This is a genomic window from Olivibacter sp. SA151 (assembly GCF_054130995.1).
In genome coordinates this window covers 3,229,600-3,287,270 of record NZ_CP096391.1, presented here as the reverse complement: position 1 = coordinate 3,287,270, position 57,671 = coordinate 3,229,600, and the positions used below count along the sequence as shown (strand labels likewise).

Annotated in this window: 48 protein-coding genes and 5 tRNA genes (2 of these 53 only partly in view); 28 read left to right on the top strand and 25 right to left on the bottom strand. The window is 40.1% G+C overall.

The window, feature by feature from the left end:
* The 3 genes in view from M1D52_RS13580 to M1D52_RS13570 are tightly spaced (at most 57 nt apart) and all read left to right on the top strand, a layout consistent with a single transcriptional unit that may run on beyond the window.
* Window positions 1-939, top strand: the final stretch of a protein-coding gene (locus tag M1D52_RS13580; RefSeq protein ID WP_437392801.1) for an ABC-F family ATP-binding cassette domain-containing protein. Its footprint begins 987 nt before the window's first position; only the last 939 of its 1,926 coding nucleotides appear in the window; its start codon lies off the left edge, out of view; it ends in the stop codon at window positions 937-939.
* 57 nt (window positions 940-996) lie between these two features.
* Window positions 997-2,325, top strand: a complete 1,329-nt coding sequence (locus M1D52_RS13575; protein ID WP_437392800.1) for a type IX secretion system plug protein — start codon at window positions 997-999, stop codon at window positions 2,323-2,325.
* Window positions 2,326-2,355: 30 nt separating this feature from the next.
* Window positions 2,356-2,880 (top strand): acyl-CoA thioesterase, encoded by a 525-nt coding sequence (locus tag M1D52_RS13570; protein ID WP_013666796.1) that lies wholly within the window; start codon window positions 2,356-2,358, stop codon window positions 2,878-2,880.
* Window positions 2,881-2,955: 75 nt separating this feature from the next.
* On the opposite strand, the gene M1D52_RS13565 is transcribed toward M1D52_RS13570, so the two are convergent.
* The 3 genes from M1D52_RS13565 to M1D52_RS13555 form a co-directional block, all read right to left on the bottom strand.
* Window positions 2,956-3,360 (bottom strand): EVE domain-containing protein, encoded by a 405-nt coding sequence (locus M1D52_RS13565; RefSeq protein ID WP_013666797.1) that lies wholly within the window; start codon window positions 3,358-3,360, stop codon window positions 2,956-2,958.
* Window positions 3,361-3,530: 170 nt separating this feature from the next.
* Window positions 3,531-4,028, bottom strand: a complete 498-nt coding sequence (locus M1D52_RS13560) for an FKBP-type peptidyl-prolyl cis-trans isomerase (protein WP_013666798.1) — start codon at window positions 4,026-4,028, stop codon at window positions 3,531-3,533.
* A gap of 27 nt (window positions 4,029-4,055) precedes the next feature.
* Window positions 4,056-6,074, bottom strand: a complete 2,019-nt coding sequence (locus M1D52_RS13555) for a thioredoxin domain-containing protein (RefSeq protein WP_437392799.1) — start codon at window positions 6,072-6,074, stop codon at window positions 4,056-4,058.
* Between the two features lie 216 nt (window positions 6,075-6,290).
* Here M1D52_RS13555 and M1D52_RS13550 point away from each other — a divergent pair, with 216 nt between their 5' ends.
* The gene (locus M1D52_RS13550; protein ID WP_437360651.1) at window positions 6,291-7,388 is read left to right on the top strand and encodes a mandelate racemase/muconate lactonizing enzyme family protein; all 1,098 of its coding nucleotides are present in this window, start codon (window positions 6,291-6,293) and stop codon (window positions 7,386-7,388) included.
* A 47-nt stretch (window positions 7,389-7,435) separates the two neighbouring features.
* On the opposite strand, the gene M1D52_RS13545 is transcribed toward M1D52_RS13550, so the two are convergent.
* Window positions 7,436-7,867, bottom strand: a complete 432-nt coding sequence (locus M1D52_RS13545) for a hypothetical protein (RefSeq protein ID WP_130857702.1) — start codon at window positions 7,865-7,867, stop codon at window positions 7,436-7,438.
* Between the two features lie 238 nt (window positions 7,868-8,105).
* On the opposite strand from M1D52_RS13545, the gene M1D52_RS13540 reads away from it, so the two are divergent.
* Window positions 8,106-9,884, top strand: coding sequence for an aminopeptidase P family protein (locus M1D52_RS13540; protein WP_437392798.1), 1,779 nt, complete (start codon window positions 8,106-8,108; stop codon window positions 9,882-9,884).
* A gap of 2 nt (window positions 9,885-9,886) precedes the next feature.
* Complete coding sequence (mazG, locus tag M1D52_RS13535; protein ID WP_013666803.1) at window positions 9,887-10,690, top strand: nucleoside triphosphate pyrophosphohydrolase; 804 nt, start codon at window positions 9,887-9,889, stop codon at window positions 10,688-10,690.
* Window positions 10,691-10,694: 4 nt separating this feature from the next.
* Here the strand turns inward: mazG and M1D52_RS13530 are convergent, their stop codons facing one another.
* On the bottom strand, window positions 10,695-11,915 hold the full coding sequence (locus tag M1D52_RS13530) for an ABC transporter permease (protein WP_437392797.1): 1,221 nt from the start codon (window positions 11,913-11,915) through the stop codon (window positions 10,695-10,697).
* 74 nt (window positions 11,916-11,989) lie between these two features.
* Here M1D52_RS13530 and fmt point away from each other — a divergent pair, with 74 nt between their 5' ends.
* Window positions 11,990-12,916, top strand: a complete 927-nt coding sequence (gene fmt / locus M1D52_RS13525; protein WP_437392796.1) for a methionyl-tRNA formyltransferase — start codon at window positions 11,990-11,992, stop codon at window positions 12,914-12,916.
* 66 nt (window positions 12,917-12,982) lie between these two features.
* On the opposite strand, the gene M1D52_RS13520 is transcribed toward fmt, so the two are convergent.
* Window positions 12,983-13,849, bottom strand: a complete 867-nt coding sequence (locus M1D52_RS13520) for an aminotransferase class IV (RefSeq protein WP_013666806.1) — start codon at window positions 13,847-13,849, stop codon at window positions 12,983-12,985.
* Between the two features lie 43 nt (window positions 13,850-13,892).
* On the bottom strand, window positions 13,893-14,939 hold the full coding sequence (locus M1D52_RS13515; RefSeq protein ID WP_013666807.1) for an RluA family pseudouridine synthase: 1,047 nt from the start codon (window positions 14,937-14,939) through the stop codon (window positions 13,893-13,895).
* A gap of 142 nt (window positions 14,940-15,081) precedes the next feature.
* Between M1D52_RS13515 and M1D52_RS13510 the strand changes: the two genes are divergently transcribed.
* Window positions 15,082-15,723, top strand: coding sequence for a response regulator (locus tag M1D52_RS13510; RefSeq protein ID WP_013666808.1), 642 nt, complete (start codon window positions 15,082-15,084; stop codon window positions 15,721-15,723).
* A 61-nt stretch (window positions 15,724-15,784) separates the two neighbouring features.
* A tRNA-Lys gene (locus M1D52_RS13505) sits at window positions 15,785-15,860 on the top strand.
* Between the two features lie 119 nt (window positions 15,861-15,979).
* Here M1D52_RS13505 and M1D52_RS13500 read toward each other — a convergent pair.
* Window positions 15,980-16,888 (bottom strand): arginase family protein, encoded by a 909-nt coding sequence (locus M1D52_RS13500; protein WP_437392795.1) that lies wholly within the window; start codon window positions 16,886-16,888, stop codon window positions 15,980-15,982.
* An 844-nt stretch (window positions 16,889-17,732) separates the two neighbouring features.
* On the opposite strand from M1D52_RS13500, the gene M1D52_RS13495 reads away from it, so the two are divergent.
* From M1D52_RS13495 to M1D52_RS13485, 3 genes are all read left to right on the top strand, one after another.
* A complete protein-coding gene (locus tag M1D52_RS13495) occupies window positions 17,733-18,704 on the top strand; it encodes an NAD(P)H-quinone oxidoreductase (RefSeq protein ID WP_013666810.1) in 972 nt (323 codons plus the stop codon).
* A 133-nt stretch (window positions 18,705-18,837) separates the two neighbouring features.
* Window positions 18,838-18,913 (top strand) — tRNA-Lys (locus tag M1D52_RS13490).
* A 282-nt stretch (window positions 18,914-19,195) separates the two neighbouring features.
* Window positions 19,196-19,271: transfer RNA gene (locus M1D52_RS13485), tRNA-Lys, on the top strand.
* 83 nt (window positions 19,272-19,354) lie between these two features.
* Here M1D52_RS13485 and M1D52_RS13480 read toward each other — a convergent pair.
* The 5 genes from M1D52_RS13480 to M1D52_RS13460 form a co-directional block, all read right to left on the bottom strand.
* Window positions 19,355-20,992, bottom strand: coding sequence for an amidohydrolase (locus tag M1D52_RS13480; RefSeq protein ID WP_437392794.1), 1,638 nt, complete (start codon window positions 20,990-20,992; stop codon window positions 19,355-19,357).
* A 107-nt stretch (window positions 20,993-21,099) separates the two neighbouring features.
* Entirely contained in the window at window positions 21,100-24,372 is a 3,273-nt protein-coding gene (locus M1D52_RS13475; RefSeq protein ID WP_437392793.1) for a S41 family peptidase, read from the bottom strand.
* 96 nt (window positions 24,373-24,468) lie between these two features.
* Window positions 24,469-25,233 (bottom strand): class I SAM-dependent methyltransferase, encoded by a 765-nt coding sequence (locus M1D52_RS13470; RefSeq protein WP_041387529.1) that lies wholly within the window; start codon window positions 25,231-25,233, stop codon window positions 24,469-24,471.
* 97 nt (window positions 25,234-25,330) lie between these two features.
* On the bottom strand, window positions 25,331-26,416 hold the full coding sequence (locus M1D52_RS13465) for a trypsin-like peptidase domain-containing protein (RefSeq protein WP_013666873.1): 1,086 nt from the start codon (window positions 26,414-26,416) through the stop codon (window positions 25,331-25,333).
* Window positions 26,417-26,428: 12 nt separating this feature from the next.
* On the bottom strand, window positions 26,429-26,989 hold the full coding sequence (locus M1D52_RS13460) for an RNA polymerase sigma factor (RefSeq protein WP_013666874.1): 561 nt from the start codon (window positions 26,987-26,989) through the stop codon (window positions 26,429-26,431).
* Window positions 26,990-27,356: 367 nt separating this feature from the next.
* Here M1D52_RS13460 and M1D52_RS13455 point away from each other — a divergent pair, with 367 nt between their 5' ends.
* The 3 genes from M1D52_RS13455 (at window position 27,357) to M1D52_RS13445 (ending at window position 29,729) form a co-directional block, all read left to right on the top strand.
* Window positions 27,357-27,560: a hypothetical protein gene (locus tag M1D52_RS13455; RefSeq protein ID WP_013666875.1), complete on the top strand. Its 204-nt coding sequence runs from the start codon at window positions 27,357-27,359 to the stop codon at window positions 27,558-27,560.
* Between the two features lie 182 nt (window positions 27,561-27,742).
* Window positions 27,743-29,080: an adenylosuccinate lyase gene (gene purB / locus M1D52_RS13450; protein WP_437392792.1), complete on the top strand. Its 1,338-nt coding sequence runs from the start codon at window positions 27,743-27,745 to the stop codon at window positions 29,078-29,080.
* A gap of 94 nt (window positions 29,081-29,174) precedes the next feature.
* Complete coding sequence (locus M1D52_RS13445; protein WP_013666877.1) at window positions 29,175-29,729, top strand: NifU family protein; 555 nt, start codon at window positions 29,175-29,177, stop codon at window positions 29,727-29,729.
* A 53-nt stretch (window positions 29,730-29,782) separates the two neighbouring features.
* Here M1D52_RS13445 and M1D52_RS13440 read toward each other — a convergent pair whose 3' ends face one another.
* Both M1D52_RS13440 and M1D52_RS13435 read right to left on the bottom strand, forming a co-directional pair.
* A complete protein-coding gene (locus M1D52_RS13440; RefSeq protein ID WP_013666878.1) occupies window positions 29,783-30,577 on the bottom strand; it encodes an inositol monophosphatase family protein in 795 nt (264 codons plus the stop codon).
* On the bottom strand, window positions 30,570-31,748 hold the full coding sequence (locus M1D52_RS13435; RefSeq protein WP_437392791.1) for a prolipoprotein diacylglyceryl transferase: 1,179 nt from the start codon (window positions 31,746-31,748) through the stop codon (window positions 30,570-30,572). Before M1D52_RS13435 ends, M1D52_RS13440 begins: the two co-directional genes overlap by 8 nt.
* Window positions 31,749-31,862: 114 nt before the next feature.
* Here M1D52_RS13435 and M1D52_RS13430 point away from each other — a divergent pair, with 114 nt between their 5' ends.
* Window positions 31,863-32,081 carry a hypothetical protein gene (locus tag M1D52_RS13430; RefSeq protein ID WP_437392790.1) on the top strand — a complete coding sequence of 73 codons (219 nt, stop codon included), beginning with the start codon at window positions 31,863-31,865 and terminating at the stop codon, window positions 32,079-32,081.
* Window positions 32,082-32,135: 54 nt separating this feature from the next.
* On the opposite strand, the gene M1D52_RS13425 is transcribed toward M1D52_RS13430, so the two are convergent.
* The gene (locus M1D52_RS13425) at window positions 32,136-33,422 is read right to left on the bottom strand and encodes a citrate synthase (protein ID WP_130856023.1); all 1,287 of its coding nucleotides are present in this window, start codon (window positions 33,420-33,422) and stop codon (window positions 32,136-32,138) included.
* Window positions 33,423-33,542: 120 nt separating this feature from the next.
* On the bottom strand, window positions 33,543-34,073 hold the full coding sequence (locus tag M1D52_RS13420; protein ID WP_377608964.1) for a DUF3347 domain-containing protein: 531 nt from the start codon (window positions 34,071-34,073) through the stop codon (window positions 33,543-33,545).
* A gap of 191 nt (window positions 34,074-34,264) precedes the next feature.
* Here M1D52_RS13420 and M1D52_RS13415 point away from each other — a divergent pair, with 191 nt between their 5' ends.
* From M1D52_RS13415 to M1D52_RS13375, 9 genes are all read left to right on the top strand, one after another.
* Window positions 34,265-34,630: a BlaI/MecI/CopY family transcriptional regulator gene (locus tag M1D52_RS13415; RefSeq protein WP_013666883.1), complete on the top strand. Its 366-nt coding sequence runs from the start codon at window positions 34,265-34,267 to the stop codon at window positions 34,628-34,630.
* A 2-nt stretch (window positions 34,631-34,632) separates the two neighbouring features.
* A complete protein-coding gene (locus tag M1D52_RS13410) occupies window positions 34,633-35,856 on the top strand; it encodes a M56 family metallopeptidase (RefSeq protein ID WP_013666884.1) in 1,224 nt (407 codons plus the stop codon).
* 103 nt (window positions 35,857-35,959) lie between these two features.
* A complete protein-coding gene (locus M1D52_RS13405; protein ID WP_437392789.1) occupies window positions 35,960-36,850 on the top strand; it encodes a GLPGLI family protein in 891 nt (296 codons plus the stop codon).
* Window positions 36,851-36,881: 31 nt separating this feature from the next.
* Window positions 36,882-39,572 (top strand): hypothetical protein, encoded by a 2,691-nt coding sequence (locus M1D52_RS13400; protein ID WP_437392788.1) that lies wholly within the window; start codon window positions 36,882-36,884, stop codon window positions 39,570-39,572.
* A 189-nt stretch (window positions 39,573-39,761) separates the two neighbouring features.
* Entirely contained in the window at window positions 39,762-40,547 is a 786-nt protein-coding gene (locus tag M1D52_RS13395) for an enoyl-CoA hydratase/isomerase family protein (RefSeq protein ID WP_013666887.1), read from the top strand.
* Between the two features lie 124 nt (window positions 40,548-40,671).
* Window positions 40,672-41,244: a TetR/AcrR family transcriptional regulator gene (locus M1D52_RS13390; RefSeq protein ID WP_049795052.1), complete on the top strand. Its 573-nt coding sequence runs from the start codon at window positions 40,672-40,674 to the stop codon at window positions 41,242-41,244.
* Window positions 41,245-41,276: 32 nt separating this feature from the next.
* Window positions 41,277-42,608 carry a TolC family protein gene (locus tag M1D52_RS13385; protein ID WP_013666889.1) on the top strand — a complete coding sequence of 444 codons (1,332 nt, stop codon included), beginning with the start codon at window positions 41,277-41,279 and terminating at the stop codon, window positions 42,606-42,608.
* 17 nt (window positions 42,609-42,625) lie between these two features.
* Complete coding sequence (locus M1D52_RS13380; RefSeq protein ID WP_013666890.1) at window positions 42,626-43,798, top strand: efflux RND transporter periplasmic adaptor subunit; 1,173 nt, start codon at window positions 42,626-42,628, stop codon at window positions 43,796-43,798.
* Between the two features lie 17 nt (window positions 43,799-43,815).
* On the top strand, window positions 43,816-46,992 hold the full coding sequence (locus M1D52_RS13375; protein ID WP_013666891.1) for an efflux RND transporter permease subunit: 3,177 nt from the start codon (window positions 43,816-43,818) through the stop codon (window positions 46,990-46,992).
* A gap of 67 nt (window positions 46,993-47,059) precedes the next feature.
* On the opposite strand, the gene M1D52_RS13370 is transcribed toward M1D52_RS13375, so the two are convergent.
* Complete coding sequence (locus tag M1D52_RS13370) at window positions 47,060-47,491, bottom strand: DUF2147 domain-containing protein (protein ID WP_013666892.1); 432 nt, start codon at window positions 47,489-47,491, stop codon at window positions 47,060-47,062.
* Between the two features lie 215 nt (window positions 47,492-47,706).
* Between M1D52_RS13370 and M1D52_RS13365 the strand changes: the two genes are divergently transcribed.
* Window positions 47,707-47,789: transfer RNA gene (locus M1D52_RS13365), tRNA-Leu, on the top strand.
* Between the two features lie 22 nt (window positions 47,790-47,811).
* Window positions 47,812-47,894 (top strand) — tRNA-Leu (locus tag M1D52_RS13360).
* Between the two features lie 130 nt (window positions 47,895-48,024).
* Here M1D52_RS13360 and idi read toward each other — a convergent pair.
* The 7 genes from idi to guaB all read right to left on the bottom strand — a co-directional run bounded on the left by idi (window position 48,025) and on the right by guaB (window position 56,364).
* Entirely contained in the window at window positions 48,025-48,543 is a 519-nt protein-coding gene (gene idi / locus M1D52_RS13355; protein ID WP_013666893.1) for an isopentenyl-diphosphate Delta-isomerase, read from the bottom strand.
* Window positions 48,544-48,568: 25 nt separating this feature from the next.
* Complete coding sequence (locus M1D52_RS13350) at window positions 48,569-49,294, bottom strand: tRNA1(Val) (adenine(37)-N6)-methyltransferase (RefSeq protein ID WP_437392787.1); 726 nt, start codon at window positions 49,292-49,294, stop codon at window positions 48,569-48,571.
* Between the two features lie 102 nt (window positions 49,295-49,396).
* Window positions 49,397-49,966 (bottom strand): gluconate 2-dehydrogenase subunit 3 family protein, encoded by a 570-nt coding sequence (locus M1D52_RS13345; RefSeq protein WP_013666895.1) that lies wholly within the window; start codon window positions 49,964-49,966, stop codon window positions 49,397-49,399.
* 23 nt (window positions 49,967-49,989) lie between these two features.
* The gene (locus tag M1D52_RS13340; RefSeq protein WP_437392786.1) at window positions 49,990-51,447 is read right to left on the bottom strand and encodes a Gfo/Idh/MocA family protein; all 1,458 of its coding nucleotides are present in this window, start codon (window positions 51,445-51,447) and stop codon (window positions 49,990-49,992) included.
* An 18-nt stretch (window positions 51,448-51,465) separates the two neighbouring features.
* Window positions 51,466-53,145 carry a GMC oxidoreductase gene (locus tag M1D52_RS13335; RefSeq protein WP_013666897.1) on the bottom strand — a complete coding sequence of 560 codons (1,680 nt, stop codon included), beginning with the start codon at window positions 53,143-53,145 and terminating at the stop codon, window positions 51,466-51,468.
* 85 nt (window positions 53,146-53,230) lie between these two features.
* Entirely contained in the window at window positions 53,231-54,469 is a 1,239-nt protein-coding gene (locus tag M1D52_RS13330; RefSeq protein ID WP_013666898.1) for a nucleoside permease, read from the bottom strand.
* Window positions 54,470-54,888: 419 nt separating this feature from the next.
* Window positions 54,889-56,364 (bottom strand): IMP dehydrogenase, encoded by a 1,476-nt coding sequence (gene guaB, locus M1D52_RS13325; RefSeq protein WP_013666899.1) that lies wholly within the window; start codon window positions 56,362-56,364, stop codon window positions 54,889-54,891.
* Window positions 56,365-56,577: 213 nt separating this feature from the next.
* Between guaB and M1D52_RS13320 the strand changes: the two genes are divergently transcribed.
* Window positions 56,578-57,671: the 5' portion of a peptide chain release factor 3 gene (locus M1D52_RS13320; protein ID WP_013666900.1), read on the top strand. 493 nt of this gene lie beyond the right edge of the window; the window shows 1,094 of its 1,587 coding nt (coding positions 1-1,094); the start codon lies at window positions 56,578-56,580; its stop codon lies off the right edge, out of view.

Genomic DNA, 57,671 nt, shown 5'->3' with positions numbered 1-57,671 from the left:
AAAGCTTATCCCGGTGTGCCTATTTTGAAGAACGCACATGCCGTGATTGAGAAGGGCGATAAGATTGCCTTAATCGGTGCAAATGGAAAGGGGAAGTCCACCCTATTACGTATTATTGCTAATGCAGATAAAGATTTTGAAGGAAAGAGTGAAACCGGTCATAATGTAACGACCACGTTTTTCGCTCAGCATCAGTTGGAAGCGCTACATTTGGAAAATGAGATCTTGCAGGAGTTACAGGCATTTGCCCCAAAACACACGGAAACAGAGTTACGCTCCATTTTGGGATGCTTTCTATTTACAGGTGATGACGCCTTTAAAAAAATTAAAGTACTTTCCGGCGGTGAAAAGTCGCGTGTGGCGTTAGCAAAGGCATTGACAGCGGATGCGAATTTTCTGATTCTTGATGAGCCTACCAACCATTTGGATATCCAATCGGTTAATATCCTCATCCAAGCACTTCAACAATACGAGGGTACATTGATCACCGTTTCGCACGATCGCTACTTTTTAGATAGTGTAGCTAACAAGATCTGGTACATTGAAAATCAGGAAATAAAAGAATATCCCGGAACCTATAAGGAGTATGAAGAGTGGCAGTCGAAAAGACCGATAGTAAAAGAAAAGCCGCTGGTAAATACAATTCCTAAGAAAGAGGAAAATAAAAAAATTAATACTTATCATGCAGAAACGCCGGATAAGCACAAACAATTGCAGAAGTTGAATAAAGAATTGAGTGTTTTAGAAGAAAAAGTGGGAGAATTGGAAAAGGAGGTTGCAGCTATTGAAGAGCAATTAACCGATCAGGCTTTGTACAATAACCCGCAACAATTAAAAGAAATTAATTTACGCTATGACAGCAAGAAAGCGGAGCTCTCTCAATTTCAGCAGAGATGGGAAACGCTGGCCGATGAAATTTTGACACTAGAAGGGACTTAAATCGGACTATTGTATCGAAATTCTTGTAAATTAGGCGGCACTAATACCAATTGATACATGAGATTTTCTTTAGGCCTCTTCTTTATGCTTGTTGTATTCAATGCAACACAGGTGTCTGCGCAGAAAAAAGAGAAAAAACGGGTTCGAATGGAACGTTCTCCGGAGCAAGACCTTCGATACGAAGATGTAAACTATTTACCCGTGATAAAATCAGTTCAATTTTATCAAGCGAAGGAAGAACAATCGCTTCCCCTGATGACATTGGGTGGAGGAGATCAGTTTTTTCTTTCCTTCGATGATTTGCGAGCAGATAATCGTACTTATTATTACACAATCGAACACTGCACCTCTGACTGGCGTAGTAGCAATCTTTCCACTATTGAGTATATCGATGGCCTCACGGAAGATCGCTTGTATGATTATAAAAGTTCCGTTAATACGCTCCAGGCATATACGCATTACGAACTTCGATTTCCTAATGAAGGCAGTATGATTCCGAAGCTGCCCGGCAACTATCTCCTAAAGGTTTATGAGGATGCGGATAAGGCAAGATTGATTTTAACCAGAAGGTTTTACGTTTTAAGACAAGATGTAAGTGTGGGTATTAAGACACTTCCCTCTTTTAATGTGATAAAAAGGAAGGAAAACCAAAAACTAAACCTTGAGATCAATCTGGGTAACATCCAACTTAATAACCCTTATCAGGATATCAAACTGGTTGTAAAACAAAATCGTAGGAATGATGTGCAAGAAGTACTGACGAAGCCAATGTTTGTAAGGGACGGACAACTTATCTATAATAATAATGCGACCTTAGATTTTGATGGAGGAAATGAGTTCAGAAATTTAGATTTAAGAAGTTTCCGTCTATTATCCGGTCAGATCAGTGCAAGCAGCAAAGATAGCATACGGCGAATGTCCGTTATGTTGGATCATGACCTGTCTCAAGAATCTTATAGCTTCTCTTACGACGAGGATGGAAAGTTTTTTTTGCGTAATAGCGATTTTGAGAATAGTGACTTTGAAGGCGATTATGCAGCTGTGACTTTCACCTTAAAAACGTCATCGCCTCCTGCTGCGAACGAAAAGATCTACATTGCCGGATTATTTAACAACTTTGCGACAGATGGGACTAACGAAATGAAATATGATCCGGATCAAAAGCAATGGCAAGGAGAGCTGCTTCTTAAACAAGGGCTTTATCATTACACTTATATCAGCAAGATAAATGGTAAAGAACAGTTAAATAGGTATGATGGACATCATTTTGAGACAGGCAATACCTACGATGTATTTGTGTATTATCGGAAGCCGGCTACACGCTGGGAAGAATTAATCGGATTTGGTACCGTAAATACATCCAGTAAGGGGCCGATTCGCGATTAATATCTTGTTGGGTTTACCTATCTTTGCGGCATGAACAAGAAATTTGCAAAGGAATCATTCACTATTATGAATGAACTGGTTTTACCAAATGATACCAACACGCTTAATAATTTGATGGGCGGAAGGCTATTGCATTGGATGGATATAGCCGCAGCTATATCCGCTCAGAAGCATTGCAATCGGATTGTCGTAACAGCGTCCGTTGATAACGTATCATTTCGCCATCCTGTTAAGTTGGGAGATGTGATTAGTATAGAGGCAAAGGTTACGAGAGCTTTTAATACATCGGTTGAAGTGCAGCTTCAGGTATATGCCCAGAATATTCCATCTGGAAGTAGAATTAAGTCAAACGAGGCTTTTTACACTTTCGTAGCAATTGACCAGAATTCACGTACGATTGCGGTTCCCGAATTGGTGCCGGAGACAGAGGAAGAAAAAGAATTATTTGATGGTGCTTTACGTCGCCGCCAGTTACGTTTGATACTTGCAGGGAAGATGAAACCCGAAGAAGCCAGTGAACTATACAATTTCTTTAACCAAATAGGCGCTAAATAAGGTATATGGTTTAGGATATAAGGTTAAAGGTAAAATCTCTTACACATTTACCTTTATCCTCCCAACCTTCTACAATTAGCTTCCAAGCGCTACGATACGATCGAACTCTTCTGGTGCTAAGGGCATCACGGATAAACGTCCCTGTCTTACAAGAGCTATATCCTGCAACTGCTCATCGGCTTTTATTGTCTCCAGCGTGACAGGCTTCTTCAAGGTTTGAAGCGGAGCCAGATCTACAACAACCCAACGTTCATCGCTGGTAGTTGGGTCCTGGTAAGCTTCTTTCACAACTTTCGCAATTCCGACGACTTCTTTCCCTTCATTGCTATGATAAAATAACACTAAGTCGCCCTTTTTCATTGCTTTCAAGTTATTGCGCGCTTGGTAATTTCGGACGCCATCCCAAAAGGTTTGCTTATCTTTTAAAAATTGTTGCCAGCTATATTTAAAGGGTTCTGATTTAACCAGGAAATAATTCATATGTAATAAAGTCTATCGCTGCTGCGAACTTACGTAAATTCACTTTTTTTCACAAGTGCTCATTTTGTAGTTCAAGATCGCTCCGCGAATGCTTCAAATTAGAAGAGATATAAAAATAAAAAGGAGCGCCGCAATGGCGCCCCGTTTAAAAGAACAAGAAATTTCTAATATTAGTGTCCACTATCTCCGTCAATTCCGTGCGCGTGTCCATGCGACAGTTCGTCTTCGGTAGCCTCGCGTACATTTAAAATCTCGATATCGAAATGTAAATTTTGTCCGGCCATCGGGTGATTAAGATCGACAACGACCGCTTCGGGACTAACTTCTACCACGCGTGCACGGAACTGATTACCCTGATTGTCTTGCAAGGGAAGAATTTCACCAACCGGAGGAATGCCCGATTCTTTAAACATATCAGCAGGAAGCTGTGCAACGGCACTGTCATCTTTTTCACCATATGCATCCACTGCTAACAATTCAAAATCAACGGTGTCTCCTTGCTTAAGACCTTCGATATTCTCCTCAAATTTTGGAAGCATCATTCCTACTCCATATAGAAACACAAGCGGATTCGATTTGTCTGCCTCTTCAACAAACTCTTTTTCTCCGTTGTTGATGGTGTGCAATTTGTAAGTAAGCGCTACTACGCTGTTTGGTGTAATGGTCATTTTTATAAAATTATGGAAACCTTCTTGTTAGGCCTCCTGTTTAAGAATTAAATTTTCTACGTCCTTTAAATTATCAACTGGTAAACTGCATGTATTGTTTTTACAAACATAAATTAGACTACGTTCAGTAACTCTATTTCTTAAAAGTGGCAGGTTCTCCTCTACGCCGCCCAAAATAACTTTATTGGGACTATAAATCTTTTGATCGATAGCGATCCGTAAATCATTTGATTGCGGTCCGGTAATCGCTATTTCATGGAAACCGTACACTTCTTCAAGTAAGCGGATTGCCCAGTTGGAGTATGCAGACCCATAAGTTCTAATCTGTGGAAAAACATTAGCCAATAACTGCGCTCCAATTTCCTTATAAGTTGAATCCTCAAAAATTACGCCTAACTTATTTAGTTGATGTGCCATCACTGAATTGGAGGATGGAATCACGTTGTCCATTATTTCAAATTTCCGTGTAATCAGCACTTCTGTTAAGTCGGAGGTATAGTAAAATGCACCGGCCTGCCGGTCATAGAATTGTGCAAGTGTGTAATCTGCCAATGATTTAGCTTGATCCAACCACGCCTTATTAAAGGTTACCTCATAAAGTGCGATGAAGGCCTCAATAACAAACGCATAGTCATCCAAAAACGCCGTTATCGTTTTAAAAGGAGTTTGAGGTTGATGTAAAAGCGTGCCTTCCTCAGTGATCAACTTACGAAGAATAAAATGCGCATTTCGTTCTGCTACGGTAAGGTATTCCTTCTTATTGAATGTTCGATAAGCATCTATATAAGCTTTTAACATCATGGCGTTCCAGCTTGTCAATATTTTATTATCGAGGCCGGGACGTATACGCTGCTCTCTGTAGTGGCGTATTTTCTTTTTGATATCTTTTAAATAAGTTTCCCACTCCTCTTTACTGTAGCCGGCTTGTTCTGCCAATTTGTCTGCATCAAGCCTTGTTTTCAGTACATTCGTTTTTTCTTCCGGCCAGTTACCTGCTGCTGTTATTGAAAAATACGAGATGAATAAATCGGCATCTTTTCCCAGCAGATTGTCGATTTCTTCTTGTTGAAAAGTATAATACTTTCCCTCAACACCTTCGCTATCTGCGTCCAGTGCGCTATAAAAGGCGCCTTCTGCTGACGTCATTTCACGATCGACCCATTGAAGGGTCTCCTCTACCACACGTTTATAAAGCGGCTCCGGTTTTTGCAGATAAGCCTCGGCATATAAGCTTATGAGTTGCGCATTATCGTAAAGCATCTTTTCGAAGTGTGGGATATGCCATTGTCCATCAACCGCATAACGGGCAAAGCCGCCACCTACCTGATCGTATAAGCCTCCGGCAGCTATATGTTGCAGTGTAAAATGCGTATGCTCCAGTATATCCGCGTCATTTGCCAGGTGGCCGTAACGAAGAAAGAATAACCAGTTGTTTGGCAAAGGAAATTTAGGAGCCCTTTTGTAGCCTCCATCTATCGGATCGAAAGTTTGCTGCCAAGGTTTTACGATCTCTTTTAGATCATCTTCACTGTATTTCTCGGGAATCTTACTGATTTTGAAAGTTTCGCTTTCCGTGATTCCCTGTGCCAGCTTTTCAGCATATTCGATTGCCGTTTCCGGTTCGTTTGCCCAAAGTGCCTGCACTTGGTTCAATACATTTACCCAATCGGCCGGCCGAAAATAAGTCCCCCCATAAACCGGTCGACCGTCCGGAAGGCAGATGCAATTTAGCGGCCAGCCACCACTGTTTGTCATCAACTGAACGGCAGTCATATAAATCTGATCGATGTCGGGCCGTTCCTCCCTATCCACTTTGATAGAAATATAGTGACGGTTCATTACTTGGGCAACCTCTTTGTTTTCAAAACTTTCTCTTTCCATCACATGGCACCAATGGCACGCGGAATAGCCAATGCTAACAATAAGTAATTTGTTTTCGGCTTTGGCTTTACTTAAAGCTTCATCTCCCCAAGGATACCAGTCAACCGGGTTATGTTGATGTTGTTTAAGGTATGGAGAGCTTTCGTTTTGAAGGTGATTTGCCATAATAGATGTAAAGGTAGTATTATAATGTTATTTTATGATTATTAATGGTTTTTCTTTTTGCTGACCTTCTTTAGATCGAATAAGGATTTCGTCTTAAAATAAGGTCACTTCGGTGAAAACAGTTATCTTGCGAATTATATTGATTGATGGTCGGATGTATTAACTTTTTTCGGTCTCAACGGAAGACCGGCTTTTTCATTTTTTACGTTTTTAACTATGCTGATTTCACATATCGAAATTTTTAGATTTAGTATCAAAATGGAGCCTTTTGCAATCGCGACAGGCACGATGGATTATGCTCAAAACACCTTGATAAGGATACACACAGATGTAGGATTAATCGGATACGGGGAATGTTCAGCGTTTCCGATGATTGTTGGAGAGACACAAGATACCTGTTTAACGCTTGCGCGGGACTTTAGTCGCCTATGGAAAGGTAAAAATGCACTTTTATTAGAAGAACGGATGAACGAGCTTCATGCCTTTATTGCCAAAAATTCTACAATAAAAAGCGCGTTCGATATGGCACTATACGATTTAGCCGCTAAGTACGAAAATAAGCCGCTCTACAAATACTTACAGGGCATAGTTCGGCCCATAACAACCGATATTACAGTGGGCATCGCTGCTCCAACCATTATGGCAGAGAAAGCGTTGTCTTTTGTAAAAAACGGCGCATCCATTTTAAAAGTAAAGCTTGGGAAGAACCCTGAGGAAGATATTTTAAGAATCCAAGCGATCCGTCAGGCGGTTGGAGATGATATTCCGATACGTTTAGATGCCAACCAGGGTTGGACTTACGAAGAAGCGTTAAAGGTGCTTGGGGCTTTAACTAGTTATAATATCGAGTTTTGTGAGCAGCCCATGCGGTCTTATGATGATCATTTATTGCCTTTTTTAAGGGAAAAGGTTCGTATACCGATTATGGCAGATGAGAGTTGTTACGACCATTGGGATGCCGAACGTTTGATAGGGACAAAAAGTTGCGATGCTATTAATATTAAATTGGCTAAATCGGGCGGTATTTTTGAAGCATTGAAAATTCACCGGATTGCAAAGCAACACGGTGTTCCCTGCATGATCGGCGGTATGTTGGAAAGCCGCCTGGCATTAGGAGCAAATGTACATCTCGCCTATGCCTGTGAAGGTGTTATATACCATGATATGGACACTTGTATGATTGGTCATCTGGAAGATCCCATTATTGGAGGGCCTCACTTTGATGCCTACGATATCAGTCTCGAGGAAAGTCCGGGAATAGGTGCAGAAGTAGATGCGGCATTTCTGGAACGCTGTGAACGCTGGACGGTATAGTGTAAACAGCAAAAGCCTTCTCATGGAGAAGCTTTTGCCGTTTTTTATCAAAAGACGATCTTTTCCGGTCCGGAAACTTTATTTATATGACATTCACAGCGTCCGCCGCTAATCACAAAGTCGGTCTTCTTGACTTGTCCACTACTTGGATGTGTGCCACTGACGACTACTGTATCTCCCTCCACACTAAGTGCACTTTTGTCACCATCAGATGCAATCATATAAAAGGGATTTGCAGCATCAGTTGACTGTTCAGCGCCACTTGGAAGTTTTTTGCCCGTAGCTTTAAGCGTAACGGAAAAGTCTTTCACCTGAAGTGTATCACCTTTACTATCTGTAAAAACTACGCCGACGGTTCTAAATTCCATCGTACAGGGCTTCGGCGGACAATCGGCTTCTGCCTGTTGATTCTTTTTAGCTGCACAAGATAATAGTACAGCCAAAGAAGCGGTTAAAGAAAATGTTATTTTAAGAGACATACTTAATTGTTTTTTTTAAAAATGTGTGGTGAGCCACATATATAAAATCGAGTAATATATTTGCTTTCTTATTTAGGATAAAGATAAAAATTTAATTGATAAAAAATAGCTTTATCCTTTCTTGATAACGTATTGGAGAAACAAGTGCTACACATGTTCTGTGTATCTTGTCATTTTTCAAAAAAATGCTTTAGTAATGGTGCCACAATTAGTAAATTGCGCAAAATCTACGTGTATTATGACATATTTTGAGAAGCTGTCCGCTATCCGTAAACAGATGTCGGAGCAGCAGATAGATGCTTATATCATTCCTTCATCAGACCCACATATTAGTGAATATCTTCCGGATCGCTTCAAATGCATCGCTTTTGTTTCCGGTTTTACAGGTTCGGCAGGGACATTGGTTATCACCCAGGATTTTGCCGGTTTATGGACCGATTCGCGCTATTTTGTACAAGCCGACGAACAGTTAAAAAGCAGTGGATTTGAGTTGGTAAAGCTGAAAACACAGGGTACTGCCGAATATATTGAGTGGCTTGCGGAACGTTTAGAACCGGGGAATACCGTTGCATTTGATGGAAAGCTTGCCTCGGTTTATATCGCTGAACAACTTATTAATCGACTGCAGCCACGCAAAATTTTGATCAATGGAACCGTTGACCTGTTAGATAAAATTTGGCAAGACCGACCCGAGCTGCCTAAAGAAAGAGCATACATTCTTGAAAAAGGGCTTGTTGGCGTAACTATTACGGAGAAAATATCGAAAGTAAGAGCGGCCATGCAAAAGTTTAATGCCAGTTACCACTTGATTTCATCTTTAGATGATATAGCTTGGATTTTTAATTTGCGGGGAAGTGATGTCAAATGTAATCCGGTGGTTTTAAGTTTCGCCCTTTTGGAACCTATAAAAACGACTTTATTTATCGATCGTAGCAAGTTAGACCAAAGCGATAAGACAAGGCTCGAAGAGCAAGGTGTGGCGGTTGCCGAATATGATACACTGGAAGAGGCGCTTAGCCAATTGCCTGCCGGTGAAACTGTTTTATTGGATCCCAAACGGACATGTTATGCCGTATATACGCAGATTCCGCAATATGAACGTATTATCGAAGCGCTAAATCCCAGCACAAAACTAAAGGCATCTAAGAATGATATTGAAGCTGAACATACGAGGCAGACGATGGTTAAAGATGGCATTGCCCTTACCAAATTTTTCAGGTGGCTTGAAGGGAGAATTGGGAAAGAAGAACTTACTGAGATTAATATTGCTGAGAAATTGCTGACTTTTCGTAAAGAACAAAAAGGCTTTGTGAATGAGAGCTTTGACACCATCGCCGGTTACAAAGAACACGGTGCGCTCCCCCACTATAAAGCGACGGACGAGAGTAATGCTTCCTTAAAAGGAGAAGGACTGTTACTCATTGACTCGGGCGGACAATATACAACAGGAACGACCGATATTACACGGGTGATCTCGTTAGGAGCTACAACAGATGTTGAACGTATGGACTACACATTGGTGCTGAAAGCAATGATTGAAGGGAGTACGGCCATTTTTCCAAAAGGAAGCAAAGGGTATCAAATAGATGCTATTACTAGAAAGCCCCTTTGGGATAGACTGAGAAATTATGGCCATGGTACCGGACATGGCGTTGGTTTTTTTCTAAACGTTCATGAAGGACCACATGTGTTCAATACGGCCAATATAGATATTGCCATTGAGGAAGGAATGATTACTTCCATAGAACCTGGTTTATACCGTGAGGGTCGTTATGGTATACGAATCGAAAATTTAGTCTTAAGTATCCGCGATCAGGAAACTGAATTTGGTGAATTTATGGCTTTTGAGACGTTGACATTGTGCTATATTGATACGGGTTTGGTTGATAAAACGCTGTTGGATCAAAAGCATGTCGATTGGTTAAACCAATATAATAACATGGTTTATGAACGCTTATCTCCCCATTTAGATGAAGAACATCGGCAATGGTTAGCCCATAAAACACAAATCATTTAAATATGCCACATACTGCGCCTGTTAAACAAGATACGCCCGCCAGAGCCTTTGAACGTTTACTGGAAGTTTTAAATACATTGCGTTTAGAGTGCCCTTGGGACAGAAAACAGACCATGGAATCGTTAAGGCACTTAACGATCGAAGAAACCTACGAATTAGCGGACGCTATTTTGGATAAAGACCTGCCGGAGATAAAGAAGGAATTGGGCGATCTGATGATGCACCTGGTGTTTTATGCCCGCATTGCTGAAGAAACGAATGATTTTGATATTGTAGATGTCCTTAACAGTGTATGCGACAAACTTATCAATAGACACCCACATATTTATGGAGATATTGAAGTAACAGATGAAGAAGATGTAAAACGTAATTGGGAACAGCTGAAGTTAAAAGAGGGAAACCGATCGGTTTTAGCAGGAGTTCCGAAAAGTCTGCCGGCTTTGGTGAAAGCCTATCGAATTCAAGATAAAGCCAGAGGCGTTGGCTTCGACTGGGAGGACAAAAGTCAGGTATGGGAAAAAGTGGAGGAAGAATTAGCGGAATTTAAAAGTGAACTGGATATCACGAAAAGTGAAGCGGTCGATTTAGAGAAGGCGGAACAGGAATTTGGTGATCTTTTGTTTTCGTTGATCAATTATGCTCGGTTTTTAGGTATTAATCCGGAAAACGCATTGGAAAAAACGAATAAAAAATTTATACAACGCTTTAGCCATCTCGAAAAAAGGGCACAGGAGGATGGAAAAAGTTTAAAAGATATGTCTTTGGCAGAAATGGATGTCTACTGGAACGAGGCAAAACAACAATAGGTGTCTATTTAAATCTAATGGCCTTAATAGGTGTGATTCGGCTTACTAAACCGGATGGAACTAAAAGGGCCAATAAACACAATAATGTTGTGCCGATATTGAGTAGCATAATTTCTTGAATACCAATGTCGATGGGGACATATGAAATATAGTAATCCTTTTCATCCAATTTAAACCAGTGCGTATAGTACTGTAAAACACATAGACCGATACCCAATATATTTCCGAGTAAAAGTCCCAGACCAATAAGACGAAGTGCATTATAGAGAAATACTTTTCGAATAGATAGGTTGGTAAGTCCTAGTGCTTTCAATATCCCGATCATATTTGTTCGTTCGAGAATGAGAATTAGCAAGGCAGATATCATATTAATACTGGCCACTAAAATCATCAGGATAAGGATAATTTGCGAATTAATATCAAGTAACGCAAGCCAATCAAAAATTTCAGGAAATTGAGAGACTACAGTGACCGATAGTAGCTGAATGGGTAAAGCATCCAATATTCGCTGATTTATTTCTTCTACTTTTCCGAAATGGCTTGTCATGATTTCATAACCGCCCACTTCGTTATCCGACCATTTATTTAGTCGTCTTATGAGTGATAGGTCGCCAATTACATAGGTTTTATCAATTTCCTCAACACCTAAGTTATAAATACCCACGATTGTGAACTTCCTTTTTCGCAACGGTTCTTGAACAAAGTACATGAGAAAGTCATCTCCGAGTTTAAGTTTAAGCCTATTAGCAGTATAACGCGAAATAAGTATTTGTTGTTGCGTAGGTATGCTATCCGTAAAATTGATTACGTTTCCTTCAACCAGTATCTTGCGCAACTTTTCCTGGTTATAGGCGCTGTCAATCCCTTTCAGCACAACGCCTTCTATTTCGTCTTCAGCATTAATAATTCCCGGCTTAGTAGCAAACGCATTAAGCTCTTTAACACCGGCTATTTTTTTAATTAGTAGCAGGCTGTCGGTTCGTATGCTAAAGGGTGAGCTTTCGTATGAATTGTTCAGGTTGTGTTTATAAATAGTAATATCGCCATTAAAGCCTCTTTCTTTTTCGATTATACTTCCTTTGAAGCCCTTTAAAATGGCAATAGCTAGTATCATTACGGCTAGTCCCAGCATGATACCCGCTATTGCTACTCTCACGATTAGCCTAGAGTACTTGCGTGCACCGCTTTTGGAAATCCTATTTGCTAAGTATAAGGGAAAATTCAAGTCTGACTATATATTTTGTACCTTAGCAAAGGTAAAGATTGAAGTGTTTTTAAAGAAACGTAAACAGAAAAATAATGCGAATTATATTTATGGGCACTCCTGAATTTGCAGTTGCTTCTTTGTCAGCGCTGTTGGAGGCAGGAGAAAATGTGGTAGCTGTCGTTACGGTAGCGGATAAACCGGCAGGAAGGGGACAAAAGGTACAAGAATCAGCAGTTAAAAAATTTGCTTTATCAAGAGGTATTCCTGTTTTACAGCCCGATAAACTAAAAGACCCCGATTTTATCAATGCTTTAGCCGCTTATCAGGCGGACTTACAAGTGGTGGTAGCTTTTAGAATGTTACCGGAAGTTGTCTGGAATATGCCTCCTAAGGGAACGGTAAATCTGCATGCCTCTCTCCTTCCTCAATATCGGGGTGCGGCACCAATAAATCATGCAGTGATGAACGGAGAGCGAGAAACAGGCGTCACTACTTTTTTTTTACAACATGAGATAGATACAGGTAATATTTTATTGAGTGAACGCGTGTCCATTGAAGCGGATGACACTGCCGGCGACATACATGATAAATTAATGTATGTGGGAGCTGAATTATTGGTTAAAACGGTGCAACTTATTAAGGCGGACAAACATCACGAAATACCACAAGCAAGTATTGCCGATGAACAGAAATTAAAGCATGCTCCAAAGATTTTTAAAGATGACTGTAAAATACAATGGGGAAGGCCGGTTGAGGAGGTGTATAATTTTATTAGGGGACTGAGTCCCTACCCTGCTGCTTTTACGGTATTTCAGGGTAAAACTTTAAAGATTTTCGCTTGTCGTCCATTGAAGGGACCGGTACCATCGGAAAAGGAACCTGGCAGCATCGTGACCGACGGTAAGCATTACTTACGATTTACCACACGAGATGGTTACTTAGATGTACTCCAACTTCAATTAGAGGGAAAGAAAAAGATGTCCGTCGAAGAATTTTTAAGAGGCGCGCGATTCGAGTGATTATCTCGGAATTTTTATAGAGAGCAGTAATGACTAAAATTACGCTGCTCTCTAAATTCATGACCGTTACTCTTCATTTAAATCGGAGGCAAGTTGCCATTTCCCCAATTTTTCTTGTAAACTTTTGGATAGATGGTTGAAGTACCTTTTCTTTTTGTATCCCATCACCCAATAAATACCATGTATTGCATTCGTTAAGAACATTTCGTCGGCCTCATGCAATATCTCAGGGCTTATTTGTGCCTCAACCACTTCGATGCCGTACTCATTAGCCATTTCGATGACAACTTTACGCATAACACCTGCGATACAACCTTCGCTTAAAGCCGGTGTATATAATGTTTTGTTATACCAAACGAAGATGTTAGAACTCAGCGATTCGCAGAGAAACCCGTCATTATTTAGGATAAGAATATCATCACAACCTAAGCGTTTTCGCTCTATACCGGCCAATATATAAATAAGTGCATTATTGCTCTTCAGATGAGAGAGGCTGTTAATCGACTTTTTATGCTCTCGATAGACATCGATGATCACCCCTGTTTTATTTAGCCGATATCCATCATGATCAAGCGGATTTGCTTCCAAAAGATAATTTGCTTTGTTCGTTTCAGGGCTGTAGAGACCTGCTCCTGCCCGGTAGACGTTTAACCGAATTCTAGCATCTGCCCCCAGTTTATTTTTTCTAACCAGCTCTGCCGCCTTTTCACGGATAAAATAGGTGTCAAATTTTGCAAAACCTTCTAAATGGAGAAGTTCCATACTGGCTTGAAGTCGCTCAACATGGTACTGAAGAAAACGAATATCGCCATCTGTCCAACGCATGGTTTCAAAAATTCCGTCTCCATATCTTAAACTTCTATTGCTACTTTGTATAGCGGGCTGATTTTCCAGCATCAAACTTCCGTTATGATTTATATATCTATCGTTCATTGTTTAATTTAACGAAAAAAAAGGGAAAAAATTCTGTAAAAAATTACTTGCTTCGTTCGTACTGCACGTAGGATTTCCATTTATCTAAGCATATGGCGAAGTCATCCGGTATATCACTTTCAAAGTGCATAAGTTCTTTGCTTTTAGGATGTGTAAACCCTAAGCTTTTTGCATGTAGGGCTTGACGGGGTAAGATGGAGAAGCAGTTGTCTACAAATTGTTTGTACTTAGTAAAAACAGTTCCTTTTAAAATTTTATCACCGCCATAAAGTGTATCATTAAATAAGGGGTGGCCAATGGACTGCATATGCGCCCGGATCTGATGTGTTCTGCCGGTTTCCAGTTGGCACTCGATGAGTGTGACATAGCCTAGACGCTCAAGAACCCTATAATGCGTGACGGACCACTTACCTTTATCTTCATTTTCGTAAACCGACATTACACGACGATCTTTAAGGCTTCGGCCAATATATCCGGAAACTGTACCGTTCTCTTGAAGGTCGCCCCAAACTAATGCTAAATACTTACGCTGAATGGTATGGTCAAAAAATTGCTTGGCGAGATTTGTGATCGTCCACTCGTTTTTAGCAATGACCAATAAACCGCTGGTGTCTTTGTCTATCCTGTGCACCAGCCCCGGTCGGCCATCGTTACCTGGTAGCTGAGGTAATTGATTAAAGTGATAAACCAACGCATTCACCAGTGTCCCTGTGTAATTATTGTAACCTGGATGAACCACCATCCCCGCGGGTTTATTTACGATTAGCAGATCATCATCTTCATATCGAATATCTAAGGGAATATTTTCCGGGTAAATTTCAGTATCTCTTGGCGGATGAGGTAATACAACTGTTATTAGATCGCCAGGTTTTACTTTGTAACTGGATTTAACCGGTCTATTATTAACCAAGACATTCTCTGCTTCAATGGCATTTTGCACCCTGTTTCTAGAAGCATTTTCAACACGATGCATAAGGAACTTGTCTATGCGCAACAGCGTTTGGCCCTTATCGACCACTATCCGTAAATGTTCAAATAAATCCTGTTCGCCGTTATCTTCTATGTCGAATGCTTCTACTTCTTCTGCCATGGTGCAAAAGTAAATATTATTTAGTTTTCATAAGTAGTCTGATAAAAATAAGCTTTCCGTTCAGACTTTTTCTTTTACTTTAAGGAAATTTCTTTGCATTTTAGCGGTTGTATCCAACAGGCATTAAACGAATAGAACATTCATGTCATATCTTAATAGCAATATCCGGTTAGCCATCGTGGATGACCACCAGATCGTTATCGAGGGTCTTAAAACGCTCTTGACAAATCATAGCGAGATTGAAGTTGTCGACTGCTTTATAAGTGGCGCAGAGTTTATGGCGTTTTTAACCGGTCATGAAGTGGATGTTGTGCTGTTGGATGTCATGTTACCGGACGGTAGTGGTATCGATTGGTGTAAAGAGATCAAGATTAAAGCTCCAAATGTCTCTGTGTTAGCGCTGAGTAATCATGCCGAACGAAGTTTTGTTATGAAAATGCTGCAAAATGGAGCAAGTGGTTATTTGTTGAAAAATGTATCGGTTGACGACCTCGTTCATGCGATTAAGGCGGCCTATAAAGGTGAAATCGCTTTTAGCAGGGAAGTAAATGAAATTATTGCCAAACCCACTCTAAATGAACTTAAAGGCCCTCCGCAGCTTACGAAAAGAGAGAAACAGATTCTGTCTATGATCGCTGAAGGAAAGACAACGGCTAATATGGCTGAAACACTCTTTCTTAGCCCTTTAACCGTGGAAACACATAGGCGGAATTTGCTGCAAAAATTCGAAGTAAAAAATGTGGCAGAGTTGATCAAAGAGGCGCTTCAGCAAAGATTATTATAAAAAAATGTTCTTTTTTTTTGAGAAAAAGTCTAACTTTGGGCTCCCAATAAGAAAGTATAACGACTCCGTAGCTCAGTTGGTAGAGCAACTGACTCTTAATCAGTGGGTCGAGAGTTCGAATCTCTCCGGGGTCACCACAGGGGAAGCCATTTTTCTAGAAAAAATGGCTTTTTCTGTTTATAAGGGCAGATTAGATTGTAATGCTTCTAATTTGGACTGCAAAGCCACGATATTAAGTAAATGCTTTTCCCCGTATTTATCGTTTAATGGAACGAAAGGCGCGGACGATGGTATCACTGATGTTTTGGGCAATCTGTCCGTTGGTGTCGAAGCGGGGGTTGAAGATGGTGATATCAAAACCTATGATTCTTCCGGTGCGTAAAAGTTGGTTAATAAAATATTCTGACTGCTCAAAATCAAGTCCGCCGGGCAAATGATATTCTACTGCAGGGTTTAGCTCATCGGCTAGTACATCCGTATCAAAATGCATCCAATAGCCATCTAGGGAGGAGTCAAGGTTTGTTATTACAGCAGCTGCAACTTGTTCTATCCCCTCTTTTTCTATGTTTTCCAGATCATAGCGAGTGATGGTGGTTTCGCGAATATCCTGCGAGCCATATTTTTTTGTCTCCTCCCAATCCCGCTGACCGATATGAATCACGTGGCCATCCTCTACATAGGGTTTTACGTTGTTAATGTTGGTGAGTATGTCCGGTCCCCGACCGGTAACAATTGCTAGATCCATATCGGCCACTTCGCCGGTCACCGATTTTTCGGGTTCGTAGAAGTCTGCATGCGCATCGATAAAGATCAGCCCATATTTACCGCGGACTTTGAGGCCAGACATTATACCTAGAAGAATGCTGCAATCACCGCCCAATATCAGCGGGAAGCGGCCTTTGTCAAGCAGTAAATCAACGGCTTTTCCGAGTTTGATAGAGAAATTGCGAATTGATACTGGATTAAGACAACGAGTGTCAGGATCTCTTTTGTCGCTGTACTGCGCATTGAGGGTAGCAAGGTGTAGTACAGGATGTTCTTGCTGTAGCTGCCAGCCGAGGCCAGCTTTCAACAGGGCGGCTGGCAAATCTTGCACGCCATTTGTACGGAGCCCTAATATAGAAGGTGCCGCTAGGATCTGTATGTCGAAGTTTTGTGTACCCATATACGGGATATTATGTGCAAAATTTGTTCCAGCTCATCTCACAGATCAAGGGTCTATTTTTCAATGTCTTTTGGTGTGGTTTTTTAATAAAGAGAAGCTTTTGTTGGAAATAACAAAAAAAATAAATGCCATAAATCTATACTAAAAGAAATAGCCCCTCTGGGAAAGGGGCTATTCTGCTAACCAATTATAAACCTATATTAAACTGAGGGGCAATATGACAAACAAAACGATGTTTTTTTTTATTTTATATCGTTTTGTTGATGCAAATATAGTAAAAAAATCGATTATCAAAATATTTTTTGAATTTTTTTTATTTTCTGTTGTGAGTATTTGTTTTTTTTGCTTTTATTTTTTCATAATATATTTTTATAGTGTTTTTTTTGTACGTTTTTTTCTTTAAAAATTTCTATAACGTATTTTTAATGATGTATTTAATGTTTTTATAGTTTTTTCATTGGTATATTTTTTAATATCAATATTAAAAATATGACAATTTTAAAATATTTTATTAATAAATTGAATAAATATGAAGTATATTGTAGAATATTCTTGTTATTTTTTGTATTTGTATGCTAATTTTAATTTTTTATAAAAAAATATGATATATTCATGTCTATATTGATATTGTTATGGTTTTTTTATTGATTTTTCTGTTAATTTTTGTGATTAATTCCTGTTTTTGTTTTGTTTTGTATGGTTTGGCTAAAAGGATCTTGTTTTAATGAGAAGAAATACAAAAAAGGCCCTCAGACAAATCTTTTTCATTCAAGGAGCGTTAGCGTGAATTTATAAACAATTTGATGGCACAAACGTTGAACTTAAGCTAGAAAGAAAAATAAACATGAAAGCAATTTCGATTACTGAATATGGTGCACCAAACGTTCTAAAACTACATGATAAGCCTGATCCATTAATAAAACCCGATGAAGTACTTATTAAGGTGGCGGCAGCCGGGGTAAATCGACCGGATATATTTCAGCGCAAGGGGAAGTACTCAGCTCCTGAAGGCGTTGCAAGTGATATACCGGGCTTAGAAATTGCAGGCGTTATTGAACAAATAGGTGCCGAGGTAGCTCAATGGCAGATTGGAGATCATGTATGTGCATTGATTGCCGGAGGTGGTTATGCGGAGAAAGCGGTTGCCAATGCAGGTCATTGTTTGCCCATCCCTACAGGTTTGAGTTTTGTTGAAGCTGCGAGCCTTCCGGAAACCATTTATACGGTGTGGGATAATGTTTTTCGCCGCGGAGCACTGAAAAAAAACGAACATTTTCTTGTGCATGGTGGTTCGAGTGGTATCGGTATTACGGCGATTCAACTTGCAAAAAGCATTGGGGCGAAAGTGTACGCCACCGCTGGTTCGGAGGAGAAATGTAAAGCCTGTCTTGACCTGGGGGCTGACGTTTGTATCAATTACCGGATTTACGAATTTGAAAAGGTTTTTGCAAAGGAAAAAATAGATGTTATATTAGATATGGTAGGTGGATCCTATTTCAGGAAGAATATCAGTATTTTGAACCATGATGGGCGCTTAGTATATATCAATGCCATGAATGGTTCCTTGGTTGAACTGGATATCATGGAAATTATGCATAAAAGAATCAGCGTTACCGGTAGTACTTTACGTAGTAGAGATAAACATTTTAAGGCTATGTTGACGGCGGACATACTAAACAATGTTTGGCCGCTGATGCATTCCGGTTTTTTCAGGCCGCTGATTCATGCTGTATTTCCATTGGCGGAAGCTTGGAGAGCTCATGATTTAATGGAAGAAGGAAGGCATATAGGAAAAATAGTATTGAGAATAGATTGATTTTTTTCTGATTGGAATACAGTATTTTGCAGATAAATATCGTTAAAAGATAGAATTTGTCTTGCATTATAATGGTAAAGATTATACCTTTGCAGCTCTTTCAAAGAAACCTGGTAGGTTTCGAATAAAGGAAGATTCCGTAGCTCAGCTGGTAGAGCAATACACTTTTAATGTATGGGTCCTGGGTTCGAGTCCCAGCGGGATCACCAAGCCTCAACGAAAGTTGGGGCTTTTGTCATTATGCTGGGGCTCGAACACAAGTGTTGGACGGGTTCGAACGCCGAAGGTTATGAGTGTTTTACGCTGTACCTAAAAATAACAAACTGATACTTAGTGAATAATTGAAAAATTCTATTTTTTTTGTTTTAAAATTTGGCGTGTATGGATAAAAAACATACCTTTGCACCCGTTAACAGTTCAGAAATAAAATAAAATTCTGAAAAATAAGAGTTAATGATATTTAATTTTAGTGAGAAATTAAATATGAATAGGATTCCGTAGCTCAGCTGGTAGAGCAATACACTTTTAATGTATGGGTCCTGGGTTCGAGTCCCAGCGGGATCACCAAGCCTCAACGAAAGTTGGGGCTTTTTGTCATTAAGCTGGGGCTCGAACAGAGGGGTTGGGTGGGTTCGAAGGAAGCACCTATTCTAATAAACCCTTTTCCCCGCTACCCAGGTTTGCTGCACTTTGGTATTTCTTATTTCGTTTAAGGGAATCTGCATGATGTCTTTCTCTAACTGGATAAAATCTGCTTGCTTTCCCTTCTCTATACTTCCTTTTTTCTCATCCTGAAAACAAGCATATGCTGCCCATCGCGTTAAGCCTTTCAATGCTTCTTCTCTTGTCAGGGCATTTTCGATTTGGAATCCACCGACGGGTTTACCGTTTTTATCGGTCCGTGCTACTGCGGCATGGAATTGATAGAGCGGATTGATGTCTTCTACGGGGAAATCACTTCCCAAAGCTAAACTACCTGCGGCTTGTAATAACTGTTTATACGCGTAAGCATATTGTATTCTATCGTTTCCTAATCGGTCTTTTGCCCAATGCATATCCGAGGTAGCGTGGCTTGGTTGCACGGAAGGGATAAGATTAGCAGTTGTAAACAGTCGATAATCATTGGGTTGAACAATTTGAGCGTGTTCAATGCGCCAACGCTTTTTATTATTCTCGCTTAAATATTTATTGAAAGTGTGAAGAATAAAGCGATTGGTTGAATCTCCTATAGCGTGCACGTTAACTTGGAAATTACTTTGTGCCAATTCACGGATTATAGTATCCAACGTAGTAGGTTTTAGAAGTAAAAAACCTTGCTCTGTTGAAGCATCGCTATACGGTTGCAATAAGCAAGCCCCTCTAGACCCCAACGCGCCATCTGCTACAATTTTAAAGGAACGAACCGTCAACTGCCCTCGATCATACACGCCTGCTTTTACTAGCTCTTTAAAGGTGCCTGTATCGAGCATTGCCATTGCGTACTCCCCTATCTTTAATTTGTTTTGTTTATAAAGTTTTTTTAGTAAATCGATTTCTTCAATTGACAAGCCAGCGTCGGCCAGGCTTGTTAATCCAACGGAGAAACAGGCCCTCTCCGCTTCCAATAAGAAATCCGTTAATCGCAATTCAGAAGGTGGTGGTATTTTCTGTTGCACTAAATCCATTGCGTTGTCAATAAGAATACCTGTTGGGGTATTTCCCGCTTTTACAATTAAACCGCCTGTAGGTTGCCCATGAAGCGGAATATGCGCTAATTGGAGAGCTGCGTCATTGGCTAAGGCCGCATGACCGTCAATTCTGCTTAAATAAACCGGGATCTTCGGGAAAGCGGCATTCAACTCCTTATTATTAGGGAAACTTTTGTCGCTCCATAGATTTTGGTCCCAACCATGTCCTAAAATCCAAGCGTCATTTGGAAATTTTGCCTGAAAGTTCTTTACCCTTTCAATTACTTCTTTCATGGAACTTGCACCAACCAGGTTGACCTGATGTAGTCCGCGAGCCAAAGCAAAGAAATGGCAATGAGCATCGTAAAGTCCAGGATAAACAGGCTGATTTTTCGCGTCGACCATATGCTCGCTCTCGTATTTGTCCAAAATAGATCCATTTGAACCGATATCCAGAAATTTTCCATTTTTTACTGCAAAAGCCTGCTGGAGCGAAAAGGTGCTATCTACTGTATAAACAGTAGCATGGTGAAGAATGAGGTCAACTCGTTCTTTTTCCTTGCAACCTATAAAAAGAGATAAGCAAGATAAGCTTAATAGCAAAGAGATAAGCGTTTTCATAATCTGAAAAAAGTGTATATAAATATAAGACTTCCGGCGATTATCGCGCGGAAGTCTTGTACAGCCTCCATAAAAGGAGCTTATGGTAGTTTTAAAGAATAAATAAACTAATGAAGGAGCTCTTTTACCGCTCTTTCCAACTGTGGATCCTCGCCTTTTAGAAAAGCCTCGTAAGGTAAGGGAACCCGAATGTCCGGTTCAACCTGAAGATTTTCGGTAGGGCGATTTTCCTTTCCGATCGTAGCAATCATAGGTATCCCAAATATCAATGTTGGATCAATTTGAGTTTCCCACCAGACGGCTGTTCCTGTACCTGGAACGGGCATGCCGATCAATTTACCTAAACCATTTTGTTTATAGATATAAGGAAAGATAAAAGCATCGCTATAATTTCCCTCGCTCATTACAACAGCACTCGGTTTGTTCCAGCGACTTCTCGGTTCGCCACCTTTTAAGGTATTCCCCTGTGGGGCAAATTTCAGATATTCTTTGCCGCTTAAAAACGTATTGAGGTCGTCATGTAGCCATCCTCCACCATTAAAACGCGTATCAACTATAAGTGCATCCTTATCTAAGTTTTCTCCCATGACGCGGTCATAAACCTCCCTAAAGCTTGCGTCATTCATACCTTCAACATGTACATAACCAATCTTTCCGTTACTTATTTTGTTAACATACGCTTTTCGTCCGTTAACCCAGCGTTTATACATAAGTGGAATTTCATCAGCTGTGCTTATTGGTTTAATCGTTTCGTTGAATACACCACCTGCTCCATTCTTACCGCGAATGCTTACATATTGGCCAACTTTACGATTTAAGAACTTTGCCCAGTCGACGTTATCATCAATGGTGTTGCCATCTATTTCCAGTATAATCGTTCCTTTTTCAATTTTCGACTTGGCGTTGGCTACCGGACCACCCGGGATTACGTCTGCCACTTTCAACCCTTTACCGGTATAGGTTTCATCATAGAGTAAACCTAAAGATGCCGTAATATCCGGATTGGTATATCGAGGAGAAAAGCGCCCTCCCGTGTGGGATGCGTTAAGTTCTCCTAATAATTCGCTTAAAAGTTCCTGGAAATCAAAATTGTTATTTATATGCGGTAAAAATCTAGCATAGGTTTGATAATAGCCATCCCAATCAATTCCATGCAAATTAGGGTCATAAAACTTCTTTTTCACTTGCAGCCAAGCATGATTGAAGATGTACTCACGTTCGGCAGCGGCATTCAGTTCAAGCTCTCCTTTACTGTTGAGTGGTGTAATCTTGCCGCTTGCGGCATCAACTTTTACCAGTGCGCCACGATTTACTACGAATAAGGTTTTTTCATCCTTGCTCATTTCAATGCCGCTGGGGGAACCTGATAATTTAGCCAAAATTTTTGTTTGATTTGTCCTCGGTTCCGTTAACCACAAATCGTAGCCCTTTTCAAAAGATGCCAGATAGAATAATTTACTTCCATCTTTGGTTAATGCGTAATCACTGATGGATGAGCTGTTGATGGTTAACCTAACTTCTCGATCACGTAAATTATCAAAATTTATCTTTAGCGTTTTTTCCTCCTCTTTTTCACCCTTTTCATTTTTTTTCTTTTTGGACGTATTTTGGTCATTGTTTTTTGTCGCCTCGTCTTTTTTTGCCTTTTCTTCCTTTTCTTTCAACAGGTCGAATTCATCTTTAGTTAACTTAAATCGATCGTAATCTTCTTGATTAAAGAAAACACCAAAAACGTCTAGTTCGCGACTGCCCTGTAGGGCTAAGGATTTTCTTCCATAGCGACTGCTTAGCCAAGTGAGCATTTTTCCTTCCATCTGCCAACGCGCCCCCTCTTCACCAAAACCAGTAAGAAGCGGATGTCTTATTTCAGCAGTTCCATCCGCTTTTATCAAGGCTACATTAGAATTAAAAAAGTATCCTCTTTGATCATCGACCAATAACCACTTGCTGTCTGGACTCCATTCGAAGCCCCAATCGCCATCGGCATAAGAATGGTTGTGTCCCTTCGGGAGCAACTCGACCGTTTTTTTAGTATTGATATTATATACCTTCAATACGTTTCTTTCTTCGATATAAGCCACAGACTTACTGTCAGGTGAGAACTTAGGAGCAAAATTGTCTGTTTTTCCGGTAATAAGAGGCTCTTCTTTCAAAACGGTTGCATTAAAGAAATAGGATTCTTCTTGATTGAGAATGGAGCTTTGATAAATACCCCAACCATTTCTGCCTCGTTCAGCGGCGTAGATTAACGTTTTTCCATCCGGCGACCATTTTACCATTCGTTCTTGATCGGCCGTATTAGTAATTCGTTTTGTAAAGTCGCCTTCAACACTTGTAACAAATAGCTCTCCTCTACTCACATAAGCGATTTGTTTACCGTCAGGACTTAACTCAAACTGACTAATTTGCCCGTTTAATGGCACATTGCTCGCTAAAGCATTTCCATTATCAACTGCGATGACTACGGTTAGCTTTTTTGGTTCACCCCCTTCCTTTAGTGTATAGATAGAGCCGTCCTGTGTAAAGGCTAGCGTATTTTCATTTGAAATACTCAAATGGCGAACCGGGTTTTTTGTGAAATGCGTTAGTTGTTGATCCGCAATACGTAATCGAATTCCCTTCTTATAGAGATTTAGGGTTCCATCCTTCTCATTTAGATAATAAACAAATTGTCCGTCATGGCTGAAAACCGGTTCGCGGTGTTCGATTTCCTCATTGGTTAAGGCCTCGTATGTATTGGTTTTTAAATTATAAAGCCATATATCGCGCGTTACGGAAGAAGTGTGATGTTTTCTCCAAGGGTCTTCGTAACCCTTTCTGTCTTGGAAAACCAATAAGCTGCCATCTTGATTAAAGTGTGCATTTTCGATGCCGGCAGCACTCACAAGTAGCGGTCGGCCCCCATTGATAGTCACCCGGTATAGATTTTGAAACAGTCGCAAGCTTGGAAAACGCGTACTTTCGGCGGGTGCTTGCCTGGCACTTCCGAATATCACCTCCTTATTATCGATACTAAAGTCGTATGGGTAATCATTTGCGCTATTATAGGTAAGTCGTGTTGACTTTCCGCCGCTTGCCGGCATTACATAGACGTCGAAATTACCATTTCGGTCATTTGCGAAAGCTATAAACTGACCATCACGACTCCATACGGGCATCATACTGTGCGAGCTTCCGACAGTAAGGGCGGTGGCTGCTCCCCCACTGGCGCTTACACGGTATAAATTACCTTGATATCCAAAAACAATAGTTTTGCCGTCCGGTGATATGGCTGGGTACCGGAGCCATAAGGCCTCTGATTGGGCCTGGCTTTGATATGAATAGCTCAGGAAAAAAAATACGGCTAATAGAAATTTTAGATTGATTAAACGTTTCTTCATGTGATTTTTTATTGATTAATAATATCACAAACTTAGAGAAAATTGTCAAAACATCGAACGGTAAAAACGCAACTTTGTAACGTTTTTGATGTAAAATTAAAGCATACCCATAAACAATTTAGTTTTGTACGAGAGGCTTATAATTTGATTGGTAGCATATTTGTCAAACAAGACCCGTAATCGAGTCTTCATTTCAGGTGTTCTTTTATGGCCTTCATTAGGCATATAGGAGTAAGAAAGTGTTCTGCCCAATAACTGTTCGAATGTCAGGTAGGTATCGTATATAAATAGATGCTCTTCCATGCTATTAGACAGAAAGAAATTTTTAAGGTTGTTTCCTCGTGTTTCTCTATTCTTCACCTCTTTATAATCTATTGAAAACTCCAAAATGAATTCCTCATATTCTTTTTCAAAAGCCGTTTCTGCGCTACGGATATTCCATATAATTGCTGCTTTTCCCTGATTTTTTAATATTCGCTCAAATTCTCTTTTTGCTTTCATTGCGTCGAACCAATGAAATGATTGCGCACAGATTATGAGGTCAACACTATGGTCTGCCAGACCGGTTTCTTCGGCGGTTGCGTCCTTTATTACACAATTTTTAACTCTTTGTAAAGTTTGGATCGCTTTTTCGCGCATTTCATCATTAGGTTCAATCGCAATGATGCTACAAGGCCATTTTACTAGTTCTTCTGTTAAGATGCCGGTTCCTGCCCCCAACTCAGCAATAACACTTTGTTCATTTAGGGAATTATGTTTATATATGAAATCCAGAAGACCTTGCGGATAACCTGGACGATATTTATCATAGTTATCGGCTCGAAAGTTAAAACGGTCAATATTCCGATGCGCTTGAGTCATATGATTTTGATCTAGGTTCCTAATATACTGAAAATAAAACAAAAATGGCTTCCCCACCACAGGGGGAAGCCATTTTTGTTTTATTCGGTGTCTTCTATTAATATACTTTAATCATATAGATATATTCCTGTACCTTTTTGATCTGTTCCGTGCGGCTCAAATTGGCGAGGGTGTTCTTTTTATTTAATGTCAACTTTTTCTCCAGACTATCTTCGGGAATTGACGCCAGCGCTTCCAAAACATAGTTCGATTTGATGGCAAAAGCGGCTCCATCAGTCTCCGTTTGTTTACTGTTAATAACGCCGATTATATTGCCCCGATTATCCAATACAGGTCCCCCGCTGTTACCTGGGTTAACGGGAATGGAAACCTGATAAGCAATGGTATCGCCACTATATCCCGTATTACTGCTTAAATAACCCCTTCCGTATACTGCTTCTTCTCTCGGAAAACCAATCGTATAAACGTCCTCTCCTATATCAGCTGCGTTTTGTTTAAAAGTATAGGGTAAATTCCCTACTTCTTTAAAGTCTTTGTCTATAATTTCCAGCACTGCAATATCGTATGTGGGATCCGTATATATGACCTTTGCTTTGTATGAGTTGCCTGTATAATTCTGCAAGTAAACAGAATCAGCATCTTTAATTACGTGATACGTTGTCATAACGTAGCCATTGGAAGAAAGAGCAAAACCGGTGGCTCCATAATGACTGGGAGTACCAGCGTCGTTCTTGCCTTTGTTAATATCCTTAATCAGTGCATTTTGGGCTTTAACATTTTGTCGAATGCTATTCATATCGCGTCGCAAAGCAATATATTGGGATGTGTTGTCTTTTGAATAAAAGCCAGTAAGCCATAAGGTAGTGAAAACAGCAAGAAGTGCAACCGACGCGGCCACAAGGGAATTGATCTTATATTTATCCCATAAGCGTACAATGAGTGGCTTTTTTGGAACCACTTCTTCTATATTAATTGTTTCATGAATGGCCTCGAGCTTATGTCGTAAATCGGTCCTAGCTCCGTAACTCTTCATGTTTCCAATAAATATTTCGTGCTCGTCAAATTTTCTACGAGCTTCAGGATCATTCACAAGATGGTCTTCGAATACCTTTTTTTCCAGGGCATTCATTTCACCTCTTAAGTAGGCTTCCGACTGGTCTAGAAAATCTCGTTCACTTTTCATTGTTGTAAAATGTTAACCAAAATAAAGTTTCTTTAAACGTTGCAGACATTTATATTTTTGATTCTTTGCATTATCCGTATTCGTGTAACCAAACTTTTCACAGATATCTTGCATTGTTAAATTTCGTATATAAAAATCTTCTATTATTGTTTTGCAGGGCTCGCCCAGCTTTTTCAAGGCATCTTCCATCATGGAAAATTGCCGGTCTCGTTCTTTATGTGTGTCGATGTCGTCTTCTACAAGAATCTTTTCTTCAAAATCGTCGATGCGGGTATAAATCCCTTTTTTTGTTAGCTTTTTAAGCCAAAGATTTCTGCAGACAGAATACAAAAACGTTTTGAGTTTGCTATTAAGTGCAAAGTCGCCGCCACAGAGTTTATCATATAAAATAATAATGCTTTCTTGGAATATGTCCTTTGCGTCGTCAATATCACCACCGTTATTGATAATCAATCGAGCAATCATTGGGAAATTAGCCTTATATAAACTATCCAAAATGTTGGTGTCCCCTTCTAAAATCCCTGCAAGTATTTCGTTATCGTCAGATGGTGTATGTTTTCTTTCTTTACTCACTAGTTAATACGTTAAAATGCAAATAGTAACCCACCCATTCGTGTTTTTTTTAGCACGTTTTGAAATAAAAAACGGTGCTTAAATAAGGTCTGTCTTTTTTATAACTGTTCCCCCGACGATTTTATTATCGCCTGTTTGTTTCAGTTGCAAAGAGGCAAAAGTACAGAAACTAGGGAAATAAAAGTAAACAGTAAATGAAGTTTGATCAGTCAGCAAATTCTATTTGTATTTTTCTAAAATATCTCCATCTTTGCAGCCGCAAAAAAGAACGAAAAATTTTTTTTAAAAATGTTGGGTTACCTTTCAACATATGCGGTATAAAGAGGTAAATAAACAATTTTTATTTAATCAGAAAAGAAAATTAACAATGAAAAATTTATTCAAATTCGGTTTTTTAGGTTTAGCTTTAACTTTAACTGTTGCTGCTTGTAACTCAAACTCTGGCGAAGGATCTGCTACTGAAGAAACAACTGATACTACTACTGTTGTTACTCCTAGCGAGCCAGATACAACTGTTATCACTACAGATACTACTGTAACTGCTGATACTACAGTTAAAGAAGCTCAGTAATTAAAACTGAAATAGTAAAAAGCGTTTCCGTTCATGAGCGGAAACGCTTTTTTTTTTGCAAAATGGTACGGGTCCCCTCCGTGGCATTGTTTCTAAAATTGATCTCATTCTCTGATGGGAGAAAATGGACAAATGCAATATTTTTTTAACTTTGCGCTTTTAACCCGACATATTTCATTGACATGAGTTTATCTCCACTTACAGCAGTTTCACCGATAGATGGTCGTTATCACAGTGCAACAAAAGATTTAGCTTCTTTTTTTTCGGAGGCCGCTTTAATAAAATATCGTGTATTTGTAGAAATTGAATATTTTATCGCACTTGCTGAAACCGGTATATCCCAATTAAGTGCTTTACCGAATAAAGCGGCTCTGCGGGCCATATATGAGGAATTTTCTGAGAACGACGCACAACGTATTAAGGATCTGGAGAAGACAACTAATCATGATGTGAAAGCCGTTGAGTATTTCATCAAAGAAAAGTTTGAGGCAATCGGATTGACAGATTCGAAAGAATTTATTCATTTTGGATTGACGTCACAGGACATTAACAACACAGCCATTCCCTATTCCTGGAAGGAAGCCTTAAACAAAGTATATTATCCGGGTATTCACGTACTTATCAGCGAACTTGACGCTATGGCCAAGCAATGGAAAGCCATACCTATGCTGGCAAAGACACATGGGCAGCCCGCTTCACCGACTCGTTTAGGTAAAGAGCTAGCCGTATTTGTTGAACGATTAGAGGGACAGCTAAATCAACTTAAGGCGATTCCCTTCTCAGCTAAATTTGGGGGGGCTACCGGAAATTTCAATGCACATCATATCGCTTATCCAGACATTGACTGGGTTGCCTTTGGTAATCACCTGGTAAACGATATTTTAGGTCTCCATAGGTCGCAAAAAACAACCCAAATTGAACATTATGATAACTTTGCGGCACATTGTGACGCTTTAAAGCGGGTAAACAATATTTTAATTGATTTGTGTAGAGATATCTGGACTTACATTTCCATGGATTACTTTAAACAGCAGATTATTGCCGGACAGATCGGATCTTCCGCTATGCCACATAAAGTCAATCCTATAGATTTCGAAAATGCAGAAGGTAACTTAGGTCTAGCCAACGCCTTGTTTGAGCATTTAGCTGCTAAGCTGCCTATTTCCAGGTTGCAGCGCGATTTAACAGATTCGACTGTGTTGAGAAACATAGGTGTTCCTTTTGGCCATACACTCATTGCCTTCAAGTCCATTATGCGAGGACTCAAAAAACTCATATTGAACGAAGACGCACTTCGGGCCGATCTGGAAAAAAATTGGTCTGTTGTAGCGGAGGCTATACAAACAATATTGAGAAGAGAAGGATACCCCAAGCCCTATGAAGCATTGAAGGATTTAACGCGGACAAACGAAGCAATTAATCAGGAATCAATAGCCGCTTTTATCAATAATCTGAATATCGCTGATCCGCTTAAAGAGGAGCTCAAGGCCATTACACCCTGGAACTATACCGGGGTTTAGGGAGAGGTATCGCATCGCTATATTAACTATGACGTGCAGTTGACTTCTTGTCCGTTATATTTTTGTTAGCTTTGTGTAATTAATATAAATAAAAATGGCCACGATCAACGTATATACAGAAAGTACCCCCAATCCGGCAACTATGAAGTTTCTGGTAAATAAGTTGTTGTATAATGGGAGTTTAGATTTTCCTGATAAGGAGAAAGCCCAAAGTTCTCCCTTCGCACGGGAGCTCTTTAAATTTAATTTTGTTAATGGTGTTTTCTTTGCCAGTAATTTTGTCACTATTACAAAATCCGAAGATAGTGAATGGGAAGACATCCTGCCCATATTGAAAGATTTCGTAAAGGGCGCGGTAGAATCTGAATTGCTAATACATGAGGTAGAGCGTGATGAGAATGTGGCTTTCGAAGGCAGTGAAACTGAAAAGAAAATTCAGCAAGTATTACACGATTATGTCCGTCCTGCTGTTGAACAAGATGGTGGTGCTATTGCTTATAAATCTTTTGATGAAGGCGTGGTAACAGTTGAATTACGCGGTTCATGTAGTGGGTGCCCGTCTTCAACAATTACGCTAAAAGCAGGTATAGAAGGGTTGTTAAAGCGAATGGTTCCTGAGGTTCAAGAGGTTGTGGCGGAAGCTATGTAATATAATAATAAATAGAAATTCAAGAGAAGAGCCCGGTTTCTACCGGGCTCTTCTTATTTAAAGTGCATTTTTACTGCGGATAGTACGAGGTTAGTAATATCAAAATTGCCTGCAATAACAGATCTTTTATCCAGCATCTCTTGACTTCCCTCAAAATCATAGGCGATACCACCCGCTTCTTTAACCAACAATACGCCGGCAGCCATATCGTAGTCATTCAGATTATATTCAAAGAAGCAATCGAATCTTCCTGCGGCAGCGTAAGCCAAGTCCAGGGCGGCTGAACCGATTCTCCTAATGCCACGGCATTGTTGCATTAAATGTTTAAGTAGATTGATGTATTGATTTTGATACTCAAATTTATAAAAAGGAAAACCGGTAGCGAGCAATGAGTCGGATAAAGTCGTCGATGCAGAGACTTTTATCCGGCGATCGTTCAAAAATGCGCCTCCTTGTTCAAAGGCATAATAACATTCTTTGCTGGTCACTTCATAAACAACCCCTATAATAGGTTGACGATTACGAGCAAGCGCAATGCTAACACAATAGGCGGGAATATCATGAATGAAATTGGTAGTTCCGTCAAGTGGGTCTATGATCCAATTATAGACGTCGCCCTTCTTCACGATCGTTTTTTCTTCAGTGATAAAGCCTGCTTCCGGTAATAAGTCTTTGAGCCGTTCTACAATAATAAATTCAGCGCCTTTATCTACATATGAAACCAAGTCGTGAAGGCCCTTTTGCTCTATTTTACTTTTATCAAAGCTTAACCGTTCCTGCCTGATAAAGTTAGCCGCTTCGATCGCTATGGATCGTACTTGTTGCGTGAGTTGAGATAAATTAAGCATATTTTTGCGTAATGGAATAAGCAGTTTTTTGTGCTCTTGACCGGGTGTAAAAAACGCCGATAAGTCCGACCATGACCATGGCGAGGGAAATCAATTCAGCTTGCGTAAATGATATTCCTAAAAGGTGATATTTTGCATTTACCCTGATTAGTTCTATCGAAAAACGTTCGACACCATTTAACATAAGATAAATAGAAAAGAGCATCCCGGCAGTATGTATTTTTTGCCTTAAAAACCAAAGTAAGGCAAAAAGGATAAGACACATCAAAAATTCGTAAAAAGATGTGGGAAACACGGCAACCGGTAGCTCATGGCAAAATTTACCCTCACAGCCTACAATAGGCACACCTTCGTTAATCACGTTATGAGGAAATTTAAATGCCCAAGCCCAATCGGGAATCCATTGCAGGCTCGATGGTTTAGTAGCTAAATTCTCAATGCCCCAATCGCCATCCCCTGATAACTGACAACCCAAACGACCAACGGCGTAACCTAACATCATGCCGGGAGCACCCACATCAAGCATATGTAATGGATGTATGCCCTGTTTTTTGGTGTAATAAATAACTGCTGCACCACCGAACAGGATACCACCATAAAAAGTAAGTCCGCTAAAAGATAAGAGACTTTCTACCGGATTATGTATAAAATCGTCCCAATACTCTAAGTTATGGAAAAGCTTCGCCCCCAGTAGGCCCCAAATGGCTGCCCAAACTAAAATTTTGCTCATCAGTTCATAGGGATGTATCTGTTGTATTTCTATTTTATCTTCTGCAAGCTCTTGCTTCTTCTTATCTTTATAGAGCCAATAACCAAATAGAATACCCAGCAGCACACCACCTGTTAAGGAACCTTTAGTGGATAGTAAGAAAGCTTGAGGGTTATCAACTAAATCGGCATAGTTGAAAATAGCATGTATTAGCTTATAACCAATGATGAACCCGACCAATGCGTTCATCAGTATCTCAACCGGATGTGCGGGTTCTCCTACCCTTACCTCCTGCTTAACAGGCATAATTAATCCTAGTTGTTCTTTACGTATAAGCTCAACCTTAAAAATGTAGTATGCAGACAGAAAGGCAAAGCCAACAAATAAGCCAAATGTCTGAATTGGCAATGGAATATATATCCCGAAAAGATATGCGATCAGATGAGATAAGGTAGGAAACATAAAGCTAAAGATAATTTTTTTATGCAAAAAACGAAAAAGATTTGCGACCGCCTACCCTTCGTATAAACTATATGTCGATTGCTTTGTTGTTTAACTACATCAAAACGAAGACGGATGAAGATACTAGGTATTATACTTATAATTGTGGGGGCTGTGATGTTGATCTGGACAGGTTTCAGTTATACAAAAAAGGAAAAAGTAGTAGATGCAGGTCCCGTAGAAATCAATGCTGATAAGGAAAAGCAAGTTAACTGGCCACCTTACTTAGGTGCCATTCTAATTGGTGGGGGAATTATTGCGTTAGTTAGTCAAGCGAACAAGGGTACAAAATAAGAAAGGAGCACTCTAGTTAGCCCCTCTCTTGTTAAATGATTTATTAAACCCTGGTTATCTGTCTTTCATCGCAACGAAATTACGTTTTGGATGTCCTGTATATACTTGACGTGGGCGCCCAATTGGTTCTTTGTTTGTACGCATTTCTTTCCATTGCGCTATCCAACCGGGCAAGCGGCCAAGGGCAAATAACACCGTAAACATATCCGTAGGGAAGCCAAGTGCCCGGTAAATAATACCGGAATAAAAATCTACATTCGGATATAACTTACGATCCACAAAATAGGGGTCACTTAGCGCGGTTTCTTCCAGTTTTTTCGCAATATTTAATACGGGATCCTGTACTCCTAAACTGTCCAGAATATCGTCACATGCCTTTTTTATTATTTTAGCGCGCGGGTCAAAGTTCTTATATACACGATGGCCAAATCCCATTAGGCGGAACGGATCGTTTTTATCTTTTGCTTTAGCCAGCCATTTTTCCGAATCACCGCCATCTTCTTTTATTCGCTCCAGCATTTCTATTACGGCCTGATTAGCCCCACCATGAAGCGGCCCCCAAAGCGCGGAAATACCGGCAGAGATGGAAGTGAAAAGGTTGGCATTTGAAGATCCAACGATTCTAACGGTTGATGTTGAACAATTTTGTTCATGATCAGCGTGTAGAATGAGTAGTTTATTCATCGCTGAGGTAACAATTGGATCAATTTCGACTTCTTCCGTCAATTGACCAAAAGTCATGTTCAGGTAATTGCTTACATAGTCTAACTTATTTTTTGGGTATATGACCGGGTGTCCCAAGGACTTTTTATAAATCCATGAAACAATGGTTGGAAACTTAGCAAGTAGTTTAATGATGGTAAGATTGTCTTCCTCCTCGGAGGCGTCCGGGTTTAGCGATTCCGGATAAAATGCTGAAAGAGCTCCTACCAAGGCCGACAGCTGTCCCATCGGATGGGATTTGGTAGGAAAACCTTCGAAAAATTTCTTCATATCTTCATGGATAAGCGTGTGTCGGCTTACTTTATTCTGAAAATCAGTAAACTCAGCTTGGGTTGGCAATTCTCCATATATCAACAGGTACGCCACTTCCAGAAAGGTTGATTTTTCAGCTAATTCCTCTATGGGATAGCCTCTATAACGAAGTATACCTTCTTCGCCATCTAAATATGTGATAGCACTTGTTGTTGCACCGGTGTTTTTAAAACCCGGATCAAGCGTTATAAATCCTGTCTCTGCTCTAATTTTCGAAATATCTATTGCTTTCTCGTTTTCTGTACCTGTAATGATTGGTAACTCTACCTGCTTATCTCCAATATTTAAAGAAACTTTTTCTGACATAATGATTCTATGGTTTGTAACAAAACTAAAAAAAAATGGCTTAAAACATAGGGAAACCTATAAATATTTCAATTTATTTACGATAAATTAATTTGCGATGACACGATTTTATTCCCGATTCTACTTAATTTCCTGTGTGACAGTTCCACAGGTTAACATTTCTTCACCAAAGTAAGGGTTTTTTATCTCAGGACTGGTAGAAAGCCAATCTCCACCCGCTTTATTGTTGTACATCGGGCAATGAATTACATAAATTTTGCCCGCACTTAAAGAAGGACGTTGATACATGTCGATCAGATCTTTGCTTATTGCCGAAAATGCCGAACGCTGTAAGGCTAAATCTGTTGAATTGGCGAGCTCCTGTGCCAAGATGGCTGTATTTTCACAACCGTGAATTCCTTTAAGGCTTTCTGAAAGTCTGTTGGACGCTTCGCCTGCCAATTTAGGGTCTGAGGCAACCAGTGCATCCTTTACCTTTATATAAGCGGCAAAGACTTGCGACAAGGTGTCGTTTTCTATCACGATACCTTGTTCACTCACGCGTGTTGTATCGGCATCCTGCCTCTTATTGTTAGGGCCGCTATGACAACTAATAAACAATATGGCCAATGCCGTATAAAACAACGAACTTATTCCTTTTCTTCGTTTCATATGATCAATTTAAAGTCGAAACTTTCTTATGCTGTTAACATAATAGGCAAGTTTCGGTTTCACTAAAAACAATTTGTACCAATGAAAAAGTCAAATATAAACATTTTGTACCCGACTCGTAGATCAGTTATTTCAAATAATGTTTTGTTTTTTACGAAATTTTCGTAGATTTACGAAATAAACATAGGGTTATGCAGAAACTAAGTGCACAAGAAGAGGAAGCCATGCTGTTGATTTGGAAAAACGGAGGCGGCTTTGTAAAAGAATTATTGGATAGTATGCCCGATCCTAAAATTCCCTATACAACATTGGCATCTACACTGAAGAACCTTGAACGAAAAAGCTTTGTTAGATCGGTAAAATATGCCAATGCCTATCGATATGAACCGACTGTTACGGAAGAGGAATACAAGCGTGGGTTTATGAACGGATTTGTAAGCGAGTATTTTCGAAATTCTTATAAAGAACTTGTATCCTTTTTCGCGAAAGAAGAGAAAATCAGTGCGCGGGAATTGAAAGAGATTATTAAAATGATTGATGAACAAGATAAGGATTAGCTATGCCTGAATGGATCGATTATTTATTAAAGGTTAATTTATCAATTGCCTTATTTTACGGAGGTTACTACCTATTCTTACGGAAGCTAACTTTTTATCTTCTGAATAGATGTTATTTTATCATGGGACTCCTGTTTTCTGCCTTGTATCCGCTCGTTGATCTTTCTATGTTTTTTGCTAAAGAAAATTCTGCAGGAAGGAGTGAAATGCAAATAATGACTTGGGACGATCTCCTGTCTATCATACCGCCCAAAGTAGATTTATGGAATATTATTACCTTGTTATTTTCGTCTGTAGTTGCTTTGCTAACCTTGAGGTTCCTTCTCCGATTGTTTAGTTTATCGAAGATTCATCAAAAATCAACGGTCGCCATTTTTGAAAGCTGTCGGTATCGTCAAGTATGGCTAGACATCCCTCCCTTTTCTTTTTGGAAATCCATTTATCTAAATAAATCGCTTCACACAGAACGTGATTTAAGAGGAATCCTGAAGCATGAAATAGAGCATGTAAAACAGTTGCATACCATTGATGTGCTACTTGTAGAGATCGTTAGCCTATGCTGCTGGTTTAATCCAATCATTTGGTTGACCCGTTCGGCCATCAAAGAAAATTTAGAATTTTTAACAGACCATAAAGTTCTCCAAAGCGGCGTAGACAAGAAAAAATACCAATATAGTCTTGTTAATCTTAATAGTCGAACTATTTCTCCGGAGCTTAGCAATCATTTCAATTTTAACGCCTTAAAACGAAGAATTGCGATGATGAACAAAAAGAAATCTTCACAACTGCATCTCAGCAAGTATGTGTTTATTGTACCTGCAATTACTATTTCAGCGATGGTGTTTACGATCAGCAAAGCTTATCAAGAAGATGGTAAGTTGATTAATGCCGGTTTATCACATGTCACACCGAACGCGGGCAATAAACATGAAAAAGAAGAAACGTTAGGTACGGCAATTCAAGAAAAAGATCGCCCCAAGGAGCTTCCCAAAGTAGCATTCCAAAATGGAAGGAAAAAAGCAAAAATGCTGACTATCAGATCAAAAAATCAAGTGCAACCTTTGTTGGTGCTTGATGGTGTCGTCTTGAAAGAAGGCGAAGATATTAATGCAATCAATCCAAATGACATAGCAAGTATTAACGTCCTAAAAGATCGCGCGGCGACAGCTATGTATGGTAGCATGGGCAAAAATGGAGTTATATTGATCACAACGAAATACAAGTAAGCTATATTGGATGCGATTACACGAAGAAAATATGTTAAAGGCCGTCTGTCAGCCTTGGTGATTTCCTGAATTAAGGTTACTAGCAAAATATAAATATGAAATTATGAAGCACCTCAAATTATGGTATGTAGGAGTCGTATGTTTTTTCTTCATAGTGAAAGTGAACGCACAGGAAACAGAACCAGTGTTGGCACGGGCACGTTATCAGTTTATTCATGTGAACGATACTGCTAATAGGGATCATCCGAAAGAAGAAGAGATGGTACTTTATGCTGGCATTAACCGGTCTTTCTTTACGTCAAACGCAGAAGAGGAAATCAACAGACAAATGGAAGAGCAGGTTGCCAACCCCTCTTTTGACGGTAATATCAACTTGGTGAGCAAAGGGAGTTCTACCAATGAATCGTTCTATTTTGTGTCCAATACACAGACACTGAAAAGAATATATCGGCTGATGCAAAACCAGTATATTTTAGATGAACCTTATCCCCAATTAGATTGGAAAATTAATGACGATACCCTAACGATTGGAGGATATAATTGTCAGAAAGCTACCGTATCATTTAAAGGTAGAACCTATACCGCTTGGTTTTCGCTGGAATTGCCTTTTTCTTTTGGTCCTTGGAAGTTGCATGGTTTACCTGGATTAATTCTTGATGTGGCTGATAGCAAAAAGGAAGTGGTATTCCATTTTGTTGGGTTTGAGAAATTGGACCATGTAAATTTACAGATAGGAACAACAACCGATTATATTGAAACAAATCAAGAGGCGTTAGATCGTTTATTAAAAGCATTTAAAGAAAACAGGCAGACGTTTATGGATGTGCAGGGACAAGGAGGGCGCTCCAATGCAGCGAATGTAATCAGCGGATTACCTAAAAAAGGGGATGCATTTAGTTCAATAGATCCCGGTAAAATTAAATCCATCAATGTGAACAAAAATGCCGGAGGAGTTTCTAACACTGACAATAATCCGATCGAATTAACAAAATAAATGAGTGACTCGGGCTGTCCAGTTTTTTTTCATGGTTTCGAAGATATATCCATGGGAAGTAAGCTTAACTACCTTTCTTTTATTGATTTTTCCTTTTTTGTTATTTGCCCAGAAACAAGCGGTTCAGGGCCGGTTGCAAACAAAAGATGGGAAGGATGTCGCTTACGCCAATGTTGTTATTAAAAACAGGGATAACCGTGTTGTCAATTTTAAAATAAGTGATGCTCAAGGGAATTTCATGATTGCCTTGCCTGATACCGCAAATAACAATCATTTGGTCTTAGAAATACGCCATCTTGGTTATAAGCAGGTTCGTTTATCGTTAAATGGGCAAGACTTTTATAAGATTATATTAGAAGAGCAAACAATCGATCTTTCTCAGGTAGAAGTAAAAAGCAAACCCTCGATTCGGCGTCGAGGCGATACCCTGAGCTATCAGGTGAGCAATTTTGCGAAAGGCGAGGATCGTTCTATCGGAGAAGTCTTAAAGCGCCTACCTGGTATAGAAGTCGCGGACAACGGCGAAATCAAGTACAACGGAAAAAGTATTTCCAGTCTGTACATCGACGGAGATGACCTTCTTGCCGACCGTTACGTTATCGGATCAAAAACGATCCCCCATGGTATGGTGAAGAATGTTGAAGTTATGCAGAATCATCAACCCATTAAAATACTCCAGAATAAAGTATTGAGTGATCAGGTAGCACTGAATTTGGTAATTAAAGAGGACGTTAAGCTCAAAATGACGGGACAGGCCAAGCTTGGTCTTGGTTTACCGCACCAATACGATAGTGAAATAAACGGCATCTTATTTAATAAGAAATATAAGATGCTTAATGTGATGAAAGGAAATAATATCGGAGAGGATCTATCATTGGATTTTACGGCTTTTAATCGATCTGTTATATTATCCACGATAGGAAATGAGCGTCCGGATGCCCTATTATCCACAGGTACAGTCGGAACTCCGAATTTACCAAAGCCGCGTTACTATTTAAATGAGTCAGTGGCCGTTAATGCCAATAACCTGCTGAATCTTAAAAATGGATTACAGCTTAAGTCAACTATTAATATATTGGTAGATCGGAATCAACTGAATTATAATGGTTTGAGCGATACTTATTTAGGTGAAGATACTATTCATTATAGTGAGCGACAAGCTTTGTTTCGACATCCTTTTCTGGCCGATTTTACTTTAAGTGCAGAAGCCAATAAAAAAAGCCATTATTTTAAGAATGAACTACGTTTTTCTTATTCGGGCGATCGCGCCGAGGCGAATATGTTCAATAATGGTGCTGCCTTAAACTTACGTTTAACAAGCAAAGTCCGAGATCTTTCGAATCGTTTGGAATATATTCCTGAATTGCATAATAGAAACGTAATTCAACTTACTTGGTACATCAATTACTACAATCAACCTCAACAGTTGTTCTTACAACCGGGTGTAAATGCGCCGATATTAAACGATAGTGTTGCTTATCAGTCGACCACTCAATCTGTACAAGCACCAACCTGGTTTAATCGTCTATCATTAAGTTATGGTTTAGTAAAAAATAGAGTCAAGCAGCATTATAGGCTAGGTGTTTTGAATGAGTTGCAGCATTTGGAATCGGTATTGCGGCTGAATCAAGATGACGGTCAAACACTCGCTTTTGCCAGGAGTAAAGACAATGACTTGCAATGGAGCCGACATAGGCTCTATGCGGAAGCTAACTACGAATATAAAGCACGAAGATGGGAAACTTCGCTCGTTCTTCCACTTGCCGGTCAACGGATTGGATACAAAGACCTCTACTTTATGCTTGTGCGTAATCAATATCAATTATTGTTTAACCCTGCTTTGCGATTAAAGTGGATGGTCAACCAGGAAGATTACCTTTCTACCAATTACACTTATTCGAATCACATGGGTAACATAGGCGGTATCTACCGTGGAGCGATTCTAACCAATTACCGAACTATACAGGTCAATAATGCCGGTCTGCAGGAGCGGAGTAGCCACAACGTGGGATTGCAATATAATTTCCAAAGGAGTATTGCGATGCTCTTTATGAATGCAGGCTTAAATTGGAACAAATCAATAGCCAATACGATTGCGTCTAATGTGGTAAATCAAAATATATCCCAAACCGTACTACTGCCGCTTGAAAACAATGTAAGTACACTGAATACGCATATAGAAATTAGTAAGTTTATCTTTGCTTTAGGGTCTGCGGCGAAAATTCGGGCTTCTTGGAGCACTACACGCTATAATCAAATAATAAACAATGAGCTATTTCCCTATAATAACCGAACTTTTTCCTTAAGTCCGAATTTTGAAGCCCGTTTATGGAGCTGGGTCTCCTTTAATTATCGGGCGACAAGAACGTGGTTGAGCAGCAAAGTAATAATGAATGAAATCACGTCTGTTTTGCCCGAACAATATATACAATACGATGATCAGCACGTGCAATTCGTGTTCTATATTGGTAAAAACCTGTTTGTTAATATAGCAGGCCGTTATCAATCCATCAAGCAAAATAATAGGCTAACCTATTTTTTCATGGATGCCAATTTTCGTTTAAAGCTTGTTAAACTGAAGTCGGATCTTGAATTAAATCTGACAAATCTGGCTAATGTGAGGGGTTATGAAAGCTATCATATAAATGCCAATAATATCTGGTACAGTCGTTACGACTTAAGGGGGAGAATGGCAGTTTTCAAATATTCGTTTAATTTCTAGTAGTGTCAGACATCAGTCGATATTATAACCTGATTTCCAAGAAATAAGGACGGAATTGCTATGGGAGCCCATAACTACTTTTGGTTTCTACCGACCTATTTCTTTACTTTGTTATTCGGCTGTTGGAAACAGTAAGCGCGTTTACTGTTAATAAATTAATAAAATCCATGTCATCGTAAATCTAAAGATATGAGCAAATTAAAAAGCGAGTCGGGAACGATTACAAGCGTTATAAATGGCAAGATCGCTACCATAAGCTTTTACCATCCTAATCATAACGCACTCCCCTCTTCCCTTCTTAACCAGTTGGCCCAATCGATTGATAAGTTCGGAAAAAACGAGTCCATTCATGTCATCGTGTTAAAAAGCGAAGGAGAAAAGACATTTTGTGCCGGCGCCAATTTCGATGAGCTATTGACCATTAAAAGCGAAGAAGAAGGAAAGCTTTTCTTTTCCGGTTTTGCCAAGGTAATTAATGCTATCCGTTTAGCTCGACAACCGGTTATTGGTCGGATTCAAGGAAAAGCGATAGGAGGAGCCGTTGGTTTAGCCGCTGCATGCGATTATTGTTTTGCTACGAAAGACGCTTCTTTAAAACTGAGTGAGCTATCGATCGGGATAGGCCCCTTTGTTATAGCGCCTGCAGTACAGCGGAAGGTCGGACTAAGTGCATTTACCGAATTAGCTTTTAATCCATTAAGCTTTAAGAGCGCGTACTGGGCCGCTGAACGAGGATTGTACCAATCCGTATTAGACGATATAGAAGCATTAGATAGCACAGTGGAAAATTTTTGCAAGCAATTAGCTGATTATTCATTCATAGCGCTTTGCGAAATAAAAAAATACCTTTGGAATGAAACCAAACATTGGGATTCATTGTTGCTATCTCAAGCCGAAATAAGCGGCAAACTAATTGTAGACACACAAACAAAAGAAGCCATAAATAAAATTAAGTTTGACAATAAAGCCCGCTAAATGCGTTGTTGTAGGGCTTATTACCAATTGTAAAATCAATATCATATTTCGGTACTTATTTTTAGTGTAATATCGAGGTAACAAATAATTAGTACTTTTGCTCCCGAATAAACGTTCGATTGAATTGGAAAATACGTCAGAGAAGAAGCAGGTTATATTAGATAACATGCTTGAATTGATTGAAGAGCACGGCTTGCTCGGGGTTCCGATGAGTATGTTGTCAAAAAAAGCGGGAGTTGCGGCAGGTACGATTTATCATTACTTTGACTCGAAGGATGCGATTATTCTGGAATTATTTGATTATGTAAGAGATAGCATCTCGCATGAAATTTTTAGGATAAAAGATCGCTCAATGGATAATTACAGTGAACGATTTAAAAGTATATGGATCAATTTGTTTCAATATTTTGTGAAATATCCAAAGGTGCTGTCGTTTATGGAGCAATTTTATTCCAGTCCTTTTCAACGCATTGTGCAGTCGACGGAAAGTCAGTTCTATGAGGATAATTTCTCTAGTTTTTTTACGAGCGGAATGGAAGCCGGCTTCTTAAAAAAATATGGAATTCATATTGTGAGTTCGGTATTTATGGGAGGATTAATAATCGCCGCTAAGAAGCAGAATAACGGTTACCACAATTTTACAGAGAGTGAATTAAAGGCCATGGCTTCCATCATGTGGGACGGTCTTAAAATATAGTTAATTACCTATAGATAGTTTATAAATAACATATGAAGTATACCTATTTAAGTTTATTGGTTTTGTTGCTTACGGGTTTTAGCGCCAAGGCACAAGATACCGCACAAGTTAATAATAGCATTTCGCAAAATGCCACTTTGCAGGAGTGTATTGATTTTGCTTTGAAGAATCAGGCAAGCGTTCAGCAGGCCTTGATCGACGAAGAAATTGGCAAGAGAGATATAGCATCTGCATTATCCGGCTGGTTTCCACAAATAAGCGCTAACGCTTCTTATAATTATAATGTTAAAATTCCGACAAACGTAATCGGAGATCAGGTAATTCAATTTGGCCAGAAACATACTTCCGCGGTAGTACTTCAGGCAGATCAGAAGATTCTGGATCCATCGTTGTTACAGGCATCCAAAGCTGCTCGGTATGTGAAGTTACAGAATGCACAAAATACCGAAAACAGTCGGATTAACATTACAGTGGCTGTTAGTAAGGCTTTTTATGATGTATTGACCAGTGAAGAACAGATAAAAATTATTGATGAGAATATAGCGAGAACGAAAAAGCAGTTAGCGGATGCGAATGCTCGTTATGAGACCGGGCTTGTTGATAAAACGGACTATAAGAGAGCACAAATTACTTTGAGCAATACCGAAGCAGAAAGAAAGCGTACGGTGGAAATGCTTAAGTATAAATATGCCTATTTAAAAGAGCTGATTGGCGTTGACGTTAACCAACCTTTGGATTTATCGTACGATGGAAAGACGATGGAAAACGAAATGCTGGTTGACACCACCCAACTTCTGCAATTTGAAAGACGCATTGAATTTCAACAATTGCTAACCCAGCAGCGTTTGCAACAAATCAATACCCAATATAATAAATGGACTTTTTTGCCTAATTTATCAGCTTTTTACAATTATGCTTGGGACTGGCGCACCAACAACGGGTTATCTAGCCTTTATGATGTTGATTATCCGCGTTCGGTACTTGGTGTAACACTTTCTTTTCCTATTTTTCAAGGGACAAAACGTATACAGGAAATCAGGAAATCAAAGTTACAGGAAAAGCGTATCGATTGGGATATTACTAATTTGAGAAATCAAATCAATACACAGCATCAGCAAGCATTGGCTACTTATAAGGCAAATTTAAATGACTGGAAGACAGCCAAGGAAAACGTGGAACTTTCAAAGGAAGTTTATAATACCATCAAACTGCAATATGATGAGGGAATTAAAACTTACTTAGATTTAATGACCGCTGAAACAGACCTACGTACAACACAAATAAATTATTTAAATGCCTTATACGCCGTTCTATCAGGTAAATTAGATGTACAACAGGCCCTTGGTAATATCTCTTATAAATAGCAATAAATCGAAATAACATGAATAGAAATTTAATACATTTTTTAGCCGTTTTATCTGGAAGTTTGGTATTATCTTCCTGTGGCAATAAGAATCAGCAAGGCCAACAACGACCTGGTGCCGGTGGACCTGTTCCAGTGGCTATAGCCTCCGTTCCCGAGGAAATTGTGAGAGGAATCAATAATTTCCCGGGAACTGTAGTAGCACTTAACCAAACCGAATTGCGAGCGGAAGTGAATGGTTATATTACAGCGATATTGGTACCGGATGGTGCAACTGTAACGAAGGGACAAAAATTATATGAGATTGATCGTACACGTTATCAAGCGGCCCAGGAACAAGCAAAAGCAAACTTAGCGATTGCAGAAGCTAATTTAAATAAGGTAAATAGAGACGTGGAGCGTTATAAGCGATTGGCTGAACAAGATGCGATTGCCAAGCAGACATTGGATTATGCAATGACCGATTTAAATAATGCACAAGCACAGGTTATGTCTGCTAGAGCAGCATTAACTTCAGCAAGCACAGATTTAGAGCGTTCCGTTATTCGGGCCCCTTTCAATGGAACGATAGGTATTTCTCAGGTACGTACTGGAGCCTTAGTATCCGCAGGTACAACACTTATTAACACCATTTCGTCAACCAACCCAATTGCTGTAGATTTCGCTGTTAATGAAAGGGATATCAAACAGTTTGTGGACTTACAGAGCAATAGCGCTGCATCCCTGAAAGATTCGGTTATTACGCTCCAGTTATCAGGAAATAACACTTATGAAAAACCGGGCAGAGTGACCGCTATTGATCGGGCTGTTGATCCGTCGACAGGAACTATTACAGTAAGGGCAACTTTTGACAATCCAAGTAATGTTTTGAGAGCAGGAATGAATGCTAATGTGTTGGTAGCAGCAAATTCAACTACAAAGATGCCAATTATTCCGTATCAGGCTGTGATTGAGCAACTCGGCGAGTTTAAAGTTTATGTAGTAACGGATAGCAGCACCGTTATACAACAACCTGTGAAATTGGGACAAAAAATCGCTGACAAGGTAGTGATCAATGAGGGGCTGCAGGCGGGTCAGCAAATCGTTGTGGAAGGAACACAAAATCTTCAACCTGGAGCGAAAGTAGTAGACCAAAGCAAAATGGAAGCACAAGCTCCGCAGGGTCAGGGACAAGGTTCAAGTAAGAAATAGTTTATAATAAGCGAAACATGATATCTGAAGTATTTATAAAAAGGCCGGTAACCGCAATTGTCATCTCTGTATTAATAGTTCTTATAGGAGCAATTGCGATTACTACGCTTCCTATTAGCCAGTATCCGGATGTGGCGCCTCCTACCGTTACCGTTACAGGTACTTATACAGGGGCTGATGCGGCCACGGTAGAGCAAACTGTAACGACACCAATTGAGAGTCAAATTAACGGTACGCCGGGCATGACCTATTTGCAATCAAATAGTACGTCAGACGGTCGTTCATCTATCACTGTAACATTTGACGTAGGTACCGATATAGATATAGCGACACTGGATGTCCAAAACCGGGTTGGTATTGCCGAGCCGGCTCTCCCCGAAGCTGTTAGGCGTCTGGGAATTATTACCCGGAAAGCTAATAACGATATATTGATGGTTGCAGGTTTGGTGTCTCCAAAAGGAACACATGATGAAAAATTCCTGTCAAACTACATTCAAATCTATGTAAAAGACGCACTTTTACGTGTAGCTGGTGTTGGTGATGTGCAAGCGTTTGGTCAACCGTTCAGTATGCGCGTTTGGTTGGACGCCGATAAATTGTCGCGATTAAGCTTAACACCCGCAGACGTCAGCGCCGCTATCCAAGAGCAGAATCTACGGATACCGGGTGGTAGTGTCGGAGCGAAACCGCAATCGTCTTCTCAAGCTTTCGAATTTAACGTGATTCTTGACGGCGATTTGATTACACCGGAGCAGTTCGAAAATATCATCGTTAAAACCAATGCGGATGGGTCTTTAGTTTATCTACGAGACGTGGCCCGTATTGAATTGGGCGAGTTTGCTTATAGTACATCCTCGAAGGTGAATGGGCAGGTTGCATCCATGATGATGATTAATCAAATGCCTGGTGGTAATGCAGTAGAAACTGCAGAGGGTATTCAACAGGCATTGGAAACTCTTAAGAAATCATTCCCCGATGACGTGGATTATGTGATTTCTTATGAAACGATCTCAATGGTAAAAGCATCCATTAGCTCCGTGATTCATACACTGGTAGAAGCATTGGTGCTCGTAACCATCGTGGTATTTGTTTTCCTTCAAAGCTGGCGAGCTACTCTGATTCCGGTGTTAGCAATTCCGGTATCTATTGTTGGTACATTTATTTTCTTCATTCTTTTAGGTTTTTCGGTGAACACGTTAACAATGTTGGCGTTTGTATTGGCGATCGGTATTGTGGTGGATGACGCGATTGTGGTGGTGGAGGCTGTGCAACATTATATCGACAATGAACACCTTTCGGCTAAAGAGGCTACCCAGAAAGCGATGAAGGATATTACTGCACCTGTTATTGCGATCGCTTTGATATTGGCAGCGGTGTTTGTGCCGGTGGGCTTTATACCGGGCATGGTGGGTAAATTGTATCAACAGTTTGCGATCACTATTGCCGTTTCGGTTTTATTGTCTGCTTTTATCGCCCTTTCCCTTACACCTGCCTTATGCTCATTAATGTTAAAGCCAATGAAATTGGATAAGGATTCGAAAGGATTGGATCGCATATTCTATTTGTTCAACTCTTGGTTCCATCGTGTTACACAAAAGTACTCAAGGGGCGTGCAATGGTGCATCAAGAAGACGCCGTTAGTGATGATTTTACTTATTTGTATCTTTGTGGGGACCTACGGCTTATTTACAGCCAAGCCGAGCGGTTTTATACCGCAAGAGGATGCCGGTGTTTTCTTTATGGGGATTTCCCTACCCGAAGGCGCTTCTGCAGCTCGAACAAACGAATACTTGGACGAAATTACCAAGTATATACAAAAGGAGGTTCCTGAGGTACAAAATATCACTGCGATCTCCGGTATCAATATCCTGAACCGGGCTTTTAAATCTAGTGCGGCGACTTGTTTTGTACAGTTGAAGCCATGGGAGGAACGCCATCGTTCTGTTACCGAAATAACAGGACAGTTGATGGGAAAATATATGGCCAATACCAAAGGTAGCTTAATAGCCGTTGCTCCCCCTCCTATCCCAGGTTTGGGTACTACGGGCGGTTTTACTATGGAGATTGAAGAACAGCAAGCGGGCGATATCAAAGCTTTTGAGGGTGTTGTCGGTAAATTCTTGATGGCGGCTAACCAACGTCCCGAAATAGCCATGGCCTATTCGCTATTTAATACCAAAACACCCAACTATCGTGTAGAAGTAAATAGAGAGCAAGCAAAGAAGATGGGGGTTCCGATTAATTCAGTTTACGGAACTATATCGGCTTATTTCGGTAGTAGCTATATTAACGACTTTGTATTGTATGGACGTACGTTCCGTGTTGTAACCCAAGCCGATACGAACTTCAGAAAACATATCGAAGATATCAATAATCTGTATGTGAAAAACACGAAAGGGACGTCGGTTCCGCTCGGGACCTTGGTAGATTATAAAGTTGTTGAGAATCCGTCAATTATCAATCACTTTAACATCTTTCGTGCTATAGAGGTCAGTGGTAATGCAGCACCTGGCTACAGTAGTGGTGACGCTTTGAATGCATTAAAAGAAGTTGCTGCTCAAACGCTCCCTACGGGTTACACCTACAGCTTTGCAGGTTTAAGTTTGCAGGAACTTGAGTCGGGAAATAAGACAGTCATGATATTTGCGCTTTGTATTATTTTCGTTTTCCTGTTACTGGCGGCACTTTATGAAAGCTGGTCGGTTCCGTTTTCTATCTTGATGTCGGTGCCTGTTGGAGTGTTCGGAGCGATTCTTGCGCTTACCTTCCTCCCCAAGCTGGATAATAATATCTATGCTCAAATTGGTTTGGTCACCTTGATTGGTTTAGCGGCGAAGAACGCTATCTTAATTGTGGAATTTGCCAAAGAAAGGGTCGATATGGGAATGGAACTAATTGCCGCAACCATTGATGCTGTCAAGTTAAGGTTACGCCCGATTGTGATGACGTCTATGGCTTTTATATTAGGTATTATACCATTGATGTTATCGAGCGGCGCAGGTGCCGTATCACGCCAAACTATCGGTTGGACCGTATTTGGCGGAATGTTGGCAGCCACGCTATTAGCCATCTTCTTTGTGCCGGTATTGTTTGTTTTGATTACGCGTTTGGCTTACGGAAAAAAGAAGTTGGCCGAATTACAAGCTAACTATAACCCAGACGATCACAAAGACATGCTTCACTCCGAAGATTAAAAATCGGTCTCCTAAAGAAAAGGGCCTCATGTAAAAATGAGGCCCTTTTCTTTTTTAATAGTTGCATCTACTTTACGCGCGTCCATGTTTCTGTTCGACCTAATAGGCTTAAACCAACAAAACCGCGAATATCGAGCTTGTCACTTTTTAAGGTCATTTTACAACTATATGTTTTGCCCGATTTTGGATCATATATCGTCCCCCCATCGTATAAACCGTTCTCTTTAGCGGTAAAGCCTTCCAATATTTGGCTTCCTTGTATGGTTCTCGATCTTTTTGTCTCGTCTGGATTCTTTTTATCTTTTTTAGGCTGGCCGTTTTCATCATTGGGTTGCTTTAGCCAATATAGGGTTCCGTAGTATTTTTCTCCCTTTTTTGTTATCTCGATCCTTCCTTCACCGCTTGGGTTTTGCCACTTTCCTAATATTCCATTGTGGTTTTGGGCAAAGACACTACTTACCAGTAGCATGAATACCGCAAATAATGTTAGATTTTTCATGATTTAGCATTTTAGTCTAGCATAAATATAGTAATATTCTACATAAATTATGCATGCATAGTAATCATCTCTTTACGGATTAACTGTATAGTCTCCTATTTGTTTTCCATCCTTAAAAAAATAATACTTTGTGAAAGAGTTTCTTACGAAATTTAGTGAATTTGATGATAAGAAAAATTTTTTGAACCAAATACAAGTACTATATTTGCAGCCACGCCCAGGTGGCGAAATTGGTAAACGTTGCGGTCTCAGAAGCCGTTGAGCTCGGCTCTTGAGGGTTCGAGTCCCTCCCTGGGCACAAATGATCGTAGTTTGATTATGCGGAAGTGGCGAAATTGGTAGACGCACCATCTTGAGGGGGTGGCGCCCTAAGGGCGTGGCAGTTCGAATCTGCTCTTCCGCACAGCTCTTATAGCACGCTTGCTTTCGCAAGGGCTTTACATTAAGAAGGCGCGCCGAGTTAACTTGAGCGTGCCTTTTTAACGTAAAGACTTAGGCACCGCGTGCTATGCTACATGGGGCTGGTTGAGAAGTTAGCTTTTTTTGTTATACTCCTTAAAAACACGTTCGTATACTTCCAAAAACCAAAAAGTGAAAGCGTCCGGGCTTGACTTAATCATTTGTTCAAGATTTTGATAAGCGATCCATTGGTAATCCATAACTTCTTCCCTATTTGGTATAATTTCTCCACTAAACTCACCTACATAAACATGATCGAACTCGTGTTCAACTAAGCCATTGTGAAAAGACGTTTTATATAAAAAGGAAAAGAGGGGTCTCAGTGTCGTTTGAAATCCCATCTCCTCTTGTAATCTGTTTTGAGCGGCGATAAGTGTATCTTCATTTGGTAAAGGATGGCTACAGCAAGTATTTGTCCATAAGCCCCCGCTATGATATTTGTTCAAAGCCCTTCTTTGTAAAAGCAGTTCGCCTGCGGTATTAAAAACAAAAATGCTAAAGGCTCGATGTAATAAACCCTTTTGATGCGCTTCCAGCTTTTCCATTTTACCGACTGCTTCATCCTGCTCATTAACTAATATAACTTCTTTCATTGGCCCTGTATCTAAGTTTAACGCATTAAAAATTAACAAAAAAAGGTTTCAAAAGTTCTTTATAAGCGTTGGAGTATATACCCCTTTCTTTATATATTGTAAAGATCGTATCTTCATTGGGTTGCATTCGCTCCCCCTTTCTTAGACATATAATTTGTCTGAAGGCGTCTTCGCTTTCAAATGACTTTATATGGATTGCTTTAGCAGGATGAAAATCTGTTAACTTATCCGCATATTCCCGAACATTAGTGCTGATGACTGGTGGGAGGACAAGTTGTAACTGTCCGCCATCATTGAGCCAACTCCAAGCTTTTTGTATCAATTCGCGATAAAAGGATGCATCTGTGTGTCTAGCAATGGACTTTCGCTTATCAGGATTTTGAAGTGCGTTCAAAAAAAAGGGTGGATTACTAACAATCAAGTCGTATAACGCTGGTGGGGCAAATTCTTGAAAAAGCGTACAATGCGCTCGAATTCGATTGAAAAAAATAGAATTTTTAAAGTTTTTATCCGATAACTGTGCTGCTAATTCATCTTTTTCAACGGCGTCAATTATAGCATGTGGAAACCGCTGTGCCATCATCATTGCTATCACTCCCGTACCTGATCCGATATCCAATATCCGGTTGGGTGACGGATGGTCAGCCAAGGCTCCTAACAATACGCCATCCGTATTTATTTTCATGGTAGCATTGGTTTGTTCTACATGAAATTGCTTGAATCTAAATAGGACGGGTGATTTGGTATCCATAAGGCATTATTATTTACTCCAGTAAAAAGTATTCTCCAACGGTACGACATAAAAAAGAGCAACCTGTTGAGGGTTGCTCTCTATTTTCGCGCTTACTCAATTCTAGGTTGCCCAGGCCTTATCTCCCTTTTTATAAGGTAAATTACCATCGTAACGACCTGGTATTTTAACATATCTTAGGGCTTTGGTAGCTCCTAATTCAGAGGTAAAGAAACCCAGTAAGGTAAGTTGCTTAATCATGCTAAAGTAGTGATTAGGATCCCCCTCTTTTTTGTTATTCCCGTATTCTTTTGCTTCCTTATCAATTTCGGTCAGCAAGCTAGTGCGTTCCTCTTTAGATAATTCTTGGAATTTCTTACTGTATTTAGCTTTTGAAGCATCTTCCAGTTTTCCCAATCCTTCTAGAAATACTTTTTGATCTTCTTTGGTGTAGCAGTCGCGCACCATTACCGGTATAAATGCACCCACGCCCGCCTCTTTTGCACCCGGGCTGGATGTTTTAGGTAAAATGGTTTCGGCAATATCACCTAAATAGTCTATTTGATCCTCTTTGAATAAGCTTTCTACATCTTTCGACGCAGGGCGAGTACAGCCCTCAAGAAAGAGATTAGCACCGATTACAGTGCCTCCCATTATCCAAGCTACTCGGGTCAAGGCTTCTCTTCTATTCATATCTTTAGTTTATTTAACGGTTTTTATATTGTGTATTTTACATCCCAGCCTGAACGGTAGTTTCGTTTAACGAATTGATTCACTTCGTCAAAGTTCGTCACCTTCATCGCATTGTTATCCCAAACCAATTTAATGTTGCGGCCCGGATATTGATTATTGATGCGCAAGTCGGCACCTCTAATTGCTAAATTAGCCATTAGCAAAGCCTCGGTAAGTGGTCCGGCAATTTCAAAGGGTGAGCTCACCGGTTTCTTTCCGTACCCGGCGATACAAGACTCCACCCATTGCGCATAATGTCCTCCCTCTTGACCGACAACGCGATCGTACTTCTTTGGTACATTGACAGTTGTTGTTTTTGACGTTGGAAGAAGACGTGCATTTTTTCCGTAAGTGTCGGCTAGAATTTTTCCTTTGGTACCGATCAATAGAATTCCGTTTCCACCATCACCATAAATCTCATTAGGTTCCAGCTCCTCGGGTCTTTCCGGTTGAATACCCCCGTCCATCCAATGTAATGTTACGGGCCCGTTGGTTCTAGTGCCTTTCGGGAAGGTAAGCGTAGCATGACTTGAAGGAGGACAACTCTCAGGGAAATACCCTCGTTTAAATTCATCTACATATACGGTACCTACACTTGCCTGAACATCTTGTACATAACTAAGACCCAATACGCTGAATGGTAGCTCTAGTAAGTGACAGCCCATGTCTCCCAATGCACCGGTTCCGTAATCCCACCATCCACGCCAGTTAAATGGAACCAATTTATCCACATAATCCTTTTGAGGTGCGGTGCCTAACCAAAGATCCCAATTTAATTCTTTAGGAATTTCAGCCTTTTGTGTAGGCCACTGAATTCCAGAAGGCCATACAGGTCTGTCTGTCCAGCAGTATACCGTATGCACATCACCGATAATTCCGGCCTCATACCATTCGCGGGCTTGCCTTGAGCCGTCATTTGAGGCTCCTTGATTACCCATTTGAGTTACTACCTTATATTTCTTTGCAGCATCGGTTAATACGCGCGCTTCCCAAACATCATGAGTTAACGGTTTTTGAACATATACGTGTTTTCCCAACTGCATGGCTGCGAGTGCCTGAATAGCATGATTATGATCGGGAGTTGATACAGAAACAGCGTCTATATGCTTATGCTCTTTGTCAAGCATTTCCCTATAATCTTTGTAGTATTTTGCCTTCGGGAATTTTTTTACAGACCCTGCAGCTCTTCTATCATCTACGTCACATAAAAAGGCGATATCCGCTTTTCCACTCTCAAAAAAAGCATTGATATCACTTGATCCTTTACCACCTACACCAATACCTGCAACTTGTAGCTTATCGCTTGGCGCAATAAAACCGGATCCTCCTAAAACGTGTCTAGGAACAATCATAAAGCCGGCCGCTGCTAAAGCACCAGCTTTTATAAAGCTCCTTCTGGATTCATTTGTTTGTGATTTGTTATTTTTATTAGTATCAGACATGATTAAATAAATTGGTTGTTAAATATTTCCCTTTTTCAACTCCTTCACAGCAAAGTCAGCGGCACGTGCAGTTAAAGCCATATACGTAAGCGAAGGATTCACGCAAGCCGCAGAGGTCATACAAGCACCATCTGTTACAAAAACGTTAGGAGCATCCCATACTTGATTATTTCCGTTCAATACGGAAGTTTTAGGATCTCTACCCATGCGTGCTGTTCCCATTTCATGGATTCCCTGACCGAAACCATACTCGCGATCGTAGGTAAAGACATCCTTTACACCAACGGCTTCCAGCATTGCTTTTGCCTCTTCGGCCATGTCCTTACGCATTTTTAGTTCATTCTCTTTAATTTCTACGTCGAACGCCAGTACAGGAAGACCCCACTTATCTTTTTTCTCCTTATCCAACGTGATTTTGTTTTCATGATAAGGTAATATTTCACCGAATCCACCGAAACCAATTGTCCATGATCCAGGTTCACATAATTCATCTTTGAAGTCAGCACCAATATTCATTTCAGCGACATTCCTACTCCACCCTTGTCTACTGGCACCACCTTGATAGCCAAATCCTCGTAAGTAATCTCTCTTATCACCATCGACGTTTTGGAAGCGAGGGATGTATAAACCATTTGCTCTGCGCCCAAAATAATATTTATCTTCGAAGCCTTCGACTCTTCCACTAGCTCCAACACCTAAATGGTGGTCCATCACATTATGTCCCAATTCACCGCTGCTGCTTCCAAGCCCACCTTCCCAAACATCTGTTGCTGAGTTCATTAATACCCAAGCAGAATTTAGTGCGGACGCATTTACAAAGATGATCTTAGCAAAATATTCGTATGTCTGATTGTTCTGCGCATCCAGCACCTCTACACCTTTGGCCTTTTTAGTATCTTTATCATAGATGATTTTAGTTACAATTGACCAAGGTCTAACCGTTAAATTACCTGTTTTTACAGCGGCTGGTAACGTTGCGGACTGCGTGCTGAAATAAGCGCCAAAATTGCATCCTAACCAACATTTATTCTGGTATTGGCAATTTACGCGTCCATTGTGCGGAACAGTGATATTCGCTGTACGACCAATAATAAAATGTCTTTTTCCGCCAAAATGCTGTTTAATCCGTGCGGCAACATCCTTTTCTACCACGTTCATTTCCATCGGCGGCATAAAGTCACCATCAGGCAACACGGCCAATCCATCCCGATTTCCACTGATACCCGCAAATTTTTCAGCATAGCTATACCACGGCGCAATATCCTTATATCTTATTGGCCAGTCGACCGCTATTCCATCTTTCAAATTCGCTTCGAAATCAAGATCGCTCCAACGATAGCTTTGGCGGCCCCACATTAATGAGCGTCCACCTACGTGATAACCCCTATACCAGTCGAATCGTTTTATCTCAACGTACGGGCTTTCTTTTTCGTTTACCCAATAATTTAAATTCGTTTCGTTGAGCGGATAATCCCTCTTCAATACCGGATAATCTTCAATCATTTTTTGCGTTCTGCCACCGCGGTGAGGGAAATCCCAAGGGTTCTTATTGGGGCTTTCGTAATCCTTTATGTGTTCGATGTTCCTGCCGCGCTCCAACATAATTGTTTTGAGCCCTTTCTCTGTTAATTCTTTGGCTGCCCAGCCTCCGCTGATACCTGATCCGATTACTATCGCATCATATACATTATCTGCCATAATTGATTTAGTTTATTTGTCGTTTTAGTATTCGTTAGTAATGTGCTATTTCTTTGCCTGGTAAGTCCATGTTTATTTTAATAAGTTATTCACTGATTGCATGGATCTCTTTCTTTTCTTTAAAGAAAAGTGCAAATAATACAAATATTATAGCGGCTATCGATGCCGGTACGATCCAGACATGTTGCCATAAATTATCCACCGCTGCTGCTTTATAATGTTCTGTGACAAAGCCTGCCACCCAAAAACCGATAAGCATTCCCACTCCATAGGTTGCTAATGTAACCAGTCCTTGAGCGGATGATTTATACTTTTCGCCTGCGCGAGCATCGGTATAAATTTGACCGGAAACAAAGAAAAAGTCGTAACATATTCCATGAAGTGCAATACCGATAATAAGCATGAACGAAAGTTCATTAGCGTTGCCATATGCAAATAAAGCATACCTTATCGCCCACGCCAGCATTCCGAACAAAATGGTTTTTTTAAATCCAAAACGGCTAAAAAAAACTGGAAGAAGCAGTAGGAAGAATGCTTCCGATATCTGGCCAATAGCCATTTTACCGGTTGGATTTGGCAAACCAATATCTGATAGGAATGGATTCGCATTCTGGTAATAGAAGGCCAGGGGAATACAAATAAGAATAGCCGAAATAAAAAATATTAGAAAGTCTTTTTTGTTGAGGAGTTTTAGTGCGTCTAAACCTAAAATCTCCGAGATACTGCTTTTTTCACCTGCTTCGCGTGCAACCGGAGGAGTTTTAGGAAGGATAAAACTATATAGTCCTAAAACTAAAGACGCTATTCCGGCCATTAAAAAGGTGTTTTTCAAGGCGCCTGCTTTTAAATTATCACCCGAGTCCCAATGGAATACATAGCTGATAACTAGGCCTGCAATGATCCAACCAATTGTACCCCAAACACGAATAGAAGAGAATTCTTTTTCAGGATTTTGCATTTGACGGAACGAAACGGAATTTACCAGCGCCAAGGTAGGCATATAGCCGATCATATACGCCAGTACGTAGGGATAAAATACACTGACATCAGGGGCACTATACATTTGGTACATCAAAAAGGCACCGATTAAATGAAGTACACCGAGAATCCGTTCAGCATTAAAGTAGCGGTCGGCAATTAAACCAATAATAAAAGGTGCAATGATGGCACCAAAAGATTGTGTGGAAAAGACATTGGCGCTTTCCAGTCCAGATGCATTTAAGTTAATATTTAGAAATGTTCCTAAGGTCACGAACCATGCTCCCCAGATAAAAAATTCCAGAAACATCATGAATGACAATTTTGCACGAGTAATAGTGTTCATAAGGTGGGTTAGTATAAGATTCTGGTTGCGTTAATAAAATATTTAATTCTTATCATTTAAATTGTTGGTTTTAAACAGTCTCTGTTAGCTTTACTGGTTATTTTATTTAACACCTTCCCTACTTTATGGTAGAAATGTTTCAGCTAAAATTTACTAAATGTAGTCGAATTTTTAAAAAAACCAAAATGCTTGTAAAATTTATTTGAACTTTATTGAAACGACAAAAGCGTTGGATTTATTGTTAATAATGAAGGTTTTAGCAGAACTTGTTGATAATCAGCTTGTACAAAATACACTAAGGGGGTGTTTCTACACTGCGGATTTTTTATTAACAATTTGGTTATATAAAGTGGCTGGCAATAAAAAACCTGAGGCAGGTAGACGCCTCAGGTCATTATTTATTGCTAAATCGTTTTTTATTATTGTCTGCTATTGTAATTCGGAGCCTCCTTTGTGATCGTTATATCATGTGGATGACTTTCGCGCATACTGGCAGCACTTATTTTTACAAATTTTGCACCTTGTAGCTGTTCGATGGTTGCAGCGCCGCAGTAGTGCATGCCGGCTCGTAACCCACCGATATATTGATATACAATCTCTGCAAGGGTGCCTTTATAAGGAACCCGACCGACAATTCCTTCGGGAACCAGTTTAGTGACCACATCTGTTTCGTCTTGAAAATATCTATCCTTTGAGCCTTTTGCCATCGCATCGACTGATCCCATTCCTCTATACGACTTAAATTTTCGGCCTTCATAGATAATGGTTTCTCCCGGAGACTCTTCTACCCCGGCAAATAAGGATCCGGCCATGATGGTGCTTGCTCCTGCAGCAATTGCCTTTACGATGTCGCCCGTTTGCTTGATTCCGCCGTCTGCTATTACCGGGATGTTCCGTCCTCTAAGTGCTTTGGCACATTCAAAAACTGCATATAGTTGAGGTACACCAACGCCCGCAACAATACGCGTGGTACAGATAGACCCCGGGCCAATGCCAACTTTAACGGCATCGGCGCCTGCATCAGCTAAAGCGATCGCTGCTTCAGCCGTGGCTATGTTGCCTGCTATTACTTGTAGATCGGGATATAATTTTTTGACACTTTTTACCATATCTATCACACCTTTGGAGTGACCATGGGCGGTGTCTACGGTAATCACATCTACACCAGCTTTAACAAGTTCGGCTACGCGTTCCAAATTATCTGCCGCAACACCAACGGCTGCGCCGACAAGTAGGCGGCCATGCTCATCCTTCGCGGCGTTTGGATAATGTTTAAATTTCTGAATATCCTTGAAGGTAATCAGGCCGACAAGCTTCCCTTCGCCATCCACCACCGGTAATTTTTCTATTTTATAGTTTTGGAGTATCTCTTCCGCTTTAACAAGGTTAGTACCTATGGGGGCTACTACTAGATTGTCTTTGGTCATTAACTCGCTAATGGGTCTTTCCATATCTTTTTGGAAACGTAGATCGCGATTTGTAACAATCCCGACCAATTTTTTCTCGCCATCAACGACCGGTATCCCTCCTATTTTATTATCTTTCATGATGGTAAAAGCATCTTTAACAAGCGCTGCTTCATTCAAAGTTACCGGATCTTGGATCATTCCGCTTTCCGATCGCTTTACTTTACGCACCTCATGAGCTTGTGCCTCCTTGGTCATATTCTTATGTAATATACCGATACCGCCTGCTTGGGCAAGAGCGATTGCTAGTTCTGCCTCAGTAACCGTATCCATGGCCGCAGAAATCAAAGGAATATTTAGTCTGATTTTTTTCGTTAGCTGCGTACTTGTATCCACATCACGGGGCAATACTTCGGAGTAAGCAGGAATTAATAATACATCGTCGTAGGTGAGACCTTCAGCTACAAATTTTTCTGGATCTAATTGCATGGCAAATATGTATAGGGGTTACTATTTGCCAGGCAAAAGTACGATTTTTTTTCAAATCTATACGTATAATGTCGCTCTTTTTGTAAATACAAAGTAATTTTGTGCTGAACTGGAAGTTTCGGAGATCCATTACTATTGCGTATTGCTAAAATCCAACGCTATATTTACCGATATATTCCTTACCTTTGCCCCCTTTAAATTTCGCTGTTAACGATGAGCAACTTGCAAATAGAGATAAATAAACGAAGAATCTTTGGGATCATTAGTCACCCGGATGCTGGTAAAACGACGTTGACTGAAAAACTATTGTTGTTTGGAGGAGCTATACAGAAAGCTGGCACGGTCAAAAGAAATAAAGCGGAGAAAACAGCAACCTCTGACTTTATGGAAATTGAAAAACAACGGGGTATCTCGGTTGCCACCTCAGTGATGGGGTTTAATTACAAAGACCGAAAAATAAATATACTGGACACGCCTGGTCATAAAGACTTTGCAGAAGATACCTACCGAACGCTCACTGCGGTTGATTCGGTCATTTTGGTGATTGATTGTGTTAAAGGAGTTGAAGAACAAACACGGAAGCTAATGAGTGTTTGTAGAATGCGGCATATCCCTGTAATGGTTTTTATCAATAAAATGGATCGTGAAGGCAAGGACCCTTTCGACCTATTGGAAGAAATCGAAAAGGAGCTAAACATTTCTACCCGCCCACTTAGTTGGCCCATTGGAATTGGCAGTACCTTTGCGGGTGTTTATCATCTTTACAAAAAACAGCTAAAATTGTTCAGCGCTGAAAATAAAATGAATATCGCTGACGACTTTATCGAAGTTGAAGATCTGTCGAGTATTGAACTTGAGCGACAACTGGGGGATAAAGCCGCGAGAAAATTACGCGATGAGGTTGAGTTAGTAGAAGGTGTGTATGAACCTTTTGATTTGACGCTTTATCGATCAGGTTATTTGGCTCCTGTCTTTTTCGGAAGTGCAATCAATAACTTCGGTATTGAAGAGTTATTGGACACGTTTGTAGAAATAGCGCCGGAGCCGCAAGCGCGAGAGACAGATAAAAGGACCGTGCAGCCCAACGAAGAAAAATTTACAGGCTTTGTGTTTAAAATACATGCCAATTTAGACCCAAACCATCGGGATCGTATTGCTTTTTGTCGCGTATGCTCCGGAAAATTCGAACGTAATAAATTTTATCAACATATCCGATCCAATAAAAAATTAAAATTTGCGTCCCCTACAAGCTTTATGGCCGATGCCAAGAGTTTGGTTGATGAAGCTTGGCCCGGTGACGTAATCGG

Excerpts from the sequence above, each read along its gene's own strand:
- M1D52_RS13575 (WP_437392800.1), top strand. The coding sequence starts at position 997 with ATGAGATTTTCTTTAGGCCTCTTCTTTATGCTTGTTGTATTCAATGCA.
- M1D52_RS13570 (WP_013666796.1), top strand. The coding sequence starts at position 2,356 with ATGAACAAGAAATTTGCAAAGGAATCATTCACTATTATGAATGAACTG.
- M1D52_RS13565 (WP_013666797.1), bottom strand. The coding sequence starts at position 3,360 with ATGAATTATTTCCTGGTTAAATCAGAACCCTTTAAATATAGCTGGCAA.
- M1D52_RS13560 (WP_013666798.1), bottom strand. The coding sequence starts at position 4,028 with ATGACCATTACACCAAACAGCGTAGTAGCGCTTACTTACAAATTGCAC.
- M1D52_RS13555 (WP_437392799.1), bottom strand. The coding sequence starts at position 6,074 with ATGGCAAATCACCTTCAAAACGAAAGCTCTCCATACCTTAAACAACAT.
- M1D52_RS13550 (WP_437360651.1), top strand. The coding sequence starts at position 6,291 with ATGCTGATTTCACATATCGAAATTTTTAGATTTAGTATCAAAATGGAG.
- M1D52_RS13545 (WP_130857702.1), bottom strand. The coding sequence starts at position 7,867 with ATGTCTCTTAAAATAACATTTTCTTTAACCGCTTCTTTGGCTGTACTA.
- M1D52_RS13540 (WP_437392798.1), top strand. The coding sequence starts at position 8,106 with ATGACATATTTTGAGAAGCTGTCCGCTATCCGTAAACAGATGTCGGAG.
- mazG (WP_013666803.1), top strand. The coding sequence starts at position 9,887 with ATGCCACATACTGCGCCTGTTAAACAAGATACGCCCGCCAGAGCCTTT.
- fmt (WP_437392796.1), top strand. The coding sequence starts at position 11,990 with ATGCGAATTATATTTATGGGCACTCCTGAATTTGCAGTTGCTTCTTTG.
- M1D52_RS13520 (WP_013666806.1), bottom strand. The coding sequence starts at position 13,849 with ATGAACGATAGATATATAAATCATAACGGAAGTTTGATGCTGGAAAAT.
- M1D52_RS13515 (WP_013666807.1), bottom strand. The coding sequence starts at position 14,939 with ATGGCAGAAGAAGTAGAAGCATTCGACATAGAAGATAACGGCGAACAG.
- M1D52_RS13510 (WP_013666808.1), top strand. The coding sequence starts at position 15,082 with ATGTCATATCTTAATAGCAATATCCGGTTAGCCATCGTGGATGACCAC.
- M1D52_RS13500 (WP_437392795.1), bottom strand. The coding sequence starts at position 16,888 with ATGGGTACACAAAACTTCGACATACAGATCCTAGCGGCACCTTCTATA.
- M1D52_RS13495 (WP_013666810.1), top strand. The coding sequence starts at position 17,733 with ATGAAAGCAATTTCGATTACTGAATATGGTGCACCAAACGTTCTAAAA.
- M1D52_RS13480 (WP_437392794.1), bottom strand. The coding sequence starts at position 20,992 with ATGAAAACGCTTATCTCTTTGCTATTAAGCTTATCTTGCTTATCTCTT.
- M1D52_RS13475 (WP_437392793.1), bottom strand. The coding sequence starts at position 24,372 with ATGAAGAAACGTTTAATCAATCTAAAATTTCTATTAGCCGTATTTTTT.
- M1D52_RS13470 (WP_041387529.1), bottom strand. The coding sequence starts at position 25,233 with ATGACTCAAGCGCATCGGAATATTGACCGTTTTAACTTTCGAGCCGAT.
- M1D52_RS13465 (WP_013666873.1), bottom strand. The coding sequence starts at position 26,416 with ATGAAAAGTGAACGAGATTTTCTAGACCAGTCGGAAGCCTACTTAAGA.
- M1D52_RS13455 (WP_013666875.1), top strand. The coding sequence starts at position 27,357 with ATGAAAAATTTATTCAAATTCGGTTTTTTAGGTTTAGCTTTAACTTTA.
- purB (WP_437392792.1), top strand. The coding sequence starts at position 27,743 with ATGAGTTTATCTCCACTTACAGCAGTTTCACCGATAGATGGTCGTTAT.
- M1D52_RS13445 (WP_013666877.1), top strand. The coding sequence starts at position 29,175 with ATGGCCACGATCAACGTATATACAGAAAGTACCCCCAATCCGGCAACT.
- M1D52_RS13440 (WP_013666878.1), bottom strand. The coding sequence starts at position 30,577 with ATGCTTAATTTATCTCAACTCACGCAACAAGTACGATCCATAGCGATC.
- M1D52_RS13435 (WP_437392791.1), bottom strand. The coding sequence starts at position 31,748 with ATGTTTCCTACCTTATCTCATCTGATCGCATATCTTTTCGGGATATAT.
- M1D52_RS13430 (WP_437392790.1), top strand. The coding sequence starts at position 31,863 with ATGAAGATACTAGGTATTATACTTATAATTGTGGGGGCTGTGATGTTG.
- M1D52_RS13425 (WP_130856023.1), bottom strand. The coding sequence starts at position 33,422 with ATGTCAGAAAAAGTTTCTTTAAATATTGGAGATAAGCAGGTAGAGTTA.
- M1D52_RS13420 (WP_377608964.1), bottom strand. The coding sequence starts at position 34,073 with ATGAAACGAAGAAAAGGAATAAGTTCGTTGTTTTATACGGCATTGGCC.
- M1D52_RS13415 (WP_013666883.1), top strand. The coding sequence starts at position 34,265 with ATGCAGAAACTAAGTGCACAAGAAGAGGAAGCCATGCTGTTGATTTGG.
- M1D52_RS13410 (WP_013666884.1), top strand. The coding sequence starts at position 34,633 with ATGCCTGAATGGATCGATTATTTATTAAAGGTTAATTTATCAATTGCC.
- M1D52_RS13405 (WP_437392789.1), top strand. The coding sequence starts at position 35,960 with ATGAAGCACCTCAAATTATGGTATGTAGGAGTCGTATGTTTTTTCTTC.
- M1D52_RS13400 (WP_437392788.1), top strand. The coding sequence starts at position 36,882 with ATGGTTTCGAAGATATATCCATGGGAAGTAAGCTTAACTACCTTTCTT.
- M1D52_RS13395 (WP_013666887.1), top strand. The coding sequence starts at position 39,762 with ATGAGCAAATTAAAAAGCGAGTCGGGAACGATTACAAGCGTTATAAAT.
- M1D52_RS13385 (WP_013666889.1), top strand. The coding sequence starts at position 41,277 with ATGAAGTATACCTATTTAAGTTTATTGGTTTTGTTGCTTACGGGTTTT.
- M1D52_RS13380 (WP_013666890.1), top strand. The coding sequence starts at position 42,626 with ATGAATAGAAATTTAATACATTTTTTAGCCGTTTTATCTGGAAGTTTG.
- M1D52_RS13375 (WP_013666891.1), top strand. The coding sequence starts at position 43,816 with ATGATATCTGAAGTATTTATAAAAAGGCCGGTAACCGCAATTGTCATC.
- M1D52_RS13370 (WP_013666892.1), bottom strand. The coding sequence starts at position 47,491 with ATGAAAAATCTAACATTATTTGCGGTATTCATGCTACTGGTAAGTAGT.
- idi (WP_013666893.1), bottom strand. The coding sequence starts at position 48,543 with ATGAAAGAAGTTATATTAGTTAATGAGCAGGATGAAGCAGTCGGTAAA.
- M1D52_RS13350 (WP_437392787.1), bottom strand. The coding sequence starts at position 49,294 with ATGGATACCAAATCACCCGTCCTATTTAGATTCAAGCAATTTCATGTA.
- M1D52_RS13345 (WP_013666895.1), bottom strand. The coding sequence starts at position 49,966 with ATGAATAGAAGAGAAGCCTTGACCCGAGTAGCTTGGATAATGGGAGGC.
- M1D52_RS13340 (WP_437392786.1), bottom strand. The coding sequence starts at position 51,447 with ATGTCTGATACTAATAAAAATAACAAATCACAAACAAATGAATCCAGA.
- M1D52_RS13335 (WP_013666897.1), bottom strand. The coding sequence starts at position 53,145 with ATGGCAGATAATGTATATGATGCGATAGTAATCGGATCAGGTATCAGC.
- M1D52_RS13330 (WP_013666898.1), bottom strand. The coding sequence starts at position 54,469 with ATGAACACTATTACTCGTGCAAAATTGTCATTCATGATGTTTCTGGAA.
- guaB (WP_013666899.1), bottom strand. The coding sequence starts at position 56,364 with ATGCAATTAGATCCAGAAAAATTTGTAGCTGAAGGTCTCACCTACGAC.